At 62.4% G+C, this 45,510-nt stretch carries 37 protein-coding genes and 2 pseudogenes (1 of these 39 cut by a window edge); 19 read left to right on the top strand and 20 right to left on the bottom strand.

All coding sequences use genetic code 11. From position 1 onward, the window contains the following. The 11 genes and pseudogenes from AC1D08_RS28135 to AC1D08_RS28085 form a co-directional block, all read right to left on the bottom strand. Positions 1 to 1,566: pseudogene (locus AC1D08_RS28135) on the bottom strand (hypothetical protein); the annotation flags it as partial. Between the two features lie 326 nt (positions 1,567 to 1,892). Beyond that, positions 1,893 to 4,169: a beta strand repeat-containing protein gene (locus AC1D08_RS28130; protein WP_477400127.1), complete on the bottom strand. Its 2,277-nt coding sequence runs from the start codon at positions 4,167 to 4,169 to the stop codon at positions 1,893 to 1,895. Positions 4,170 to 4,369: 200 nt separating this feature from the next. Then, positions 4,370 to 4,471: pseudogene (locus AC1D08_RS28125) on the bottom strand (3-oxoacyl-[acyl-carrier-protein] reductase); the annotation flags it as partial. Positions 4,472 to 4,762: 291 nt separating this feature from the next. Beyond that, a complete protein-coding gene (locus AC1D08_RS28120; RefSeq protein WP_477424540.1) occupies positions 4,763 to 7,753 on the bottom strand; it encodes a beta strand repeat-containing protein in 2,991 nt (996 codons plus the stop codon). Positions 7,754 to 7,954: 201 nt separating this feature from the next. Continuing rightward, on the bottom strand, positions 7,955 to 8,725 hold the full coding sequence (locus AC1D08_RS28115) for an SDR family oxidoreductase (protein ID WP_477394787.1): 771 nt from the start codon (positions 8,723 to 8,725) through the stop codon (positions 7,955 to 7,957). A 13-nt stretch (positions 8,726 to 8,738) separates the two neighbouring features. Next, positions 8,739 to 9,734, bottom strand: coding sequence for an ABC transporter permease (locus tag AC1D08_RS28110; protein ID WP_457150898.1), 996 nt, complete (start codon positions 9,732 to 9,734; stop codon positions 8,739 to 8,741). A 123-nt stretch (positions 9,735 to 9,857) separates the two neighbouring features. Continuing rightward, the gene (locus AC1D08_RS28105) at positions 9,858 to 10,898 is read right to left on the bottom strand and encodes a sugar ABC transporter substrate-binding protein (protein WP_095085355.1); all 1,041 of its coding nucleotides are present in this window, start codon (positions 10,896 to 10,898) and stop codon (positions 9,858 to 9,860) included. 38 nt (positions 10,899 to 10,936) lie between these two features. After that, positions 10,937 to 11,701 carry an ATP-binding cassette domain-containing protein gene (locus AC1D08_RS28100; protein WP_027028608.1) on the bottom strand — a complete coding sequence of 255 codons (765 nt, stop codon included), beginning with the start codon at positions 11,699 to 11,701 and terminating at the stop codon, positions 10,937 to 10,939. Then, entirely contained in the window at positions 11,698 to 12,864 is a 1,167-nt protein-coding gene (locus AC1D08_RS28095) for an ROK family transcriptional regulator (RefSeq protein ID WP_095085357.1), read from the bottom strand. The genes AC1D08_RS28100 and AC1D08_RS28095 overlap by 4 nt, the downstream gene beginning before the upstream one ends. Positions 12,865 to 13,114: 250 nt before the next feature. Further along, entirely contained in the window at positions 13,115 to 14,419 is a 1,305-nt protein-coding gene (locus tag AC1D08_RS28090) for a M23 family metallopeptidase (protein WP_457150900.1), read from the bottom strand. A gap of 145 nt (positions 14,420 to 14,564) precedes the next feature. Further along, positions 14,565 to 15,032: a peroxiredoxin gene (locus AC1D08_RS28085; protein ID WP_095085361.1), complete on the bottom strand. Its 468-nt coding sequence runs from the start codon at positions 15,030 to 15,032 to the stop codon at positions 14,565 to 14,567. Positions 15,033 to 15,127: 95 nt separating this feature from the next. Here AC1D08_RS28085 and AC1D08_RS28080 point away from each other — a divergent pair, with 95 nt between their 5' ends. Beyond that, positions 15,128 to 18,526, top strand: a complete 3,399-nt coding sequence (locus tag AC1D08_RS28080) for a hypothetical protein (protein WP_477424537.1) — start codon at positions 15,128 to 15,130, stop codon at positions 18,524 to 18,526. Between the two features lie 6 nt (positions 18,527 to 18,532). Here AC1D08_RS28080 and tyrS read toward each other — a convergent pair whose 3' ends face one another. Then, positions 18,533 to 19,786 carry a tyrosine--tRNA ligase gene (tyrS, locus tag AC1D08_RS28075; RefSeq protein ID WP_095085365.1) on the bottom strand — a complete coding sequence of 418 codons (1,254 nt, stop codon included), beginning with the start codon at positions 19,784 to 19,786 and terminating at the stop codon, positions 18,533 to 18,535. Between the two features lie 326 nt (positions 19,787 to 20,112). Here tyrS and AC1D08_RS28070 point away from each other — a divergent pair, with 326 nt between their 5' ends. From AC1D08_RS28070 to AC1D08_RS28055, 4 genes are all read left to right on the top strand, one after another. After that, on the top strand, positions 20,113 to 20,847 hold the full coding sequence (locus AC1D08_RS28070; RefSeq protein ID WP_457150902.1) for a glycosyltransferase family 2 protein: 735 nt from the start codon (positions 20,113 to 20,115) through the stop codon (positions 20,845 to 20,847). Further along, a complete protein-coding gene (locus AC1D08_RS28065; RefSeq protein WP_095085369.1) occupies positions 20,840 to 21,172 on the top strand; it encodes a lipid-A-disaccharide synthase N-terminal domain-containing protein in 333 nt (110 codons plus the stop codon). The genes AC1D08_RS28070 and AC1D08_RS28065 overlap by 8 nt, the downstream gene beginning before the upstream one ends. A gap of 58 nt (positions 21,173 to 21,230) precedes the next feature. Continuing rightward, on the top strand, positions 21,231 to 22,880 hold the full coding sequence (locus AC1D08_RS28060; protein WP_457150903.1) for an ArnT family glycosyltransferase: 1,650 nt from the start codon (positions 21,231 to 21,233) through the stop codon (positions 22,878 to 22,880). A 111-nt stretch (positions 22,881 to 22,991) separates the two neighbouring features. Then, on the top strand, positions 22,992 to 23,735 hold the full coding sequence (locus AC1D08_RS28055; RefSeq protein ID WP_457150904.1) for a phosphatase PAP2 family protein: 744 nt from the start codon (positions 22,992 to 22,994) through the stop codon (positions 23,733 to 23,735). A gap of 19 nt (positions 23,736 to 23,754) precedes the next feature. On the opposite strand, the gene AC1D08_RS28050 is transcribed toward AC1D08_RS28055, so the two are convergent. Further along, positions 23,755 to 24,405: an FMN-binding negative transcriptional regulator gene (locus AC1D08_RS28050; RefSeq protein ID WP_457150905.1), complete on the bottom strand. Its 651-nt coding sequence runs from the start codon at positions 24,403 to 24,405 to the stop codon at positions 23,755 to 23,757. Positions 24,406 to 24,423: 18 nt separating this feature from the next. Then, a complete protein-coding gene (locus AC1D08_RS28045) occupies positions 24,424 to 25,098 on the bottom strand; it encodes an alpha/beta hydrolase (protein ID WP_013532163.1) in 675 nt (224 codons plus the stop codon). A gap of 241 nt (positions 25,099 to 25,339) precedes the next feature. Between AC1D08_RS28045 and AC1D08_RS28040 the strand changes: the two genes are divergently transcribed. From AC1D08_RS28040 to sufA, 7 genes are all read left to right on the top strand, one after another. Then, positions 25,340 to 26,503: a cysteine desulfurase family protein gene (locus AC1D08_RS28040; protein WP_457150906.1), complete on the top strand. Its 1,164-nt coding sequence runs from the start codon at positions 25,340 to 25,342 to the stop codon at positions 26,501 to 26,503. A gap of 188 nt (positions 26,504 to 26,691) precedes the next feature. Continuing rightward, entirely contained in the window at positions 26,692 to 28,209 is a 1,518-nt protein-coding gene (gene sufB, locus AC1D08_RS28035) for a Fe-S cluster assembly protein SufB (protein WP_379027226.1), read from the top strand. 26 nt (positions 28,210 to 28,235) lie between these two features. Continuing rightward, positions 28,236 to 28,991 carry a Fe-S cluster assembly ATPase SufC gene (gene sufC, locus AC1D08_RS28030; protein ID WP_095085379.1) on the top strand — a complete coding sequence of 252 codons (756 nt, stop codon included), beginning with the start codon at positions 28,236 to 28,238 and terminating at the stop codon, positions 28,989 to 28,991. A gap of 25 nt (positions 28,992 to 29,016) precedes the next feature. After that, positions 29,017 to 30,285: a Fe-S cluster assembly protein SufD gene (gene sufD / locus AC1D08_RS28025; protein WP_457152950.1), complete on the top strand. Its 1,269-nt coding sequence runs from the start codon at positions 29,017 to 29,019 to the stop codon at positions 30,283 to 30,285. Positions 30,286 to 30,390: 105 nt separating this feature from the next. Next, entirely contained in the window at positions 30,391 to 31,632 is a 1,242-nt protein-coding gene (locus AC1D08_RS28020; protein ID WP_457152951.1) for a cysteine desulfurase, read from the top strand. 5 nt (positions 31,633 to 31,637) lie between these two features. Next, complete coding sequence (locus tag AC1D08_RS28015; RefSeq protein ID WP_095085383.1) at positions 31,638 to 32,030, top strand: SUF system Fe-S cluster assembly protein; 393 nt, start codon at positions 31,638 to 31,640, stop codon at positions 32,028 to 32,030. 110 nt (positions 32,031 to 32,140) lie between these two features. After that, the gene (gene sufA, locus AC1D08_RS28010; RefSeq protein WP_013532156.1) at positions 32,141 to 32,521 is read left to right on the top strand and encodes a Fe-S cluster assembly scaffold SufA; all 381 of its coding nucleotides are present in this window, start codon (positions 32,141 to 32,143) and stop codon (positions 32,519 to 32,521) included. Between the two features lie 35 nt (positions 32,522 to 32,556). Here the strand turns inward: sufA and AC1D08_RS28005 are convergent, their stop codons facing one another. Beyond that, positions 32,557 to 33,054, bottom strand: a complete 498-nt coding sequence (locus tag AC1D08_RS28005; RefSeq protein ID WP_457152952.1) for a GFA family protein — start codon at positions 33,052 to 33,054, stop codon at positions 32,557 to 32,559. A gap of 90 nt (positions 33,055 to 33,144) precedes the next feature. Between AC1D08_RS28005 and AC1D08_RS28000 the strand changes: the two genes are divergently transcribed. Further along, positions 33,145 to 33,468, top strand: a complete 324-nt coding sequence (locus tag AC1D08_RS28000; RefSeq protein WP_457152953.1) for a TfoX/Sxy family protein — start codon at positions 33,145 to 33,147, stop codon at positions 33,466 to 33,468. A 232-nt stretch (positions 33,469 to 33,700) separates the two neighbouring features. On the opposite strand, the gene AC1D08_RS27995 is transcribed toward AC1D08_RS28000, so the two are convergent. After that, a complete protein-coding gene (locus AC1D08_RS27995; protein WP_457152954.1) occupies positions 33,701 to 34,618 on the bottom strand; it encodes a pseudouridine-5'-phosphate glycosidase in 918 nt (305 codons plus the stop codon). A gap of 75 nt (positions 34,619 to 34,693) precedes the next feature. Beyond that, positions 34,694 to 35,638 (bottom strand): carbohydrate kinase family protein, encoded by a 945-nt coding sequence (locus AC1D08_RS27990; protein WP_457152955.1) that lies wholly within the window; start codon positions 35,636 to 35,638, stop codon positions 34,694 to 34,696. A 281-nt stretch (positions 35,639 to 35,919) separates the two neighbouring features. On the opposite strand from AC1D08_RS27990, the gene recA reads away from it, so the two are divergent. From recA to AC1D08_RS27960, 6 genes are all read left to right on the top strand, one after another. Beyond that, complete coding sequence (gene recA / locus AC1D08_RS27985) at positions 35,920 to 37,017, top strand: recombinase RecA (RefSeq protein WP_095085392.1); 1,098 nt, start codon at positions 35,920 to 35,922, stop codon at positions 37,015 to 37,017. Positions 37,018 to 37,408: 391 nt separating this feature from the next. Beyond that, entirely contained in the window at positions 37,409 to 40,075 is a 2,667-nt protein-coding gene (gene alaS / locus AC1D08_RS27980) for an alanine--tRNA ligase (protein ID WP_477424532.1), read from the top strand. A gap of 10 nt (positions 40,076 to 40,085) precedes the next feature. After that, positions 40,086 to 41,381 carry an SDR family oxidoreductase gene (locus AC1D08_RS27975; RefSeq protein ID WP_457153592.1) on the top strand — a complete coding sequence of 432 codons (1,296 nt, stop codon included), beginning with the start codon at positions 40,086 to 40,088 and terminating at the stop codon, positions 41,379 to 41,381. After that, positions 41,378 to 41,866: a DUF2269 family protein gene (locus tag AC1D08_RS27970; RefSeq protein ID WP_457153591.1), complete on the top strand. Its 489-nt coding sequence runs from the start codon at positions 41,378 to 41,380 to the stop codon at positions 41,864 to 41,866. Before AC1D08_RS27975 ends, AC1D08_RS27970 begins: the two co-directional genes overlap by 4 nt. Before the next feature lies 1 nt (position 41,867). After that, entirely contained in the window at positions 41,868 to 42,428 is a 561-nt protein-coding gene (locus tag AC1D08_RS27965) for a PhzF family phenazine biosynthesis protein (RefSeq protein WP_457153590.1), read from the top strand. Next, complete coding sequence (locus AC1D08_RS27960) at positions 42,313 to 42,663, top strand: PhzF family phenazine biosynthesis protein (RefSeq protein ID WP_457153589.1); 351 nt, start codon at positions 42,313 to 42,315, stop codon at positions 42,661 to 42,663. The genes AC1D08_RS27965 and AC1D08_RS27960 overlap by 116 nt, the downstream gene beginning before the upstream one ends. Positions 42,664 to 42,698: 35 nt before the next feature. Here AC1D08_RS27960 and AC1D08_RS27955 read toward each other — a convergent pair whose 3' ends face one another. From AC1D08_RS27955 to AC1D08_RS27945, 3 genes are all read right to left on the bottom strand, one after another. Beyond that, positions 42,699 to 43,325, bottom strand: a complete 627-nt coding sequence (locus tag AC1D08_RS27955) for a glutathione S-transferase family protein (protein ID WP_457153588.1) — start codon at positions 43,323 to 43,325, stop codon at positions 42,699 to 42,701. A gap of 24 nt (positions 43,326 to 43,349) precedes the next feature. After that, on the bottom strand, positions 43,350 to 44,561 hold the full coding sequence (locus AC1D08_RS27950; RefSeq protein WP_095085403.1) for an NADP-dependent isocitrate dehydrogenase: 1,212 nt from the start codon (positions 44,559 to 44,561) through the stop codon (positions 43,350 to 43,352). A gap of 345 nt (positions 44,562 to 44,906) precedes the next feature. Continuing rightward, positions 44,907 to 45,510, bottom strand: partial view of a right-handed parallel beta-helix repeat-containing protein gene (locus AC1D08_RS27945; RefSeq protein ID WP_477228574.1) — the 3' portion only. Its footprint extends 374 nt past the window's final position; only the last 604 of its 978 coding nucleotides appear in the window; its start codon lies beyond the right edge, outside the window — the gene reads right to left on this strand; its stop codon occupies positions 44,907 to 44,909.

Below are 45,510 nucleotides of genomic sequence, written 5' to 3'. Positions count from 1 at the left end.
GAGCAGGCCGTTGATGACGTTGTTGCCGGAATTGCCGGTGATGATGTTGGCGGTGGAGTTGCCGGTGCCGTTGATCGAGGCCGCGCTGCGCAGTGCCAGGTTCTCGAGCTCCTGTCCCGACAGGTTGAACGAGACGAAGGCCTGGACATTGTCGGTACCCTCGCCGTTGAGCTCGACGACATGGTCTCCGGCATTGTCGACATAGTAGGAGTCGCCGCCGATACCGCCTTGCATGGTGTCGGCGCCCGCCTTGCCATCCAGTGTGTCGTTGCCGCCCAGGCCGGTGAGCATGTTGACGCCCGAATTGCCGTTCATCGCGTTGGCCAGACTGTTGCCGGTGGCGTTGATCGAGGCTGCACCGAGCAGCGCGACGTTCTCGATATTGCCCGTGAAATGGTTGCCGTCGCCAAAGTTGATCGACATAAAGCCATTGACGGTATCGTTGCCATCGGCGCCAGCCGTGCTTTCACTGACGTGATCGCCGGCATTGTCGACATAGTAGGTATCGTTGCCCTGTGCGCCGCTCATGGTGTCGGCGCCGCCTTTGCCGTCCAGTACGTTGTTGCCGGAATTGCCGGTCAGCGTGTTGGCCAGGCTGTTGCCGGTGGCGTTGATCGAGGCTGCGCTGCGCAGTGCGACGTTCTCGATATTGCCCGTGAAGTGGTTGCCATCGCCAAGGTTGATCGAGATATAGCCATTGACGATATCGGTGCCGTTGGCGCCGGCGGTGTTTTCACTGACGATATCGCCGGCATTGTCGAAATAATAGATGTCGCTGCCTGCACCACCTGCCATGAAATCGGACCCGATGCCCCCGTCAAGCAGATCATTTTGGCCCGAACCAATCAGGTGGTCGCTGCCCGCGGTGCCATTTACGTTGATAGTCTGGTGAGCGCCGCCCCAATTGTCGAACGTCACGCCTGAAAGATCGATATTTGTTCCGTTGACACTCAGCACCTGGGTGTTCGCTGAGTTGCCGACAACCCGATTGATATGGCCCGCGCCGATTTGCTGCGAACCAAAAATGGCCGTAAAATCGAAGCTTATCGAACGCAATATTTCCATCTCAGTGATAGTCGAGGTGGAGAAATCGTAGGCGCTCCCGGCTCCCCCATTGACATCAATGGTGTCGTTACCTGCTCCACCGTCAAAGGTCGAACCAGCGCGGGCTGCATCTGTTGGCTGAAACAAGAAGAAGTCGTCGCCGAAGCCGCCATGGATGATGTCGACGCCACCACGGGTATAGAAGGTATCCATCATGCTCGAACCGGTGACGGTGTCCGCGCCGCTGGTGCCCAGGAAATTAATCATATCGCTTGGAGGACTCCAGCCACTGAAGGTCCATGCCTGCGCCGAAAAACTGCCTCCAGCGATCAGGCGTACATCGAACTCGTCACCATTGCTGCTGCCGTTAATGGCGACCGAATTTGAGATTTTTCCCGGACCAAATTGGCTGGCACTGAAAATTGCCGCAGCAAATCCCGGCCCCGTGAAATTGATAGCAGTAATATTGACAAGATTGTCTGGGGCGTAATCATGTGTTGTGGCGACGTTGAGGACAGACATGTGTTCTCCAAAGCACTGGCGTGGCATCCATGATGGGCGTCACTTTAAAAGTTATTTTGGTATCTAGTGCGATGCGGTCTAAGTGCGCTCTGTATCTGGCCGATGTCGCCGAAAGTTTTCTGACAATATTTCGTGCCGGCAAGGGGCCCCTGCCGTCCGTCCGTATCGAACGTTTTCGCTCTGTTGATCGGCTGGCCTGAAAGCCGGGAATAGCTCGCCATTCCCGCCACGATCAAACGCAATGACGATGATTACGCTTCAGGTTTTTCTGCCGGGAAACCCGTCGCCGCCCCGGCTCACGCCGGGGCGGCCTATTTTTGTTTTACTCACACCACGACGAAATCGGCGTTGGTCAGCGCCAAATTGGCGGCCAGCGTTGCGAAATGGGTGGAGCCGCCAGCGGCACTGCCATTGCTGTCATAATAGAGCCAGCCGGTGTCGGTCTCGTAGATGATGTGATCGGTGCCGTCGCCGGCAAGGCCGGTGGTGTTCTTTATGAGCTGGTCCGCTGTCAGCGTGCCGTTGCCGCCAAGCGCCGCAAAGATGGCGTTGTCGACCTGGATGGTGTCATCGGCGACCGAGAAGTCGGTGATGCGGTCGACATTGGTCGAAGCATTGAGCGCCGTGGTGAAGACAAAGGTATCGTTGCCGGTGCTGCCGGACAGCGTGTCGTTACCGAGCAGGCCGTTGATGACATTCGCGCCCGAATTGCCGGTGATGACATTGGCGATCGAATTGCCGGTGCCGTTGATGTTGCCGGTGCTTCGCAGCGCGAGGTTCTCCAGTTCCTGTCCCGACAGGTTGAAGGAGACATAGGCCTGCACATTGTCGGTGCCCTGGCCGTTGAGCTCGATCACCTTATCACCGGCATTGTCGACGTAGTAGGTGTCGTTGCCGGTGCTGCCGCTCATCGTATCGGCGCCGCCGAGGCCGTCGATGATGTTGTTGCCCGAATTGCCGGTGATGGTGTTGGCAATCGAATTGCCGGTGCCGTTGATCGAAGCCGAGCTGCGCAGCGCAAGGTTCTCCAGCTCCTGACCAGAGAGGTTGAAGCTGACATAGGCCTGGACATTGTCGGTGCCCTGGCCGTTGAGCTCGATGACCTGATCGCCGGCATTGTCGACATAGTAGGTGTCGTTTTCGCCGCCTCCACGCATGATGTCGGCGCCTGTGCCACCATCCAGAAGATCGGCTCCCCGGCCGCCATTCAATGTGTCGTTTCCGCCTTCGCCGTAAATTGAGTCATTGCCGTAACTCAGGTCGCTTGAACCATCACGCTCATCGCCCCAGAGCGTGTCGTTGCCGTCGTGGCCCATCAGAACATCGTTGCCGCCACGGCCACGCAATTGATTGTCAGCCGCGTTGCCATAAAGCCCGTCGTTGAACGCGGTTCCACGCGCGTTGTTCACGCCGACCAACGTGTCGTAGCCGATGAAGAGGTTGCTCTCGTCCATGTCGTGGGCAAAGCCGCCTTGCAGGTCGATCAGAACCGCGCCGCCGGCTCCGTTGTAGTTGACCCGGCCTCCCTCCGTGCCGGCCAGGAACCTTACGACATCGTTTCCGGCGCCGAGATAGAAATCCATGTAGCCGCCGAATGTGTTGGTATAGGAGGCATCGACGATGAACGTGTCGCCAAAGGCGGTGTCGTCGATGGCGTGAATGCCCGATACGCGATCGACACCACCTTGCCCATCTGCGATGGCAAAACCGATGGCATTCGATCCGGCCGCAAGGCCAGCCCGAGCCTGTGCCGTGAGGTTGGCCACGATGGCAGTCGTCGCGCCCGCATAGAGGAGTTCGACATAGTCGATGTCCGTGTTTCCGGAGGCCTGTGCAATGATCCTGTCATTTCCCTGGTCCCCCGACACCGTAGCGGCAACCGCCGTCAAGGTGTCGTTGCCGTTGCCGCCGCTCAAGAAATCGAAATCGTCCACGGTCGCCGACACGCCGCCATTGATAATATCGGCGCCGTTGTCACCCGCGAGATAGTTGCTGCCGGTTGTGCCGGTGATGGTGTCGGCGAACTGGGTGCCTTCGGCATCCTCGATGCTGGTCAGCGTATCCGTGAAGCCCCAGCCGTCAGTTACAACGCCGGTCGCCAAATTGATCGTGGCACCATGTGTGATGATGCCGCCGCCGTCGACGTCGATTCCATAGTCAAGGCTGTCGTCCCTGTAGGAAACCATATCCTCGCCGGCGCCGCCAATGATGGTGTCGGTGCCGCTTCCCGCGAACACCGTGCCGCCGTTTGATCCCAGATGGATGATGTCGTTGCCCGCCCGGGCAAACACCCAAAAGCCGTCATTTCGCATCGTTATGTTGTCTGCGAAGTGGCTGGCGTTCACCGACTCGACACTGTTGAGCGTGTCGGTGTTGCCGAGGCCGTCGGTGACGACACCAGTCTGCATGTTGATGGTCAGGCCGTTTGAGTAAGTCTCGTAAAAAACGACGTCGATGCCGTCCCCTCCATTCACCTGGTCATTGCCGCCAATCGCCATGCGAATGTAGTCGTCACCGGCCAATGCGTTGATTGTGTCGTTGCCGATCAGGTCTTGAATGTCGGGATTGATATCGTTGCCGACGGTTCCATTGATGACTGCCATTTGATCCTCCCGCTGTATGGTATTCCCCAAGGGCAACTGTATCCGAAGGTTGCATTAGAGTCATCTCATGCAAAGAACGTAGGGTCACCTTGTTCAACGCCAGCGAAGTGCCTCGCAATTCGAGTTCAACAGTATTGTTGGACAACCGCGAAGTTTTTCGAGGAAGCTTTACGGCTTCGGAGCGCCGCAGGGCGCAGCGATCACAGCGGCAGGAGCCGGAAGTCGTTGCCCTCGGGCAGCAGTTGGCCGCCATCGACGACAATGCCGGTGATGTAGCTGGCAGCGTCGGAGGCGAGGAACAGGAGCGGGTCGACCGTCATCGCACACCAGATTTCTTCAATGAAAGCGTGAGGCGCCGACGCTTTCTCCTAAAGCAATTCCAGGAAAAGTGTGAAACGGTTTTCCTGGGAAAAGCGCGTAGCGCTTTCCCTTAGGGAATTGCGTCAAAACAAAGAGTTAGAGCGGTTCGCCGTTTCCGTGAAACGGTGAACTGCTCTGGAGCCAGCAACCGCACCACCCCTGCTGGGAACGGGAGCCCGTCACAAAGTCCTGGTGTGACGGGCCTCATGTGGCGGGCTGTTTTCGTTGCCTCCTCACACTACGACGAAATCGGCGTTGGTGAGCGCGAGGTTGGCGGCCACCGTGGCGAAATGGATTGAGCCGCCAGCCGCACTGCCGTTGCTGTCATAGGTGAGCCAGCCGGTGTCGGTCTCGTAGATGATGTGATCGTTGCCGTCTGCGGCAAGGCCGGTGGTGTTCTTGACGAACTGGTCCGCCGTCAGCGTGCCATTGCCGCCAAGCGCTGCAAAGATCGCATTGTCGACCTGGATGGTGTCGTCGGCGACCGAGAAGTCGGTGATGGTATCGACATTGGTCAAGGCGTCGAGCGCTGTATGGAAATGGAAAATGTCGCTGCCAGTTCCGCCGATCAGTGTATCGTTGCCCAGGTGGCCGTCGAGGATGTCGTTGCCCGCGCCGGCAGTCAGGGTGTTGTCATGCTCGCCGCCATATATCTGATCCGCAAACTGCGTACCGGTGACATTGCGGATAGTGGCTACGGTATCCGTATTCCCAAAAGAATCCGTTGCGGTATCGGCTGCCAACCCCAGTTGCGAGCCGACTCCCCAGAGATTGACGAGGATACCATGTATGGCGCCGCTGCTGACGTCGGTACTGTAGTCGACCGTGTCAAGGCCGGAATTGCCATTGATAGTGTCATTTCCACGTCCACCAATCAGCCTGTCGTCGCCTGAATTGCCGTTGATGATATCATTTCCGTCTCCGCCAATGAGCGTGTCGTTCCCGTCCCTGCCGCTTATTGTATCGTTGCCGCCTCCACCGATGAGAACGTTCACGAAACCATCGCCGGTCAATGTGTCGCCACCACTGCCGCCGGTCACATTCTCGATGTTGCGAATAGTATCTTCCGCGATCCCGCCGATCGTGACTTGAGCGTCAACGAACTTGGTTAGACTTACAGCAACAGCTGAGGTTTGATTGCTGTAGTCGGCCGTGTCGACACCATCTCCACCATCCATAACATCGTTGCCGAGGCCTCCTCTGAAGATGTCGTTGCCGCCGAGGCCCAAAAGTGTATTTACACCACTGTTGCCAGTGATGATGTTGGCAAGGGAATTGCCGGTGCCGTCGATGTTCGCGGATCCAGTCAGCGTCAGGTTTTCCAGGTCCTGGCCTGAGAGATCGAAGGAAATCGCGCTGTTGACCGTGTCAGTGCCCTGACCACTGGCCTCGATCACGTGATCGCCGGCATTGTCGACATAGTAGGTGTCGTTGCCGGTGCTGCCACTCATCGTATCGGCGCCGCCCATTCCGTTGATGATGTTGTTGCCACTGTTGCCGGTGATGCTGTTTGCCAGGCTATTGCCTGTGGCGTTGATCGAGGCACCACCGCGCAGCGCGACGTTCTCGATATTGCCCTTGAAGTGGTTGCCATCGCCAAGGTTGATCGAGACATAGCCATTGACGACATCGGTGCCGTTGGCGCCGGCCGTGCTCTCGTCGACGAGATCGCCGGCATTGTCGACATAGTAGGTGTCGTTGCCGATGCCGCCCTGCATCGTGTCGGCACCACCCTTGCCATCCAGTGTGTCGTTGCCTTCAAGGCCGATCAGCGTGTTGACGCCAGCGTTGCCATTGAGAACGTTGGCGAGGGCATTGCCAGTTCCGTTGATGTTTGCCGCGGTGATCAGCGTCAGGTTTTCCAGGTCCTGGCCTGAGAGATCGAAGGAAATCGCGCTGTTGACCGTGTCAGTGCCCTGACCACTGGCCTCGATCACGTGATCGCCGGCATTGTCGACATAGTAGGTGTCGTTGCCGGTGCTGCCACTCATCGTATCAGCGCCGCCCATTCCGTTGATGATGTTGTTGCCACTGTTGCCGGTGATGATGTTTGCCAGGCTATTGCCTGTGGCGTTGATCGAGGCCCCACTGCGCAGCGCGACGTTCTCGATATTGCCCTTGAAGTGGTTGCCATCGCCAAGGTTGATCGAGACATAGCCATTGACGACATCGGTGCCGTCGGCGCCGGCGGTGCTCTCGTCGACGAGATCGCCGGCATTGTCGACATAGTAGGTGTCGTTGCCGATGCCACCCTGCATCGTGTCGGCACCTTCCTTGCCGTCCAGCGTGTCGTTGCCGCCAAGGCCAATCAGGATGTTGACACCCGAATTGCCGGTCAGCGCATTGGCCAGGCTGTTGCCTGTGGCGTTGATCGAAGCCGCACTGCGTAGTGCGACGTTCTCGATATTGCCCTTGAAGTGGTTGCCATCGCTGAGGTTGATCGAGATATAGCCATTGACGATATCGGTGCCGTTGGCGCCGGCCGTGCTCTCATCGACGATATCGCCGGCATTGTCGACGAAGTAGGTGTCGTCGCCGGCCCCGCCTTGCATGGTGTCGGCACCAGCCTTGCCGTCCAGCGTGTCATTGCCCTCGTCGCCGGCAAGATAGTTGCTACCGCTTGTGCCGGTGATGATGTCGGCGAACTGGGTGCCTTCAGCATACTCGATGCTAGTCAGGGTATCCGTGAAGCCCCAGCCGTCAATTACAACGCCGGTCGTCAAATTGATCGTGGCACCATGGGTGATGATGCCGCCGCCATCGACGTCATTTCCATAGTCAAAACCGTCGTCCCTGTAGGAGACCAGATCGTTGCCGGCGCCGCCAATGATGGTGTCGGTGCCGCTTCCCGGCAGTATCATACCGCCGTTTGATCCCAGATGGATGATGTCGTTGCCCGCCCGGGCATACGCCCAAAAACCGTCATTTCGCATCGTGATGTTGTCTGCGAAGTAGCTGGCGTTCACCGCCTCGACACTGTTGAGCGTGTCGGTGTTGCCCAAGCCGTCGGTGACGACACCAGTCTGCATGTTGATGGTTAGGCCATTTGTGTAAGCCTCGTAGACAATGTCATCCTCCCCGTCCCCTCCATTCACCTGGTCATTGCCGCCAATCGCCATGAAAATTAAGTCGTCACCGGCCAATGCGTTGATGGTGTCGTTGCCGACCAGGTCCTGAACGCCGGGATTGATATCGTTGCCGACGGTTCCGTTGATGACAGCCATTTGGTCCTCCCGTTGTTTGGCATTTCCCCAACGGAAACTGTATCCTACGGTTGCATTAGAGTCATCTGATATAAAGACGTAGGGTCATCCTGTTCGGCACCAGCGAAGTGCCTCGGAATTCGAGTTCAACAGTATTGTTGGACAGCGGCCAAGTTTTCCCAGGAAAGCATTACGGCTTCGGAGCGCCGCGGGGCGCAGCGATCAGGGCGGCAGGAGCCGGAAGTCGTTGCCCTCGGGCAGCAATTGTCCGCCATCGACAACAATGGTCGTCCCGGTGATGTAGCTGGCATCGTCGGAGGCGAGGAACAGGAAGGCATTGGCGACGTCGCGCGGGCTGCCAAGCCGGCCGAGCGGGATCGAGTCTTCCATGTTCTTGATATAGGCCGCGCCGCGATGCAGCTCGATCGCCTCGGTGAGGATGTTGCCGGGCTCGACGCCGTTGACGGTGATGCCGTAGCCGGAGAATTCGAGTGCCGCGGCACGGATGAAGCCGTTGATGCCGGCCTTGCTGGCTGAATAGTGGCCGTGGCCGGGGCTGGTCACATGCGGGCCGGTAATGGAGGAGGTGTAGAGCATGCGCCCGTAGTGCTGCGCCTTCATCGGCACCAGGGAGGCGCGGGTGGCATTGAAGGTGCCGCGCAGATTGACCGCCATGACGCGGTCCCAGTCGTCCGCGCTGGTGTTCTCGATCAGCTGCCAGGGATAGATGCCGGCATTCTGCACGACGATGTCGAGGCGGCCATGGTGTTCGAGCGCCAACGCCACCGCGGCCTCGGCCTCGGTCATCAACGAAATGTCGGTGCGGACGAAGGGGACGCCCAGTTCGGCCGCCGTCGCTTGCCCGGCTTCGAGCTCGGTATCGGCGAGCACCAGCTTTGCGCCTTCTTCGGCAAAACGCAGCGCGATGCCCTTGCCGATGCCACGGGCGCTGCCGACGATCAGCGCCACCTTGCCTTCTAGTCGTGCGGTCATGCGAGCCGTCCTGTCATGCCAGTTTTTGACGAATGGTTTGCTTGAAAGCGTCGAGCAGCACGGCGGCCAGCACCAGCAGGCCATGGATCACCTGGGTGAAGTTGGCTGGCAGGCCCATCAGGTTGATCGCCGTGTTGATGGCTGAGAGCAGCAGCACGCCGGCATAGACGCCGGGCAGGGTGCCGACACCGCCTTTCAGGCTGACGCCGCCGATGACGACGGCGGCGAAGGCGTTGAACAAAAGGCCGACACCGAGATTGGCGGTGGCGCCCGAGGTGCGGATCGCCAGCAGCCAGCCGGCAAGGCCGGCAATGGCGCCGGCCAGCACGAAGGCGATGATCAGGTTGCGGTTCACCCGGATGCCGGCGCGGAAGGTCGCCGTCTCGTTACCGCCGATCATCACCAGATGCCGGCCGAACGGTGTCTTCGCCATGATCAGCGAGAAAATGACGAAACAGGCAATCGCGATCCAGGCGGTGAGCGGCAGGCCGACGAGGCGCTGGATGCCGAACCAGCGGATGGCTGGCGCAAGATCCTGCGCCGAACGGCCGCCCGAAATCACCAGCACCAGGCCGCGCACCCAGATGTAGGACGCCAGCGTGATGATGAAGGCGCTCATCTTCACCCGCACCACCAGATAGCCGTTGCAGGCGCCGATGAGGCCGCCGACGGCAACCGCCAGCAGCAGCGAGACCGGAACCATCAGCCATTCCGGATGCAGTTGCACGCCAAGGCCTATGCCCGACGAGCAGAACAGGATTCCGACCGCCATGGCGCTGAGCGCTGCGACGGATTCGACCGACAGGTCCATGTGGCCGGCGATGATGACCAGCGCCAGGCCGATCGACATGACGCCGAGAACGCTCGACGCCTCGATGATGTTGGCGAAGATGCCGAGCTGGAAATAGTTCGGGATGAAGATGGAGAACACCACCAGCACGAACAGCAGCATGAACCAGACGAGGTTGTCGAGGACGAACTCCAGGGCGTGGCGCGTGCGGGGGTTCATGGGCTGATCCGGCTGGCGCATCCCCCTGAAATCAATTCGATTTCCGCAAGGGATCATGCGCGATTGGAATTGCAGAGGATTGGCCCCGGGCCGAGATGGCCCGGGGCGTTTCATGCGACGGGCCTATTCGACGGACTTGATGGCCTCCGTCGACGGCTTCTGATTGCCCCAGAAGGCAGGGTTGTCGACATTTTCCTTGGTGATGGCGGCGCCGGGGATCTTGATGTTCGGGCCCCAGGCTTCCTTGGTCACGGTCGATTTCAAGCCGAGCACGTCGTATTCGCCGGGCTTGATCTCTTCCTTCTTGACGATCTTGTCCATGAACATGGCAACAGCCGCCGCCTGTGCGTAGAGCGGCTGCTCGACTTCGACATTGAGCCAGCCCTTGCGGATCAGGTCGAGGCCGACCGGAGCGCCGTTCGAGCTCATCAGCATGACGTCGCCCGGCTTCTTGCCGGCGGCCTCGAGCGAGGCGACGGCAGCGACCGACAGGTGAGCGGCATGGCTGAAGATCAGGTCGATGTCGGGGTTGGCAAGCATCTGGTCGGCGACGATGGTGCCGGCATTGCTGGCTTCCCATTGCATGGCTGGAAGCGAGATGATCTTGACGTCGGGAAACGCCTTCAGCTTCTCCTCAAAGCCCTTCTGGATGTCGAGCGTATAGGGATCGCCAGGGTCGCCAAGCACCTGCAGGACCTTGCCCTTCACCGCGCCGTTCTTGGCTTTGAGCAGCTTCTCGGCCTGGTCCGCGGCGACGTAGCCGATCTCGACCGTTCCTGCGACCGAGGTGAAGTCGGAGGGCGTCGACGTGATCTGGCGGTCGAACTCGACCACCGGAATGCCGGCGGCGCGTGCGGCTTCGATCGACGGTTTCAGCGCATTGAAATCGACGGCGGCGAGGATGATCGCCGCCGGCTTCAGCGCAATGACGTCGTTCATCTGCGACTGCTGGGCGTCGGTCTTGTTGTCGGCGTTCAGCGCCTTCATCTCATAGCCGACCTGCTTCAGGAACAGCTCCAGGGCGCTCACCGAGCCGGTCTGGAACTCGTCGAGCAGTGTCGGCACCATGTAGTAGACAGTACCTTTGGACTGGGCGAATGCCGGCATAAGCGTGGCAAAGGCCAGTGCCAGGATACCGAAGACAGCAAGAAGTATTCGCTTCATGTCGTTCGCTCCTGTTGAGCCGGACCCCTCTTTGTCCCTCAGCCCGCCGGTCCGGCACCGGCAAGCGTCTCCCCGGTGATCATGTTGATCACCGCATCGGGACTTGTTTTGTTGCGTGCGACATCGCCCGCCACGACGCCCTGGCGGATCACCACGATCCGGTCGGCGACCTGGAAGGCCTGCTGCATGATATGGGTGATGATGACGACGCCGATGCCCTGGCTCGCCACCTGGCGGATCATGTCGAGACCGCGCCGCGTCTGCTCGACGCCGAGGGCGGCGAACGGTTCATCGAGCAGCACCAGCTTGCCGCCCCAATGGACGAACCGGTTGAGCTCGATGGCCTGCCGCTGGCCGCCGGAGAGATGCTCGACATTGGTGCGCAGCGAAGGAATGCGCGTGCCCGCGCTAGCCAGTGCCTTTTCGACGACGGCCTCCATCGCGCGCTCATCGAGCACGGGGATGCCAAGAACCTTCCTGGTGATCTCGCGGCCCATGAAAAAATTGGCGACCACGTCGACATTGGTGCACAGCGACAGGTCCTGATAGACGGTTTCGATGCCCGCCGCCTTGGCCTCTGCCGGCGACCTGGCAAGGAACTCCTTGCCCTCGAACAGCATGCGCCCCGAGGTCGGCTCCAGCCCGCCGGCGATGATCTTGACCAGTGTCGATTTGCCGGCGCCATTGTCGCCCAGCAGCGCCACGACCTCGCCCTTGCCGATCGAGAAGCTGATCCCCTTCAGCGCTTCGATCGCGCCATAGTTCTTGGTGACGTTGTCGAGCACCAGCAGAGGTTCGCTCATGCCGCAATTCCTCCGGTTTTCAGAAGATCGCGCCCGCGTTCGCGTTCAGCCGTGAAGATCTGGCCGAAGCGCGGCGACAGCACCCCGGAAACCGCAAGGGCGGCTGCGCCGCGCAACACCGAATGCTGCCCGCCCCGCGCGACCATGACGCGCGGCGTCGTGCGGTCCTTTCGCGCCGAGACGGAGTTGTGCAGGCCTTCGGTTGAACCGGCCAGCCGTTCGAGCAGGTCGGTGGATGCCAGTCCGCCGAGGATGATGGTCTCGGGGTCGAACAGGTTCTCGATGATGGCGACGGCATTGCGAAAGATCGCGGCGACTTCCGCCACCCAATCGGCCTCGCTGCCATTCCAGCGCCGGAGCGCCTCGAGCGACAGGTACCTTTCGAGACAACCGCTGTTGCCGCAGGGGCAAGCCTCGCCACCTGGAACGACGGGAATGTGCCCGACCTCGCCGGCATTTCCCCAGGCGCCGCGCAACACGCTGCCGTCATGAACCATGACGCCGCCCAAACCAACGCCGAAATAGAGATAATAGTATTCGGAAAATTGCGCGCCGAGGCCGTAGAGGCGCTCGCCCATGGCGGCCGCCGCCATGTCGGTTTCAAAAAAGGCCGGCAGTCCGGTCGAAGCCGCCAACCGCTCACGCAGCGCCACATCCTTCCAGCCGGTCATGGTGGTGGGGCCGACAAAGCTCATGGACTCGACGCCGAACGGGCCGGGCAGGGCGAGGCCGACCCCGAGGACCCGCCCGCCAGCCCGCAATCTGGTCAATTCAACCACCATTGCTCCGATCAGGTCGAAGGCGTGGTCGGGCGTCGCGCTCGGGGCTTCGCGGTACGTGCTCTCGATCACGTCGCCGCTCAGATTGATCAAGGCGGCACTGATGCCGAACGGAGTGATGTGGATACCGACGGCATAGCCGCCCTCGGGATTGAGGCGCAGGGTCGCCGGGGGCAGGCCGCGACCCTTCGGCTCTTCGCGCAGCGAAAGGATGTAGCCCTGCTCTTCGAGTTCGCGAACGATGGTCGACACGGTCTGGACGGTGAGCCCGACGCGCCTGGCGATCTCGCCGCGGGCGATTGGTCCCTGCAGGCGGATGGATTCAAGCACGATGCGCCGGTTGTACGGCCGCCCGAACTCCTGATTGGTCCCCCGCAGTGCCATGACGTGCGCCCCTTAGGAAGGCTCAGCTTCGCACCGCTTATTTATTCAGTCAAATGGAATTCAAAAACAAATTCGCGCATCCGGTCCAGCGGGGCGAGGGCTTGGCCAGCAGATGATTGAAGGGGCGCGAAACCATCATCCGGCAGTCAGGCGGCATGGATGGCGTTGCCTCGGCTCGCCGGGTTGCTCGCGAAGCGGGGCTGATAGTTGTTCGGAAGTATTGGGCCAATCAGCTCACGGCCTGCGCGGCTCAAAGATACTGGGCGACCTTCTTGCCGATCGTGAGGAAGCGCAGCGGATCGATGGCTTCGCCATTGTGGCGGACTTCGTAGTGCAGGTGCGGGCCGGTCGAGCGGCCGCTGCTGCCGGTCTTGCCGATGACGGCGCCGGCATCCAGTTTCTCGCCCACAGTCACGTCGATTTCGCTGAGATGCCCATAGCGCGTCGCAAAACCATTGCCGTGGTCGACCTCGACCATGCGGCCATAGCCGCCGTTCCAGCCTGCCTTGGTGACGACGCCGGGCGCGGTGACCTTTGCGGCCATGCCGATCGGCGCCCTGAAATCCATTCCGGAATGCAGCGCCGCGGTGCCGAGGATCGGGTCGGTGCGCACGCCGAACGGGCTAGTGACGGAATGGCCCGGAGCCGGGTTGGTCAGCGGCAGCTGGCGCGCTTCCTTCTTGAGATGGTCGAGCGTGTCCAGCGCCTCGTCCAGTTCCTTGACCTTGCTGTCGAACATCATCGAACTGTCGAGCGGGATCAGTGGTCCGCCGACGTCGCTCTCGTTCTTGCCGAAATCGCTGTCTACCGGCAGGCCCGCCGCTTCAAGTGCCTGCGTGATCGCGTCGGCGCTCTTGTAGGCGTTGTCGGCGAGCGTGCTGATGCGGGTCAGTTGATCGCTCTCGATGGATTTCAGCGACTGGTTGATCGACACGAACAGTCGGTCGGCACGATCGGCGGCTGAATCGTTGGGCAGCGGATCGGAGCGGGTCGACCACAACGAGAACGGCCGGGTGTCGCCGGCGCCGAGATCGGCGCCCAGGCTGGCGACCGCGTAGGTCTGCGCCGGCGGGGCGATGCTGCCGGTCACCTCGGCGCGTTTGTCCGGCTTGCCGGCCGCCACCGGATCCTCGGCAGGCGCCGCTCCGACTTCGGTCTCGGCGCGTTCGAGCAGCGGGCCGAGGCGGCCATGACGCTGGCTGAGCTGGCTCTGGCGTTCAAGCAGTTCGCTGACCTTGGTTTCCATCAGCTGCTGGTCGAGCAGTTGGCGGCTGGTGATGCGGTCGACCTGGGCGCGAAGCGCCGAAATGCGATCTTCATAGGCCTGCTGCATGCGTGCCTGCCGCGCCGTGGTGGCGCCGATCAGGTCGTCGCGCAGCACAAGATAGGAGGTTGCCAGCAGGTAGCCAATGGCGATGGCCGCCAGCGCCGAGCCGACAAAGGCCGCGAGCCAGGGGCGGATCGTGAAGTGCCTGATCTCATTGCCCCGGGCGATGATGATCGTGTGGGGCTCTTTGCGCCTGCCGAAGACTGCTGACTGACCGGTTGCCTTCACGGGACCAAGCTTTCGTTTACGACACCACGACAGCTTGACTACACATTATTAAGGTTAACAAAGCTTTGCGCTGCGGACTTTTCAGTAACGATTGCCCGTCAGGCGGGCATGGGGTTGCGGGCAGTTGGCTGTGCCGACGAAGATCTCAAAGCGCGCGGACAGCTGCGAGCACCTCTTCGGCATGGCCCTTGACCCGGACCTTGCGCCAGATCCTGGCAATCCGCCCGTCGCGGCCGATCAGGAACGTTGCCCGCTCGACACCCATGTATTTGCGGCCATACATCGATTTTTCGACCCACAGATGGTAGGCCTCGATCACCTTGCGCTCCTCGTCGGCGGCGAGGTCGATGGTGAGGCTGTATTTCGATTTGAACTTGTCGTGCTTTTTGACGTTGTCGGGCGACAGGCCGATCACCACCGCGCCGGCCTTCTCGAATTCCGGCTTCAGTTGCGAAAAGCTGATTGCCTCTTGCGTGCAGCTTGTTGTGTCGTCCTGCGGATAGAAATAGAGCACAATGGGCTTGCCGGAGGATGCGGCTAGGCTGAGCGATCCGCCGCCGTCCCTCGGCAGGTCGAATTGCGGCGCGATATCGCCTACGTCTAGGTCAGCCATACCGATGCCCTTGTTTGTGGTTACGCGCCAAGCCACAGCCATATAGTGTCGAGCGGGGATTCGTCCACGATCGAGTTCGTACAACGGAAAATTGCGTGGATCAGGAGCAACCGCAGCACGAGAAGATCCGGTTCAGGCGGGATGAGATCACCGACCTGGGGGCCTTTCCCTCCGCGTGCCGCGTGCCGCCGCTGGGTCAGGCGCGGATCGGACGCGGCTTTCGCATCCTGGCAAGGGTGTTCGCCGGTTTCGCCTGCCTTGTCCTGTTGGCGGCAGTCGCTGTCTATCTGGTCGGTGCGTCCGGCGTTGGCTCCGAGCGGCTTCGAGCAGAAGCGGAAACCGCCATCGAGAAACTGGCGGGCGTCGATGTCGATGTTTCGGTCGGGCCGGCGCGCATCACCCTTGATGGATCGAGCTTCATTGCGTTGCAGGTCAGCGACGTCAGCCTGAAGACCGCCGACGGCAAGCCGATGGCCGATGCGGGCCGCGTGCGCTTCGGCGTGCGCCTGATACCGCTGCTGCGCGGGGAAGTGCGGCTGACCAGCGCCAGGATATCCGATGCGCACATCGTCGTGGCGGCGATGCCGTCCGGCGGCGACTGGGCAGCAAGCCTGCGCAATCAGGATGGCCTCGTCGATCCGGAGAAACTGACGGCTGCGGTGTTCGCCAACGTGCACAGCGCGCTCGACGCCGTGCGCGAAGATTCGATGCGCCAGATCGATCTTCGCAACGTCGAATTCGTACTGCCCGAAACCGCAACGATCAAACGGGTCAAAGTCACCGACGCCGCCGTCGTGCAGTCGGGACCGGGCGGCATGCAGTTTTGGTCGCAGGCCAATGTCGACGGCAGGGCGGTTACCATCGCCGCTTCCGCCACCCGCGATATCGCCGCACACCGCGTGACGGCGCTGGACGCGAGCATCAATCTGGCGGACGCGAGTGTTGTCACGGGGGCTGCAGATACCACGGCCGCTACCGGAAAGCTGGGTGCGGTGGCGCTGAAGCTGACGGGATCGGAAGGGTCCGGCACGAATGCATCGCGGCTGACGGCCGCTTTGTCATCGACGGGTTCCATCCTCGATCTCGGCACACGCGGGCTGCTGCCGGCGGACGTCGACGTCAACGCCACGCTGGTTGCGGGCAGCAACAAGGTCCAGGTGGACAGATTGCTGCTGAAGACCGGCCGGTCGACATTCGATTTCGCCGGTTCGATCGGGCCGAAGCCGGCAACCGGAGCGGCCGGCGAGGAACCGGCCTATCGCTATGACCTGACCAGCGACGGTTCCTCGCTGGCGCCTTCGGACTCGCCCGAGCCAGCGCTCACCTTCCTCGCCCGTATTGCCGGTGTCTACAACACGGTGAGCCACAGGCTGGTCGCCGAGCAGATAGCGCTTCGCTCCGCCTCCTCCGGCGAGGTGCTCGGCACCGCCGCCGTGGAGTTCGTCGACGGCAAGGCGCCGGGGATCAACCTGGCGTTCAACGTCCACAACATGCAGGTCTCTCACGTCAAGCAGCTTTGGCCATGGTTTTCGGCACGCAACGCCCGGCTGTGGGTGCTGGCCAATCTGTTTGGCGGCCGCGTCGTCGACGCCAACCTCCAGTTCCACGTTGTTCCGAACCGTCTCGGCAATGGCGTGCCGCTGTCCGCCGACGAGGTGTTCGGCCGCTTCCAGATCGAGGGATCGCGTTTTGACACGGCCGGCCGCATTCCGCCGATACGCGACGCTGTCGGCGTTGTTGGTTTCCATGGCAATGATGTCGACGTCTCCCTGTCTTCGGGCACCGTCTACATGCCGAGCGGCCGCACCGTCGCGGCCAGCAATGGCACGCTGACGGTCAAGGCCGCCAACCACCCGCCAGTCATCGGCGCGCTCGACATCGATGTCGAGGGTGACGCCTCCGCCGTTGCCGAACTCGCCTCCTACGAGCCGATCAACGCCATGCGCCATGTCGGCCTTTTGCCGGAAGATCTGTCGGGCAGCGTCACCGGCCATGTCAGGGCGGACATTCCTTTGCAGTCCGGCGTCGACTCCTCGAAGCTCGATTGGCTGGTGTCGCTCGACTACAGCGGCATGTCATTGGCCAAGCCGTTCGAGGGGCAGACCGTGACGGATGCCGACGGTTCGATCACCGTCGACCCTGAAAAGGCGGTGATCTCGGCCAAGGCATCGCTGAACGGCATTCCGGCCGAACTCGACCTGATCGAGCCACTCCGGGATGACGGGCCGCCGCCCAGCCGCAAGGTGGCCCTGGTGCTCGACGACAAGATCCGTGCCGCCGCAATGCCCGGCTTGACGCCGCTGCTTGGCGGCACGGTGAAGGTGGCGATCGACAAGAGCGGCAGCGGCGACCAGAACGTCTCGGCCGACCTGACCAACGCCAGGCTGGACATTCCCTGGGCCGGCTGGAGCAAGGGGGCGGGGGTTCCCGCCAAAGCCACATTCGTCATGACCAAGTCCGGCGACACCACGACGCTGTCCGACTTCGATCTCGACGGGAAAACCTTCTCCATCGAAGGCGACATCGTGCTGGTCAATGGCGCCCTGTCGTCCGCGAAGTTCAGCAAGGTGACCTTGAACAGGGGCGACGATGTCGCGGTGTCGGTGAAGCGGTCCGGCAAGGGCTATGCGGTCGACATATCAGGCAACGCGCTGGATGCCCGCTCGCTGATCAAGCAGTTCACCTCGGACGTCGACACGGCAACCAAGACCACCGGCTCCGATGCCATTTCCGTCAGCGCCGACGTCGATCAGCTGACCGGGTTCCACGACGAGCAATTGTCCAACCTGAAGCTCGACTACAGCGCCGCCGGCTCGCGGGTGAACGGCCTGAAGGTCAGCGCCACGGCAAGTTCGGGCGCCGCGATAACCATCAGCAACACCACAGGCGCCGGCCAGCGCACACTCAACATGCAGTCCGCGGACGCTGGCGCCATCCTTCGGTTCCTCAACATCTATGAGCATATGGAAGGCGGAGCGATCACGCTGGCGCTGGCGGGGCCGAGCGACGGATCGCTGAGGGGCAAGGTCGATACCAGCAACTTCTTCGTGGTCAATGAGCCGAAACTGGCTTCCATCGTCTCGACCACGCCGGCCGGCGATAGCCGCAGCCTCAACCAGGCGGTCAAGGGCAACCTGGACACCTCGCGGGTCAAGTTCGAACGCGGCTACGCCGAGATCGACAAGGGCAGCGGCTATGTGAAACTGGCCAATGGCGTGCTGCGCGGCCCCCGCATCGGCACCACGTTCCAGGGCACCCTCTACGACCAGGACAACAACATGGACATGACCGGCACGTTCATGCCGGTCTATGGCCTCAATCGCATCTTCGGCGAATTGCCCATCGTTGGCGCGCTTCTCGGCAACGGCCGCGACCGCGGCCTGATTGGCGTCACCTATCGGCTCAAGGGCAATGCCAACAAGCCGGTGCTGGACATCAACCCGCTGTCGGTGATCGCACCCGGTATCTTCAGGTCGATCTTCGAATACCGGTGACCGATCCTAGACCGGCCGCACCAGAATGTGTTTTTTCCTGCCGAGTGAAAGCTTTACGATGTTTTCCGGACTCAAATCCTGAAGCGTCACCAGCCGGCGCTCGTCGCTGACTGGCTGGTCGTTCAACCGTACCGCACCGCCCTGCACATGCCGCCGCGCCTCGCCGTTCGATGCCGCCAGTCCGGCTGTCACCAGCAGCGACAGGACGCCGACGCCGGCTCCAAGCGCTGCCTTGTCCACCTCGACGCTCGGCAGCGATTCGGCGAGCGCGCCTTCCTCGAACGTCTTGCGCGCCGTCTCGCTGGCTTGTTCCGCGACCGCACGACCATGCAGCAAGGCCGTGATCTCGGTGGCGAGGACCTTCTTGGCCTCATTGATCTCGGATCCGCCGAGCTGCTCGAGCCGCGCGACCTCGTCCAGCGGCAACGTCGTGTAGAGTTTCAGGAAGCGGCCGACATCGGCATCCTCGGTGTTGCGCCAGTACTGCCAGAACTCGTAGGGGCTCAGCATCTCCGCATCGAGCCAGACCGCGCCCGATGCCGACTTGCCCATCTTGGCGCCCGATGAGGTGGTGAGCAGCGGCGTGGTCAGCGCATAGAGCTGCGCGTCCTCCATGCGGCGGCCGAGATCGATACCGTTGATGATGTTGCCCCACTGGTCGGAGCCGCCCATCTGCAGGCGGCAGCCGAGGCGCTTGTAGAGCTCGACGAAATCATAGGCCTGCAGGATCATGTAGTTGAATTCGAGGAACGACAGCGACTGCTCGCGATCGAGCCGCAGCTTGACGGAATCGAAGGCGAGCATGCGGTTGACCGAAAAGTGACGGCCGACGTCGCGCAGGAAATTGACGTAGTTGATCTCCATCAGCCAGTCGGCGTTGTTGATCATGACCGCGTCGTTCGGCCCGCTGCCGAATTTGAGGTACGGCATGAAGTTGCGGCGGATGCCGGCGAGGTTGTCGTCGATGTCCTGCGGGGTCAGCAGCTTGCGTGCCTCGTCCTTGAAGGACGGGTCGCCGATCATCGAGGTGCCGCCACCCATCAGGGCGATCGGCCGGTGACCGGTCTGCTGCAGCCAGTGCAGCATCATGATCTGGATCAGCGAACCGGCATGCAGGCTTTTGGCGGTCGCGTCGAAGCCGATATAGGCCGTCACCGTCTCCGTGGCGAAGAGATTGTCGAGGCCGGCATCATCCGAAGTCTGGTGGATGAAACCGCGCTCGCTCATCGTGCGCAGGAAATCGGATTTGAAGGCAGGCATTTTGTGTTTCCCGAAAGCGTCCGGCCAATCTGACCCGGGCGTGGCGTGCATGAACGGGCGCGTTTAGCACCCAAGCGCGATCAGCAAAAGTGGAATCCGGTTTTGCGTTCGATCGCGCGTCAGGCAGAGATCCGCGATCAGCAAAAGTCAAATCCGGTTTTGCGGTCCGCGCGGATGAAGTCTGAGACCATCGGCCCAATGCTTGCTTCATCGTTTCGGCTGGCGTAATGAGGCGCCGCGCCAAAGGTTCTAGCAGTCCACGACCTCGAGCGGCACCGCACGGCATCCACAAAATGCCATATCCGACGACAGAGCCCCGACGCGACATGCCGGACGCATTGATATCCATCGTCATTCCTTGCAGGAACGAGGCGGCAAATCTGCCGCTGTTGATCGACGAGATCGAGTCCACCATGGCCGGGCGCGACTTCGAGCTGATCATCGTCAACGACGGCTCCACCGACGACACCGCTTCGGTGCTCGCAGCGCAGGCTGCACTTCGCCCGTTTCCGGTTCGGGAATTGCGCCACCGGAAATCCGCTGGCCAGAGCCTTTCGGTGCGCTCAGGCGCCTGGGCGGCGCGTGGCAGCATCGTCGCCACGATCGACGGCGACGGCCAGAACGATCCTCAATACATTCCGGTGCTGATCGATGCGCTTGTAGAGGCCGGGCCCGATTTCGGCGCCGCACAGGGGCAGCGTCTCAAGCGCCGTGACAGCAAGGTCAAGCAACTGGCGTCACGTTTCGCCAACTGGCTGAGAAATGCCATCCTGCATGACGAGACGCGCGACACCGGCTGCGGCCTCAAGGCGGTCCATACCGATATCCTGCGCAAATTGCCGTTCTTCGACGGCACCCATCGCTTCGTTCCGGCCCTGGTCATCCAGGAGGGCTATCGCGTCGTGCACTGCGATGTCATCGATCGCTCGCGCCGGCACGGCAAGTCGAATTACGGCATTTTCGATCGCGGCCTGCAGGGGGTTCTCGATCTCGCCGGTGTCTGGTGGCTGCGCCGCCGGCGCCGCAGAATGCCTAAAGTAGAGGAAATCAGCCGTGGTTAACGTGCTTCAGGAATTGGTGACCTGGCTTCACCAGGTTTTCATCAAGCAGTTCGATGCGTGGATCCTGCTCGGCTTCGTTGCGCAGTTCTTCTTCACCATGCGCTTCGTCGTGCAGTGGCTGGCATCGGAAAAAGCCAAGCGCAGCGTGGTGCCGGTCGCCTTCTGGTTCTTTTCCCTGTTCGGCGGCGGCCTGCTTCTGATCTATGCCATCCAGCGTCAGGATCCGGTGTTCATCGCCGGCCAGTCCATGGGCCTGTTCATCTACATCCGCAATCTCTGGCTGATCGCCAACGAGCGCAAGACCGCGATGAGCAAGGTCGATTGAACAGCGATCGATTGAGCAGCGTGGCATATCAATCAAAATTCGTCACAGAGGCCGGGACATGGCGGTGAACAGGAATTACATCCTTCTCTTCCTGTTCAGCCTGGTGATGACGGTTTCGGGGCTGGCGTCGCTGCCGCCGATCGACCGCGACGAGTCACGCTTCGTCCAGGCCACCAAGCAGATGGCCGAGAGCGGCGACTATGTCGACATCCGCTTTCAGGACGCCTCGCGCTACCAGAAGCCGATCGGCATCTACTGGCTGCAATCGGCGGCCGTCGCGCTGAGCGGCGAGGGCGCTGCCGCTCCGATCTGGGTTTATCGCACGGTTTCGGCGCTTGGCATTGCCATTGCTGTCCTGGCGATCACCTGGACCGGCACCAATCTGTTCGGGGCCAATGCCGGCATCGCCGCGGGCCTGGTCATGGCGGCGATCTTCGCCACCGCTTTCGAAGGCCGCGACGCCAAGACCGACGCAATGCTGCTGGCCTGTTGCGTGGCGGCGCAAGGCGCGCTGGCGCAGATCTATCTGGCGTCGCGCCGGAACCAACCTGTCGGCGGCCATCTCTGGTGGATCTTCTGGGTCGCGCAGGGCGCGGCGATCCTCATCAAGGGCCCGATTGCGCCGCTGCTGTCGGCACTCACCATCGCCGTGCTGTTCGCCTTCGAGCGTGACGGGCGCTGGCTGTCGAAGCTCAAGGTGGGGCGCGGCCTGGCGCTCGTCGTGCTGATCGTGCTGCCCTGGCTTGCGCTCATCACCTGGAAGAGCGGCGGCGCCTTCCTGCAGCAGGCCGTCGGCAAGGACATGATCGGCAAGGTCGCGTCGGGCGAGGAATCGCATGGCCTGCCACCCGGCTTCTACATGCTGACCTATTCGCTGTTCATGTGGCCTTTCGGCCTGATCGCGGTCGGCGCCGGGCTCCAGGCACTCAATCGCCTGCGCGATGACCCCCGGCTGCGCTTCTGCCTCGCCTGGTACATTCCGTTCTGGCTGGTGTTCGAACTGATCCCGACCAAGCTGCCGCATTATGTCCTGCCGGCGTATCCTGGGATGGCATTGCTGATCGGCTGGCTGCTGACATTGTCGCCGCAGGATGCGAACGCGCCGCTCCGGCGCTGGCAGGACTGGTTGTGGTGGTCGACCGCGTTTGGTCTTGCCGTGGTCAGCCTCGGCCTGGCGGCGGTGTGCGTCGGCGCGCCGCTTTACCTCACAGGCACGTTTTCATGGTGGAGCATTCCGGCTGCCGCGGCCGCGCTCGGCGCCGGCTACCTGGCCTTTTCGCGGCAGTTGCAAGTGCCGCTCGGCCGCATCGGCGCCATCGCCGTTTGCGCGGGCATCACCTATGCGCTGCTGTTCGGCGTCATAGCGCCATCGCTGAAGCCGATCTGGCTGAGCCCGGCCATCGAGGCGGCGGTGCGCGCCAACAAGCCCTGCGACACCACCGTGCTGGCCTCGTCGCGGTTTCAGGAACCGAGCCTGGTGTTCCTGGTCGGCACGAAAACGGTGCTGACCGATGTCGAAGGCGTCGCCAGGCATCTATCTGCCGATCCGGCCTGCGCGCTGGCGCTGGCATCGGTCGAGGACGAGCAGAAACTGACTGGCCTGCTGGCGGCACAAGGCAAATCGGTGAACCGCGTTGCCCTGATCGACGGCCTCAACTATTCGTCGGGAGACAAACTGTCGCTCGGTCTCTATCGTGTGGCGCCATGACGGCTCGTCGATGACAGGCTCGAATTTCCTATGCTGGTGAAATCGCGCCCTTCCGTTTCCGGTATGCTCCTTGGGGTGGGGCGCCGATCCCTCGACAATTTTCGCGATACGGTGCAGATCGCAAGAAAGCGCTTTGCCGCTCGTCCCGCCAGATACCCGAACATAGTGTGGCCGGTCTGGGGCCTGGTCTGGGTCTTGCTGACGGCGGCGGCGTTTGTTCGTCTCGACACCCCGGCAGGGATGCTTCATGGCCAGTGGTCGCCAGGGTTCGTCCACCTGGCCGATTTTTTCACGCAGTTCGGCCTGGGAGGCTGGTATCTCATTCCATCGGCGCTTTTGCTGGTCGCCGCGAACCTGACGGACTGGCGAAGCCTTTCAAGGCGCTCGCTGATGCTGGTCTACAACTGGACCTGCCTGGCTTTTCTGGTGCTGAGCGCCGCCGGCCTGTCCGGCCTGGCCGTCAATGTGCTGAAATATGCAATCGGTCGGGCTCGCCCGCTCTATTTCGACGATTTTGGCGTGCTGGCCTTTCATCCCTTTGCCTTCGATGCGCGCTTCGCCGGTTTCCCGTCCGGCCATGCCACGACGATGGGCGCTGTGTTCGGGGTCGCTCTGCTGTTGTTTCCCCGGCGCTGGTACATCGCCTTGGCGATCACCGCCTGCATTGCCTCGACGCGCGTCTTCGTCGGCGCGCACTATCCCAGCGACACTGTCGCCGGCTTCGGCCTCGGCTGCGCCTTCGCGCTGGCGTGCGGGCTTGTCTTTGCCCGGCTCGGCTTCATCTTTCGCCAGATGCCGTCGGGGTTGCCTGTCCGCAAGAACACGTTCCGGCTGGTTGCAGCGAAGGCCGGCTGAAGCTCGGGTTTGCTGAGGCCTAGTTGCTGTCCAGCCCGCCATAGGACCTGACCAGGCGGGCCATGTCGGGTGACTGGTGCCCTTCGCTTTCGAGCCCTTGCGCAACGCCGACACGATCGGCGACCGGCCGGTTCTGGCTGACCTTCCACTTGCCGTGGATTTCGCTGATCTCGATTTCCAGGCCGATGATGCCCTTGATCTGCGACTGGATGAAGGGCGCTGGCGCGTCGGTCACCGCCCAGGGTGCGGCGCGGGTGCCTTCCTGGGACGCGGTCAGGTCGGCGATCTGCCGCGCCAGCCAGGCCTGGTCATCCATCACCTTGACGGTGCCGCGCACCTGCACGATGGCATAGTTCCAGGTCGGCACCACCTTGCCGGTCTCGCGCTTGGTCTCGTACCAGGACGGCGTCACATAGGCATCGGTGCCCTGGAAGACGATCAGCACCGGCGACGCCGGATTGTCGGCCAACAGCTGCCATTGCGGATTGGCCTTCGCCAGATGGGCGCGCAGCCTGCCGTTCGGCGGCACGTCTGCGTCGAGCAGGAACGGGATGGCGTTGGCGACCGGCCCCTCGGCTCCGTTGCAAATCAACAGGCCGAGCGGATGCGCCCGGATCAGCCCGTGCAGGATTTCCGGCCGTGTTTCCCTGAAATGAGGAGGCTCGTACATCGCTGCCCGCTTCCCTGCCTATCTCAGCCGCTTCGGCCGCGGATCCGACAGCTCGCCGGCCAGCCGGCGATCGAGATAGTCGGCACATTCCTCGAGCAGCAGGTCGGCATCGTTGGAGAAGAAATGGTTGGCGCCGGGCAAGGTCTTCTGCGTGATGGTGATGCCCTTCTGCGTGTGCAGCTTGTCGACCAGGCCTTGCACATCCTTCGGCGGTGCCACCTTGTCGGCATCGCCATGGATGATCAGGCCCGATGACGGGCAGGGCGCCAGGAACGAGAAATCATAGGTGTTGGGCTGCGGAGCGATCGAGATGAAGCCTTCGATCTCCGGCCGGCGCATCAAGAGCTGCATGCCGATCCAGGAGCCGAAGGAGTAACCGGCGACCCAGCAGCTCTTGGAATCCGGATGCAGCGACTGCACCCAGTCGAGTGCCGCCGCCGCATCCGACAACTCGCCGGTGCCGTGGTCGAACTCGCCCTGGCTGCGGCCGATGCCGCGGAAATTGAAGCGAAGCGTGGTGAAATCCCGCTTCTGGAACATGTAGAAGAGGTCGTAGACGATCTTGTTGTTCATCGTGCCGCCGAATTGCGGGTGCGGGTGCAGGACGATGGCAATCGGCGCGCTCTTTTCCTTGGAAGGCTGGTAGCGTCCCTCCAGGCGGCCGGCAGGACCGGTAAAAATGACCTCAGGCATGAAATACTCCACTTGGGTAATACGAATGCGCGGCGCCCGGAACGTGTCTTCCTCTGGCCTTGACGCAGGGCGAGCGTCTTCTTAGAAGCTAGTTTAGAATTGTTCAAAACTGAGTGGCCAGACGTCGAGCCGGGCCACCCGCGCCGCAAGCCGCGTAAATAGGACGGCTCGCCTTGGAATTTCAAGGAAATAACGCGATACGACAGCGGAATGGCTTCTGACGGGAACCAAACGGACGAAAATGGCCGGAATGCGCGCCTATCTCGACTACAATGCCAGTGCTCCGCTGCTTGCCGCGGCGCGCGAAGCTATGGTCGCCGCACTTGATGTCGCCGCCAACCCCTCATCGGTCCACACCGAAGGGCGCGCCGCACGGCGCCTGATCGAGACCGCAAGGCGAGATGTAGCGGCACTGGTCAACGCCAAGGCAGAGCATGTCGTGTTCACCTCCGGCGCGACGGAAGCGGCCTCGACGCTGCTGACATCAGACTGGCAGATGGGGCGCGGCAGTGTGCGCATGAGCCGTCTCTATGTGTCCGAGGCCGATCATCCCTGCCTGTTGAATGGCGGGCGCTTCCCGGCAGCGCAGGTGACGCGGATCGGCGTCGATGCCAACGGCATCGCCGATCTCGACCCGTTGGCGGCCGCACTCGCCCGTCATGACAAGGCCGAGGGCCTGCCGCTGGTCGCCATCCATGCCGCCAACAACGAGACCGGCGTCATCCAGCCGATCGACCGCATCGCCGGGATCGTCAAGGCCGCGGGCGGCGTCCTCGTCGTCGACGCCGTCCAGGCGGCGGGGCGCGTTTCGATCGATCTATCAGGTGGTTACGCCGATTATCTGATCCTGTCTTCGCACAAGCTCGGCGGCCCCAAGGGCGTTGGCGCCATCGTCGCCGCCTCCGATCTGATGATGCCGAAGCCGCTGATCAATGGCGGTGGCCAGGAAAAAAGCCATCGCGCCGGCACCGAAAACCTTGCCGCCATCGCCGGCTTTGGCGCCGCGGCACGCGGGGCGCTCGAGGGGCTGCGGGCGATGGACACGGTGCGGCAGCGCCGCGACGAGATCGAGGCCATCGTGAAAATGCTGGTGCCGGATGCGGAAATCTTTGGAACCGGCGCACCAAGGCTTGCCAACACGACATTCTTCGCTATTGCGGGCATCAAAGCCGAAACCGCGCAGATCGCTTTCGATCTGGCCGGCGTGGCGCTGTCGGCCGGCTCCGCCTGTTCGTCGGGCAAGGTCGGACCGAGCCATGTGCTGAAAGCCATGGGATACGGCGACAGCCTTGGCGCCTTGCGCGTGTCGATCGGTGCCGCAACCGGCGCTGAGGACATCGAACTGTTTCGCACCGCACTGGCGGCAATCGCCGCGCGTCGGGCGAGTAGGGAAAGGGCCGCATGAGCAGCGGCCGGACATAGACAGGCCTTCGGCCTGGTAGAGCCGTGCGTTTTATGCTGGCCGGGTGAATTTCCGGTCGGAACGCACTATATGGAACTTACGCCGCCGCGAATGCCTCTTCGGCGTTCATTTGGCGGTGCCATAGTTTGAAAACTGTCGGGCCTTGACCCCGGCGTGGATGGAGAACGCATATGCCTGCTGTGCAGGACACGATCGATCGGGTCCGAAAGATCGACGTCGACCAATACAAATACGGATTCCAGACTGAAATCGCGATGGACAAGGCCCCCAAGGGCCTCAGCGAAGACATCATCCGTTTCATTTCGGCCAAGAAGGACGAACCGTCCTGGATGCTGGAATGGCGTCTGGAAGCGTATCGCCGCTGGTTGACGCTCGACGAGCCGACCTGGGCGCGCGTTCACTATCCGAAGATCGATTTCCAGGACATCTACTACTACGCGGCGCCCAAGAGCACGCCCGGCCCGACGTCGCTCAGCGATGTCGATCCAGAACTGCTGAAGGTTTACGAGAAGCTGGGTATCCCGCTGAGGGAACAGGAAATCCTCGCCGGCGTGCAGAAGACCGACGCCTCGGAGCTCGAGGAAGTCAGCGACAATGTCTACAAATCGGGCCGCGTCGCTGTCGATGCGGTGTTCGATTCCGTCTCCGTCGTCACCACCTTCAAAAAGGAACTTGCGCAGGCGGGCGTCATCTTCTGCTCGATCTCGGAGGCTATCCGCGAGCATCCGGAACTGGTGAAGAAGTATCTCGGCTCGGTCGTGCCGACCTCCGACAATTACTACGCCACGCTGAATTCGGCGGTGTTCACCGACGGCTCCTTCGTCTTCGTGCCCAAGGGCGTGCGTTGCCCGATGGAGCTGTCGACCTATTTCCGCATGAACGAGAAGAACACCGGCCAGTTCGAGCGCACGCTGATCATCGCCGAGGAGGGGGCTTACGTTTCCTATCTCGAAGGCTGCACGGCGCCGCAGCGCGACGAGAACCAGCTTCACGCCGCGGTCGTCGAACTGGTGGCGCTCGACGATGCCGAGATCAAATATTCGACGGTGCAGAACTGGTACCCCGGCGACGCCGAAGGCAAGGGCGGCATCTACAATTTCGTCACCAAGCGCGGCGACTGCCGTGGTGACCGCTCGAAGATTTCGTGGACGCAGGTCGAGACCGGCTCGGCCATCACCTGGAAGTACCCGAGCTGCATCCTGCGCGGCGACGATTCCAGCGGCGAGTTCTATTCGATCGCCGTCTCGAACGGCTACCAGCAGGTCGATAGCGGCACCAAGATGATCCATCTCGGCAAGAACACGTCGAGCCGCATCATCTCCAAGGGCATCGCCGCCGGCTTCTCGCAGAACACCTATCGCGGCCAGGTCTCGGCGCACCGCAAGGCGACCAATGCCCGCAACTTCACCAACTGTGATTCCCTGCTGATCGGCGACCAGTGCGGCGCGCACACCGTGCCCTACATGGAAGCCAAGAATTCGACTGCGCAGTTCGAGCACGAAGCGACGACCTCGAAGATTTCCGAGGACCAGAAATTCTACGTCATGCAGCGCGGCATTCCCGAAGAGGAAGCAATCGCGCTGATCGTCAACGGCTTCGTCAAGGACGTCATCCAGCAACTGCCGATGGAATTCGCTGTCGAGGCGCAGAAGCTGATCGGGATCTCGCTTGAAGGCTCGGTCGGCTGACCGGACAAATATTCAGGAAACAAAGAATGCTTGAAATCAGAAATCTGCACGCCCGCATCGTCGATGACGGCACCGAAATCATCCGTGGCCTGAACCTGACGGTGAAAGCCGGCGAGGTCGCCGCGATCATGGGGCCGAATGGCTCGGGCAAGTCGACGCTGTCCTATATCCTCGCCGGCCGCGAGGACTATGAGGTGACCGAGGGCGACATCCTCTACAATGGCCAGTCGATCCTCGAAATGGATCCGGCCGAGCGCGCCACGTCAGGCATCTTCCTTGCCTTCCAGTATCCGATGGAGATACCGGGGGTCGCGACCATGGAATTCCTGAAGGTTGCGATGAACGAGCAGCGCAAGGCGCGTGGCGAAGAGCCGCTGAAGATCCCGGAATTCCTGAAGCGCGTGAAGGAAGCCGCCGCCTCGCTCAGCATGGACATGGCGATGCTGAAGCGGCCGCTCAATGTCGGCTTCTCCGGCGGCGAGAAGAAGCGCGCCGAGATCCTGCAGATGAAGCTGCTGGAGCCGAAACTCTGCGTGCTCGACGAGACCGATTCCGGCCTCGATATCGATGCGCTGAAGATCGTTTCCGACGGCGTCAACGCGTTGCGCGCGCCCGACCGTGCGTTCCTGGTCATCACCCACTACCAGCGCCTGCTCGAACACATCGTGCCTGACTCGGTGCACGTGCTCTACAGGGGCCAGGTTATCAAGTCCGGCGACAAGTCGCTGGCGCTCGATCTGGAAGCCAATGGCTATGCCGGTGTGATCGGCGAAGCCGCGTGAGATGCCAGAAGGCAAGGTCAAACTGATGAATATGCACACTCAGCCCCAGCGGACACCGGCCGAAACAGCGTTGATCGACGCGTTCGGCGACCGGCTGTCGCTGCTGCCGGGCGACGGCGCGGTGATGCTCAAGCGCGACGACGCCATCGAAGCGATCAAGCACGGCCTGCCGACACGGCGTATCGAATCCTGGCACTACACCGATCTGCGCCGCCTGTTGAACGCGGTGCCGGACTTCGATCCGGCCGCCATGGCCAAGGCTGTTGCACCGATCGTGGAAGGCTCCGCCGTGCTGGCGATCCTGAACGGCAAGTCCGACGCGAAGACGCCGGCCGTCGAAGGCGTCACCGTGCAGCGCCTGTCGGAAAAACTGACCGACGGCAGTATCGCGCCCGGGCTCGATCCCTATGGCAGCGATGACGCCATCGGCGCGCTGAACACCGCCTTCGTCGCCGACGGTTACTTTGTCGACATCGCCGACGGCGCCGAACTGGAAAAGCCGATCGAACTGCAGAACCTGCAGGCCGGCGGCCAGACCCATGTGCGCCTCATGGCGCGCGTCGGCGCTGGCGCCAAGGCCGTTATCGTCGAGCGTCAGGCCGGCGAGGGCGCGGCACTGACGAGCTCGGTCAGCCAGCTCGTGCTCGGCGAAGGCGCCGAGGTGACGTGGCTGATCGTCCAGGAGCAGCCGGAGACGGCAACGCATCTGGCGCAGTTCAAGGCCCATATCGGCAAGAACGCGAAACTGACGCTGTTCGTCATGAATGCCGGCGGCAAGCTTGTGCGCCAGGAGATCATGGTCAGGACGACCGGCGAAGGCGGCGACTTCACCCTGCGCGGCATCAACCTTCTGGCCGGCGACACCCACACCGACGTGACCATGGTGCTCGACCACACCGTGCCGCACACGGCCTCGACGGAAGTGATCCGCAACGTGGTGACGGGCAAGGCGCGCGGCGTTTTCCAGGGCCGTATCAACGTCCACCAATATGCGCAGAAGACCAACGCCAAGATGGCCTGCAACACGCTGCTGCTGTCGGACGATGGCGAGTTCTCGACCAAGCCGGAGCTTGAAATCTTCGCCGACGACGTCGTCTGCGGTCATGGCGCGACGGTCACCGAAATCGACCACGATCACCTGTTCTACCTGATGGCGCGCGGCGTCGACGAGAAGACCGCTCGCGGCCTTCTGGTCAAAGCCTTCGTCGCCGAGGTGATCGAGGAACTGGACGACGAGACGATCGTCGACGCGCTCGAAGCGAAGCTCGACGACTGGTTTGTGACACACGGGTAAGCTCCCTCCCTTCTCCCCTTGTGGGAGAAGGTGGATTGGCGCGAAGCGCCAAGACGGATCAGGGGTGCTGGAAGGAACGCGGCCTAGAGCGGCAAGGACTTCGAAATGGACCAGAAAGTCGAAAACATCCCCTACGACGTCGAGGCGATCCGCCGCGACTTCCCGATCCTGTCGCGCGAGGTCTACGGCAAACCGCTGGTCTACCTCGACAATGGTGCCTCGGCGCAGAAGCCGCAGGTGGTGCTCGACACCATCCAGCATGCCTATTCCCAGGAATACGCCAACGTCCATCGCGGCCTGCATTTCCTATCCAATGCCGCGACCGACGCCTATGAAAAGGCGCGCGAGACGGTGCGCCGTTTCCTCAATGCACCAAGCACCGACAACATCGTCTTCACCTCGAACACGACCTCGGCCATCAACACCGTCGCCTATGGCTATGGCATGCCCAACATCGGCGAGGGCGACGAGATCGTGCTGTCGATCATGGAGCATCACTCCAACATCGTGCCTTGGCATTTCATCCGCGAGCGGCAGGGCGCCAAACTGGTCTGGGTGCCGGTCGACGATGTCGGCGTCTTCCACATCGAGGAGTTCGAGAAGCGGCTGACAGATCGCACCAAGCTGGTCGCCATCACCCAGATGTCGAATGCGCTGGGCACGGTGACGCCGATCAAGGAGATCGTGCGCATTGCGCATGCGCGTGGAATTCCCGTCCTCGTCGACGGCAGCCAGAGCGCCGTGCACATGGCCGTAGACGTGCAGGATCTCGACTGCGATTTCTTCGTCTTCACTGGCCACAAGGTCTACGGTCCGTCGGGTATCGGCGTGCTCTACGGCAAGAAGGACATTCTCTCTGGCATGCGGCCGTTCATGGGCGGCGGCGAGATGATCGAGGAGGTGACGGAGGACATCGTCACCTACAACGAGCCGCCGCACCGCTTCGAGGCTGGCACGCCACCGATCGTGCAGGCGATCGGGCTGGGCGCGGCACTCGACTATATGGAAAAAATCGGCCGCGAGCGCATCGCAGCGCACGAGGAAGACCTCAAGGCCTATGCGCATGAGCGCCTGCGCGCCATCAACTCGCTGCGCATCTTCGGCGACGCGCCCGGCAAGGGCGCCATCATCTCCTTCGAACTGCAGGGCATTCACGCCCATGACGTGTCGATGGTGATAGACAGGCAAGGCGTTGCCGTGCGCGCCGGCACGCATTGCGCCCAGCCGCTGTTGAAACGCTTTGGCGTAACCTCCACATGCAGGGCATCGTTCGGCATGTATAATACCAGGGCCGAAGTCGACGCTTTGGCCGAGGCGCTTGAAAAAGCGCGCAAGTTTTTTGGGTGACGACCATGGATGATGTGAGCATCGCTGCCGAAACCACGCCGGAAGCCGCCGCCAACAGCGTGGTGTCTGCTTCGACCATTCCCGCCGACGAATTGGCGCGGCTGACCGACGACATCGTCTCGGCGCTGAAGACGGTCTACGACCCGGAAATCCCGGCCGACATCTACGAGCTTGGCCTCGTCTACAAGATCGACATCGAGGACGACCGCTCCGTCAAGATCGACATGACGCTGACTGCGCCGGGTTGCCCGGTCGCCGGCGAAATGCCCGGCTGGGTGGAAAATGCAGTCGGCGCCGTCGAAGGCGTGTCCGGCGTCGAGGTCAACATGACCTTCGACCCGCCCTGGTCGCCCGACCGCATGTCGGAAGAGGCGCAGGTCGCGGTGGGCTGGTACTAGCGTCGAGCCTCACAAGGTTGGCGCCCTTGCGCCAATGGTAAAACTTCACCATTTTAGGTGAGGAATCGTTCGGCAGGCCTTGAACCTGCACGGAATGGAGAAAGAAAAGTATGGGACGCTTTGCCGTCATCACGATGACCGAAAAGGCCGCTGACCGGGTGCGCGAGATCGTCGCCACCCGCGACAATGCGCATGGCATTCGCCTCGGCATCAAGAAGGGCGGCTGCGCCGGCATGGAGTACACGGTCGATCTGGTGACCGAACCCAACACCAAGGACGACCATATCGAGCGTGATGGCGCCCATGTCTATGTGGCGCCCGAGGCTGCCCTTTTCCTGTTCGGCACCGAGATGGATTTCGAGCAGACGACGCTTCGTACCGGTTTCACCTTCCACAACCCGAACCAGAGTTCGGCCTGCGGCTGCGGCGAATCCGTCGAGCTGAAGCCGGCTGATCTGAAGGCTCTCGCGGAAGCACGCGCCTCGGCCTGAGATTTCCTCACCTCCCCGTACGCGGGCGAAGAGCCTCACTCCACCCACATGCCCGTTCGCTTGTGCCAGTCGGCGATGGATTCCTCCGGATAGACGTCGAACGTCTTGTCGCCCTTGCCGATCACGGGTTCGACCCAGTTGGCCTTGTATTTCAGCATCAGATGCACCCGGGTCGGCGGCTCCGGCAGGTCGGTGTCGATCGCCGAGGCAAAGGGATGCACCAACTCCGGCCAAGTGGGGTCGTAGAGCCACAGTGCCGACCCGCATTTGCGACAGAAATTGCGCTCGCCGGTCGATATCTCGCACCGCGGACGCTCGTCGTCTTCGATCTCGGCCCGGTAGACGCCGAGGTTTCGTTTACCTTTGATATTCAGGGTCTCGTTGTCGGCCCCGAGATTGATGGCGAAGCCGCCGCCGCCTTGCTGCTTGCGGCATATCGAGCAGTAGCACAGCATGAACGGCGCCGGCGTGTGGCTCTCCACCTCGAAACGAACGGCATTGCAGCGGCAGGACCCCTTGAGCAGAAGCGGCATGACAAAACGACTCCGACGGATGTTCTCAATCTGTCAGCATGATCTTGGTTGCGCGATGACAATGTCAAATGCCGGTGACATGATCGCGGCATGGACAATGAACGCATCGCCGAACTGTTCGAGGGCCTCGGTCCGGTCAGCATCCGCAAACTGTTCGGCGGCAAGGGCATCTATTTCGACGGTGTCATCATCGCCGTCGTGCTGCGCGGCGAACTGATGCTGAAGGCCGACGAGCAAAGCGCGCCGGACTTCGAGGCAGCAGGCTGCCGGCAGTGGACCTATACCGGCTCCCGCCACGGCAAGCTCGTCTCGATGCCCTACTGGAACATTCCCGACAGCGCTTTTGATGATCCCGACGAGATGACGCTCTGGGCACGCCGCGCCTATGAGGCAGGACGGCGGGTGGGGAAATGACTGGTGACTTTGGTGCGTTGCGGCTGTGCAGGGTTGGAAACGCCGGCGGGACAGCACCCCCCTCTGTCCTGCCGGACATCTCCCGCGCAAGGAGGGAGATTGGCAGCTCAACCGCTGGCTCTCGCTTTCAACATTGATGATTGGCGAAAGCCGATGTGACATCCGATCTCCCCCCTTGCGGGGGGGATGTCCGGCAGGACAGAGGGGGGTGTGAAGGAACTCGGCAGTCGCTTTAAAGCGCCTTCGCGATCCTCGCCGCCAGCCTTGCGTTGTTTTCGACCAGCGCGATGTTGGTCTTCAGGCTCCGGCCGCCCGTGAGTTCCAGGATTTTCGACAGCAGGAACGGCGTCACCGCCTTGCCGGTCACGTTGAGCGCTTCGGCGGCCTTCTGCGCGGCCTCGATATAGCCGGCCATCTCTGCGGCGGGGATTTCGTCGTTTTCGGGCACCGGATTGGCGATCAGCATGCCGCCGGCGAGCCCCAGTGCCTGCCGGGTCTGGTAGAAATGCGCGATCTCTTCCGGTCGGTGCAAGGTCAGCGGCGCGCGGAAGGGCGAATGCCGCGACCAGAAGGCCGGCATCGTCTCGCAGCCATGGCCGACCACAGGCACCCCGCGCGTCTCCAGCACTTCCAGCGTCTTTTCGATGTCGAGGATGGCCTTGGCGCCGGCCGACACGACGATGACCGGCGTGCGCGCCAGCTCGTCGAGATCGGCGGAAATGTCGAAACTCTTTTCCGCCCCCTTGTGCACGCCGCCGATGCCGCCGGTGGCGAACACCTTGATGCCGACCATATGCGCCGCGATCATCGTTGCGGCGACGGTGGTGCCGCCCGTGCGCCCTTGCGCCACCGCGAAGCCGAGGTCGGCGCGCGACAGCTTCATGGCGTCGCCGGTCATGGCGAGGGATTCGCGCTCGCCGTCCGAAAGCCCGATCTTGATGCGCCCGCCAACCACGGCGATCGTGGCCGGCACGGCGCCGCCGTCGCTGATGATCTTTTCGACATCCGCCGCCATGGCGCCATTGTCGGGGTAGGGCATGCCATGGGTGATGATGGTGCTTTCCAGCGCCACCACCGGCCGCCCGGCGGCCAAGGCCTGTGCAACCGGCGCATGGATATCGATGAAGGGACGGGCGGTTTCTGGTGTCATCCTGATCTCCAATCCGGAGCGATGCGCCTCCACTTGGACGCGCGGAAACACTCCGGCACTATGAACTGGCCGGTCTCATGCCACTTCCTGCGCATCCGGCACAAGAGCCAGTGCCTCGGTGAAATCAGCAGCGGTGAAATCGGGAACGGCGTCGGCGCTTTCGATGGCCAGCGTCGCCGCGGCAATGCCTTCGCGCAGGGCCGCGCGCAACGGCATGCCGCGAAGCGAGGCAGCGACCGTCGCTCCCGCCAGCGCATCGCCGGCGCCGGTGACGTCGGTGACCTTTCTTGGCGTCGGCGGCAGGATCGAGAAGGCGCCGGCTTCATCGAAGCCCAGCATCGGAGCGCCGCCCGCTGTCACCACGCCGCTTTTGAGCCCGGCACGTTTCAGCCCGTCGACGATGTCCTGCCCGGAGGCCGCACTGTCCAGGCCGGCAAGTGCGACCGCCTCGCGCTGGTTCATGAAGACGACGGCCAGATTGCCGAGCACCGGCCTCAGGCGCACGATCTTGGCCGGCGAAATGGCAATGGCGAAGACGGGTTTGCCGGCGGCGAGTGCCACGAGCCTCTCTAGCGCCGCCGTCGGCAGGTTGGCGTCGCAGAAGACGGCATCGGCGGCAGCGATGACCTCGCGCACCTTGGAGCGCCTGACCTGCTTGGGAAACGCCAGCTCATAGAGCGCCATGTCGGCAAAGCCGACGATCAGCTCGCCGTCGCTGTCGATCAGCGCCGTATAGCTTGGCGTCGTGCGATCGAGGAACACCGCCGACAGGTCGGCAATCCCGGCTTTGGCGATGGCCCGTGAAACCGTATCGGCGGCGGCATCGCCGCCGCGCACCGACAGCAGCGAGGCCGAGACGCCGCGCCGGACCGCGCTGCGCAACGCATTGAAGACACCACCGCCAACATCCTCGCGCATCGTGCCCGGATTGGACGCAGCCGGCACGTAAGCGCCGGACACCTGCCCACGGCGGTCGATATGGGCGCCGCCCACGGCCAGGATTCTTGGAGATTTCACCATGCCGGCGATATGACCTTTGTTATTCCAGCCGCACAAGCGCTACGCTAAGTGACGAAGCTTCGCATGCGGGGCGGCGATTCGGCAGATCGAAACAATCGAGCCGACTGGCCCAATGCGAGGTGCGCTCCTGATGTGATTCTTGGGACAAAAAAAGAACAAATCCGGATATTGATTGCCTTTCAGATACTTGAACCCTCTTGCCAAACGAGAACAAAAAAGGTACAAATAGGCAGGGATTACGGATTGTCCGGCCTTCATTGACGACCAAGGGGTGATGTATCATGGCTCAGAATTCTTTGCGGCTGGTAGAGGACAAAGCGGTGGACAAATCAAAGGCTCTGGATGCGGCGCTGTCGCAAATCGAGCGGGCTTTCGGCAAGGGCTCGATCATGCGGCTCGGCGCGAACGAGCAGGTCGTCGAGATTGAAACCGTGCCGACCGGCTCGCTTGGCCTCGACATCGCGCTTGGCGTCGGTGGCCTGCCGCGCGGCCGCATCATCGAAATCTACGGGCCGGAAAGCTCGGGCAAGACGACGCTGGCGCTGCACACTGTTGCGGAAGCCCAGAAGAAGGGCGGCATCTGCGCCTTCGTCGATGCCGAGCATGCGCTCGATCCGGTCTATGCCCGCAAGCTTGGCGTCGATCTGGAAAACCTTCTGATCTCGCAGCCCGACACGGGTGAGCAGGCGCTGGAAATCTGCGACACGCTGGTGCGCTCCGGTGCCATCGACGTGCTGGTGGTCGATTCGGTCGCGGCGCTGACGCCACGCGCCGAAATCGAAGGCGAGATGGGCGATTCGCTGCCCGGCCTGCAGGCCCGCCTGATGAGCCAGGCGCTGCGCAAGCTGACCGCCTCGATCTCGCGCTCCAACACCATGGTCATCTTCATCAACCAGATCCGCATGAAGATCGGCGTCATGTTCGGTTCGCCCGAGACCACGACGGGCGGCAACGCGCTGAAATTCTACGCCTCGGTCCGCCTCGACATCCGCCGCATTGGCTCGGTCAAGGACCGCGACGAGGTCGTCGGCAACCAGACTCGTGTCAAGGTGGTCAAGAACAAGCTGGCGCCGCCCTTCAAGGTGGTCGAGTTCGACATCATGTATGGCGAGGGCGTATCCAAGACCGGCGAACTGGTCGACCTCGGGGTCAAGGCCGGCGTGGTCGAGAAGTCGGGCGCCTGGTTCTCCTACAATTCGCAGCGTCTCGGCCAGGGCCGCGAGAATGCCAAGCTGTTCCTGCGCGACAATCCCGACACGGCGCGCGAGATCGAACTGGCGCTCAGGCAGAATGCCGGGTTGATCGCCGAGAAATTCCTCGAGAATGGCGGCGCCGAGAGCGGCGACGACGGCTTCGAGGAGGAATCCGGCGCGATGTAACAACTTCGTGCACAGGATGCCGGCCGAAGATCGGCCATAATCCTGTTCTATTATCTCAAGCTTATGTAATTGAGTTCAGTGTTTTTTGCGTTCCAAACCGCCGGCTTTCGAGCCGGCGGTTTTTCGTTTTGCGGCCGGCGTCGATGGTCGGCAAGCGCGCGATTTGGACCAATTCCGTGTTTCTGGACAGGGTGCGGTGCGACCGCTAAAAGGCCAAGTCTATTTTTTGTGGATGTCGCCCAAAAGTGCGCAGCGGTTTTGGGACAACGACATGCATGGAAGCAAAAACTTGAAGCGCATCGACTGAATCCGTTTTCAGCGCGACGCGCTTTGAGACCCAGAGCCCATTTTCCGCCGGTTTGCCGGCGGTTTTCTCGAAAAGGCAGCATTCATGAGTGGCGTGAACGAGATCCGGTCGACTTTTCTCGACTACTTCCGCAAGGAGGGTCACGAGATCGTCGCGTCGAGCCCGCTGGTGCCGCGCAACGATCCGACGCTGATGTTCACCAACGCCGGCATGGTGCAGTTCAAGAACGTCTTCACCGGCTTGGAGAAGCGGGCCTATTCGCGCGCCTCGACCGCGCAGAAGAGCGTTCGCGCCGGCGGCAAGCACAACGACCTCGACAATGTCGGCTACACCGCGCGCCATCTGACCTTCTTCGAAATGCTCGGCAATTTCTCCTTTGGCGACTATTTCAAGGAGCGCGCCATCGAGCTTGCCTGGAACCTGATCACCAAGGAATTCGGGCTCAACAAGGACAAGCTTCTGGTCACGGTCTATCACACGGACGACGAGGCGGCGGGCTTCTGGAAGAAGATCGCCGGGTTTTCCGACGACCGCATCATTCGCATCGCGACCTCGGACAATTTCTGGGCGATGGGCGACACCGGACCGTGCGGGCCGTGCTCGGAGATCTTCATCGACCGCGGCGAACACATCTGGGGCGGCCCTCCCGGCAGCCCGGAGGAAGATGGCGACCGATTCCTCGAATTCTGGAACCTGGTGTTCATGCAGTATGAACAGGTGACGAAGGAGGAGCGCATCGACCTGCCGCGCCCGTCGATCGACACCGGCATGGGCCTGGAGCGCATGGCGTCCATCCTGCAAGGGGTGGAGAGCGTCTTTGAGACCGATCTGTTCCGTCACCTGATCGACGCGGCGTCATCCGCCATCGGGCACGGTCCCGACAAGGAGACGGTGGCGTCCTTCCGCGTCATCGCCGATCATCTGCGCTCGTCGTCTTTCCTGGTCGCCGACGGTGTGCTGCCGTCGAACGAAGGCCGTGGCTATGTCCTGCGCCGCATCATGCGCCGCGCCATGCGCCATGCGCAGTTGCTCGGTGCCCGCGATCCCTTGATGTGGCGCCTGGTGCCGGCCCTGGTCCGCGAGATGGGCCAGGCCTATCCGGAACTGGTGCGCGGCGAGCAGTTGATCACCGAGACCCTGAAGCTCGAGGAAACGCGTTTCCGCAAGACGCTGGTGCGTGGCCTCGGCCTGCTTTCGGAGGCGACGGAAAAACTGGGCGCCGGCGACATGCTGGATGGCGAGACGGCCTTCAAGCTCTACGACACCTACGGCTTCCCGCTCGATCTGACGCAGGACGCGCTGCGCCAGCGCAGCATCTCGGTCGATCTGGCCGGCTTCACCAATGCCATGGAACGGCAGAGGGCCGAGGCGCGGGCTCACTGGGCAGGCTCCGGCGACGCGGCCACAGAGACGATCTGGTTCCCGGTGCGCGAGAAGGCGGGCGCCACCGAATTCCTCGGTTACGAGACCGAGCAGGCGGAAGGCCTCATCCAGGCGCTGGTCAGGGACGGCAAGACCGTCGACAGCGCAAGCAAGGGCGAGGCAGTTGCCGTGGTCGTCAACCAGACGCCGTTCTATGCCGAGTCCGGCGGCCAGATGGGCGACACCGGGGTGATGTCAGGCGAAGGCTTCTCGATCGAGATTTCCGATACGCAGAAGAAGGCCGATGGCCTGTTCGTCCATATCGGCAAGGTGGCCGGCGGCACGGTCAAGACCGGCGCGGTCGTCGAGCTGAAGGTTGATCATGCGCGCCGCTCCAGGCTGCGTGCCAACCATTCCGCGACGCATCTGATCCATGAGGCGCTGCGCGAGGTGCTGGGTAGCCATGTCGCCCAGAAGGGTTCGCTGGTTGCGCCCGAACGACTGCGCTTCGACATCTCGCACAACAAGCCGATTTCGCCCGAGGATCTCGAAGAGGTCGAGCGCATGGCGAACGAGATCGTCGTCCAGAACGGCCCGGTGAGCACGCGCCTGATGTCGGTCGACGATGCCATTGCCGAGGGCGCCATGGCGCTGTTCGGCGAGAAGTACGGCGATGAAGTGCGCGTCGTGTCGATGGGCACCGGCCTGCATGGCGCCAAGGCCAACCGGCCCTATTCGGTCGAGCTCTGCGGTGGCACGCATGTCAGGGCGACCGGCGATATCGGCCTGGTGCGTGTCGTGTCGGATAGTGCGGTCGCCGCCGGTGTGCGCCGCATCGAGGCTTTGACCGGCGAAGCCGCGCGCAAGCATCTCGACGAGCAGGACCGGCGTTTGAAATCGGTGGCCGCGACGCTGAAGATCTCGCCGGCCGACGTGCCGGCGCGCGTCGAGGTGCTGCTCGACGAGCGCAAGAAGCTCGAGAAGGAACTGAGCGAAGCGCGCAAGAAACTGGCGCTGGGCGGCGGTGCCGCGGCGGGTGCACCGTCGGAGAACGAGACTGTCGCCGGCGTCGGCTTCCTCGGCAAGGCAGTTTCGGGTGTTTCGCCGAAGGATCTGAAGCCGCTGGCCGATGCCGGCAAGAGTTCGCTCGGTTCCGGCGTCGTCGTCTTCGTCGGCGCCGGCGACGACAACAAGGCGAGCGTCGTGGTCGCTGTCACTGATGATCTGCTAAGCCGTTTCAGCGCGGTCGATCTGGTGCGCGTGGCCTCCGCAGCATTGGGCGGTCAGGGCGGCGGCGGGCGGCCCGACATGGCGCAAGCCGGTGGCCCGGACGCCTCGAAAGCCAGTGATGCGATCGCCGCGGTCAAGGCGGCGCTGGAGGCAGCCTGAAAGTCCCTGCATGAAGGTGCTCGTCCTTGGCGGCTACGGTCTGATCGGCGAAGCCGTCGTCGGCCGCTTGCTTCGCGACGGTCATCATGTGGCCGGCCTTGGTCGCAATGTCGTGGATGCCGAGCGGCGCTGGCCGGCGGTGCGCTGGATCGCCGCCGACATGTCGCGGCTGCTTGCCGCTGAGCACTGGCTGCCGGTGGTCACCGGCATGGATGCAATCGTCAATGCGGCGGGCGCCTTGCAGGACGGCCCGCGCGATCGCCTCGACGCCATCCACCGGCATTCGGTGGTGGCGCTGGTCGCGGCATGCGAACAGGCCGGCGTGCACCGTATTGTCCAGATTTCCGCGATCGGCGCCGACCTCTCCTCCAGCGACGCTTTCTTCAACAGCAAGGCGCAAGGCGACAGGGCTGTCGCAAGCTCTGCGCTGGAATGGACGATCCTGCGCCCGGGTTTGGTGATCGCGCCCGCCGCCTATGGCGGGACAGCCCTTTTGCGCGCCCTTGCGGCCTTCCCCGCTTTTATCCCTGCCGTCATGTCGCGCCAGCCGATCCAGACCGTGGCGGTTACCGACGTTGCTGAAGCGGTCTCGCGCGCGGTCGCCGGATCGCTGCCGCCCCGTACTGCCGTCGATCTCGTCGAGGCGCAAGCCAGACCGCTCGCCGATGTTCTCCTAGCCTTTCGGGCATGGCTTGGCCTGCCGCAGGCGAAGGTCGTACCGGTGCCGGCCATTGTCGGCCGTCTTGCTGCCGTGACCGCCGATGGCCTCGGCCTCCTTGGCTGGCGATCGCCTTTGCGCAGCGCAGCCCTTGCCGCGCTGGCGCGTGGCGTGACCGGCAATGCCGGGCCATGGAACCAGATTTGCGGCCATCCGCTGCAGCCGCTGGAAGCAACGCTGGCCGCCATGCCGGCCCATGTCCAGGAGCGATGGTTCGCGCGCCTCTGGCTGGCAAAACCTGTCATCTTCGGCTGCCTGGCCCTGTTCTGGCTTGCTTCGGGCATCATCGGCCTGATCCGGCAAGACGAGGCCGCTTCCATTCTTGTCTCACGCGGCGTGTCGGCGAAATTGGCGGACATGTCGGTTCTTGCCGGCAGTGCTGCGGATATCCTGGCCGGCGCGGCGGTTCTGGTCCGGCCCTTTGCTCGGCCAGCGCTGCTGGCGATGATAGCCATCACGCTGTTTTATCTGGCGGCGTCGACGCTTCTCGTTCCCGGTCTATGGCTCGCGCCGCTGGGGCCGCTGGTCAAGACGATCCCGATGCTGTGCCTGGTGCTTGTGGCGCTGGCGGTCCTCGACGAGAGATGAACCTCTGGGCCGACATACTGCGCTGGACGCATGTCATTGGCGCCACGGTTCTCTTTGGCACCGGCGCCGGGATCGCCTTCTTCATGCTGATGGCGCAGCGCACCGGTCGCGCCGAGCTGGTCGCCCATGTCGCGGGCACGGTTGTCATCGCCGACACCATATTCACGGCAACCGCGGTCGTCGTGCAGCCGATCACCGGCGTGTTGCTTGCTCGGGCATTGGGGTGGCCGCTGTCCGAGGGCTGGATTGTACTGTCGCTGCTGCTTTATGTCGTGACGGGTCTGTTCTGGCTGCCGGTGGTCTGGATCCAGATTCGGATACGAAATCTGGCGCGACAGGCGGCCGTCGAAAATCGACCGCTGCCCGTCGAGGAAAAGCGCCTTTTTCGCATCTGGTTTGCTTGCGGCTTTCCGGCTTTCGCTGCCGTGCTTGCCATCGTTTGGCTGATGGTCGCCCGGCCGGCGATCAGTCTTTTTGGAGGATGATGTGCCGACGCTGACCATGTACCAGGTCGATGCCTTTGCCGAGCGCGCCTTTCAGGGCAACCCCGCTGCCGTCCTCATCTTGCAGGACTGGCTGGCGGACGAGGTGATGCAGGCCATCGCAAACGAGAACAATCTTGCCGAAACCGCCTTGGCTCGGCCGAACGGCAAGGGCTGGGACTTGCGCTGGTTCACACCGGTTCATGAAGTCGACTTCTGCGGACACGCCACCCTGGCGACCGCCCATGTGCTGGCCTCGCAACACGATGTGGCCGATGACATGGCCTTTGCCACGCGAGTGGGCGAGTTGCGGGTCTCTCAGCGGCAAGGCGCCTACCAGCTCGATCTGCCATGCTTCCCGCCGCAGCCTGTCGATTGCGAAACCATGCTGGCGCTGCGGGAGATATTGTCGCCGCATCCGGTTGCGGGCTTTCGCAATTTTGAGAACCTTGTTCGTCGAGCTTGCCGACGAGCAATCCGTCCGGTCCTTCGTTCCCGACCTGCTCAGGATCGAAGCTTTTCACCCGCTCGGCCTTGTCATTACCGCGCACGGCCAAACGCATGATTTCGTCTCCCGCTATTTCGTTCCCGGAGCCGGCATCCCCGAGGATCCGGTGACCGGCTCAATTCATGCGACGCTGGTGCCGTACTGGGCTGAAAAACTCGGCAAGACCCACCTGTCGGCCTTCCAGTGCTCACAGCGTGGCGGGCATCTCTTGTGTGACCTGGCCGACGATCGCGTGCTGATCCTGGGTCGCGCCAAGACCTTCATGAAGGCGGAAATCTATCTTCCGGAATGAACGGCGGGCCGGATTGAACAACGGGCGCAGGCTGATCAGGCCGCAGGACCGCTCGCGGCAAAGCTTGGACGGGCAGCGATCCGGTCCCACCACGCCTGGATCTCGGGGAACTCCGCGAGCAGCTTTTGCCCCTCGGCGACCTTGACGAAATAGCCGATGATCGGCGCCGCATGCAGATCGGCCAGCGTCAGCTGGTCGCCAAGCAACCATGGACCCGGCGCTTTCAGTGAGGAGAGCGTCTGAAGCGCCTTGCTCGCCTGCGAAAGCCCTTTGGCGATCAGTGCCTCGTCGGGCGCCTCCTTCTCCAACCGTTCGACGGCGACATCCCAGACCATCGACCGATAGGCATAGGCGTCGAGCATGCCGATGAACTGGTTCATCCGCGCATGGCCGCGCGGATCCTTCGGCTGCAGCGCCGGCCCGTCAAAGGCTTCGTCGACATAGCCTGGAATCGCGCTCGTCTCGAAAAGGCGAAACCCGTCATGCTCGAAGGCCGGAATGCGGCCGAACGGGTGATGTTCGAAATACCAGGCGGGAATACCCTCGGCGGCAAAGACATCGACCGGCACAAGCCCGTAGTCGATGCCTTTCTCCTCGAGCACGAGCCTCACGATGCGCACATAGACGCTGTAGTCCGCGCCGTAGACGACGGGCTTGCCCATATACCCCTCCCGGGTCTTGCCTGGTCAGGCCATCGCCTTCTGCAGGTTCTCGTCGATCTTGTCGAGGAAGCCGGTGGTCGAGAGCCAGGGCTGGTCGGGGCCGATCAGCAGCGACAGGTCCTTGGTCATGAAACCGCTCTCGACCGTCTGGATGCAGACCTTTTCCAGTGTCTCGGCAAAGCGCTTCAGTTCGGCATTGTCGTCGAGCTTGGCGCGGTGCGCGAGGCCGCGCGTCCAGGCAAAGATCGAGGCGATTGAATTGGTCGAGGTCTCCTCGCCCTTCTGGTGTTGCCGGTAGTGGCGGGTGACGGTGCCGTGCGCGGCTTCGGCTTCCACCGTCTTGCCATCCGGTGTCATCAGCACCGAGGTCATCAGGCCGAGCGAACCGAACCCTTGCGCAACGGTATCGGACTGGACGTCGCCGTCATAGTTCTTGCAGGCCCAGACATAGCCGCCGGACCATTTCAGGCTGGACGCCACCATGTCGTCGATCAGCCGGTGCTCGTACCACAGCTTCTTCGACTTGAACTCGGCCTCGAACTCGGCCTCGTAGACTTCCTGGAAGATGTCCTTGAAGCGCCCGTCATAGGCCTTGAGGATGGTGTTCTTGGTCGAGAGATAGACCGGATAGTTGCGCAGCAGGCCGTAGTTCAGCGAAGCACGGGCGAATTCGCGGATGGAATCGTCGAGATTGTACATGGCCATGGCGACGCCGGCGCCCGGCGCATCGTAGACATCGTGCTCGATGACCTTGCCGTCCTCGCCGACGAACTTGATCGTCAGCTTGCCCTTGCCGGGAAAGCGGAAATCGGTGGCGCGGTACTGGTCGCCGAAGGCGTGACGGCCGACGATGATAGGCTTGGTCCAGCCCGGCACCAGGCGCGGCACGTTCTTCATGATGATCGGCTCGCGGAAGATGGTGCCGCCGAGGATGTTGCGGATGGTGCCGTTCGGCGACTTCCACATCTTCTTCAGCTTGAATTCCTCGACGCGCTGCTCGTCGGGCGTGATCGTCGCGCATTTCACGCCGACGCCGTATTTCTTGATGGCGTTGGCCGAATCGATGGTCACCTGGTCGTTGGTGGCGTCACGGTGCTCGATGCCGAGGTCGTAATATTCAAGCTTGAGGTCGAGATAAGGGTGGATCAGCTTGTCCTTGATGAACTGCCAGATGATGCGGGTCATCTCGTCGCCGTCGAGTTCGACGACCGGGTTCGCCACCTTGATCTTCGCCATGGAAAGAATGCCTCGTTCAACAGTTGGGTGATGGCGGGGCAGACCTCGCCAGAGCAGGGACTTCGCCTATAGCAAAGCGATCAGAGCGGTGCAAACCGGGACGACGCAGACGCAGGCTGCTGCCGGAGCAATTCCAGGAAAAGTGCGAAGCGGTTTTCTCGGGAAAAGCGCATGGCGCTTTTCCTCAGGGAATTGCGACAAAAACAAGAAAGATAGAGCGGTACGGCGTTTCCGTGAAACGGTGAACCGATCTGGCAATCGAGAACAAAAAAAGGCGATGCCGCGCTGCTCCTGATGGGCAACCGGCATCGCCTTGTTTCATGCTGCCGCGGAAGCGGCGGTCGCTTATTGCAAAGGCGCACCGCCGGGGCCCGGGAAGGCGGTGAGCGGTGTGCCGTCGGCTACGTTGCCGGAGATCATGTTGTTCTTGAACGACTGCACGGCGCCGCTCCCGGTATTGCTGACCCCGGTGACATTGCCGAATATCGTCGATGCGCCGAGAAAAGCGATGGCGCTTCCGTTGCCGCTGGCAGCGGCACCGTTCGCGTTGACACCGCTGCCGGCATTGCCGCTGATCGTGTTACCCGTAATCGTCGCACGCACCGGCGATGCCGCGGCGACGGATTTGATCGCCACGCCGTTGCCGGTGTTGCCGCTGATCAGGCTGTTGGTCAGCGTCAGGTTCATGGCAACGGTATTGCCGGTGCCGTCGACAAGAATGCCGCTGGCGCTGTTGGTGATTTCCACCCTCGAAAGGATGGCGTTGATACCAGCAGCCACGGACGATTTGATGAGAACGCCTTCAGCGCCTGACTCGGCTATGCGCGTGTTGCTTATGTAGAGTTCGCTGTTGGCGTTGGCGGCGAATTCGACGCCGTTGCCGCCCATCCGCTCTATGTTGCAGTCCTCGATATGCAGTTGACCCTGGCCAACCATCCGCACGCCGTCG

This window comes from Mesorhizobium sp. P2_E6 (assembly GCF_056403835.1).
The sequence above is the reverse complement of the archived record's forward strand: the minus strand, read 5'-3'. Positions and strand labels throughout refer to the sequence as shown.

Bases quoted from the DNA above. Each gene is read 5' to 3' on its own strand.
- AC1D08_RS28130 (WP_477400127.1), bottom strand. From the start codon at position 4,169: ATGGCAGTCATCAATGGAACCGTCGGCAACGATATCAATCCCGACATT.
- AC1D08_RS28120 (WP_477424540.1), bottom strand. From the start codon at position 7,753: ATGGCTGTCATCAACGGAACCGTCGGCAACGATATCAATCCCGGCGTT.
- AC1D08_RS28115 (WP_477394787.1), bottom strand. From the start codon at position 8,725: ATGACCGCACGACTAGAAGGCAAGGTGGCGCTGATCGTCGGCAGCGCC.
- AC1D08_RS28110 (WP_457150898.1), bottom strand. From the start codon at position 9,734: ATGAACCCCCGCACGCGCCACGCCCTGGAGTTCGTCCTCGACAACCTC.
- AC1D08_RS28105 (WP_095085355.1), bottom strand. From the start codon at position 10,898: ATGAAGCGAATACTTCTTGCTGTCTTCGGTATCCTGGCACTGGCCTTT.
- AC1D08_RS28100 (WP_027028608.1), bottom strand. From the start codon at position 11,701: ATGAGCGAACCTCTGCTGGTGCTCGACAACGTCACCAAGAACTATGGC.
- AC1D08_RS28095 (WP_095085357.1), bottom strand. From the start codon at position 12,864: ATGGCACTGCGGGGGACCAATCAGGAGTTCGGGCGGCCGTACAACCGG.
- AC1D08_RS28085 (WP_095085361.1), bottom strand. From the start codon at position 15,032: ATGGCTGACCTAGACGTAGGCGATATCGCGCCGCAATTCGACCTGCCG.
- tyrS (WP_095085365.1), bottom strand. From the start codon at position 19,786: ATGCCTGCCTTCAAATCCGATTTCCTGCGCACGATGAGCGAGCGCGGT.
- AC1D08_RS28070 (WP_457150902.1), top strand. From the start codon at position 20,113: ATGCCGGACGCATTGATATCCATCGTCATTCCTTGCAGGAACGAGGCG.
- AC1D08_RS28060 (WP_457150903.1), top strand. From the start codon at position 21,231: ATGGCGGTGAACAGGAATTACATCCTTCTCTTCCTGTTCAGCCTGGTG.
- AC1D08_RS28050 (WP_457150905.1), bottom strand. From the start codon at position 24,405: ATGTACGAGCCTCCTCATTTCAGGGAAACACGGCCGGAAATCCTGCAC.
- AC1D08_RS28045 (WP_013532163.1), bottom strand. From the start codon at position 25,098: ATGCCTGAGGTCATTTTTACCGGTCCTGCCGGCCGCCTGGAGGGACGC.
- AC1D08_RS28040 (WP_457150906.1), top strand. From the start codon at position 25,340: ATGGCCGGAATGCGCGCCTATCTCGACTACAATGCCAGTGCTCCGCTG.
- sufB (WP_379027226.1), top strand. From the start codon at position 26,692: ATGCCTGCTGTGCAGGACACGATCGATCGGGTCCGAAAGATCGACGTC.
- sufC (WP_095085379.1), top strand. From the start codon at position 28,236: ATGCTTGAAATCAGAAATCTGCACGCCCGCATCGTCGATGACGGCACC.
- sufD (WP_457152950.1), top strand. From the start codon at position 29,017: ATGAATATGCACACTCAGCCCCAGCGGACACCGGCCGAAACAGCGTTG.
- AC1D08_RS28020 (WP_457152951.1), top strand. From the start codon at position 30,391: ATGGACCAGAAAGTCGAAAACATCCCCTACGACGTCGAGGCGATCCGC.
- AC1D08_RS28015 (WP_095085383.1), top strand. From the start codon at position 31,638: ATGGATGATGTGAGCATCGCTGCCGAAACCACGCCGGAAGCCGCCGCC.
- sufA (WP_013532156.1), top strand. From the start codon at position 32,141: ATGGGACGCTTTGCCGTCATCACGATGACCGAAAAGGCCGCTGACCGG.
- AC1D08_RS28005 (WP_457152952.1), bottom strand. From the start codon at position 33,054: ATGCCGCTTCTGCTCAAGGGGTCCTGCCGCTGCAATGCCGTTCGTTTC.
- AC1D08_RS28000 (WP_457152953.1), top strand. From the start codon at position 33,145: ATGGACAATGAACGCATCGCCGAACTGTTCGAGGGCCTCGGTCCGGTC.
- AC1D08_RS27995 (WP_457152954.1), bottom strand. From the start codon at position 34,618: ATGACACCAGAAACCGCCCGTCCCTTCATCGATATCCATGCGCCGGTT.
- AC1D08_RS27990 (WP_457152955.1), bottom strand. From the start codon at position 35,638: ATGGTGAAATCTCCAAGAATCCTGGCCGTGGGCGGCGCCCATATCGAC.
- recA (WP_095085392.1), top strand. From the start codon at position 35,920: ATGGCTCAGAATTCTTTGCGGCTGGTAGAGGACAAAGCGGTGGACAAA.
- alaS (WP_477424532.1), top strand. From the start codon at position 37,409: ATGAGTGGCGTGAACGAGATCCGGTCGACTTTTCTCGACTACTTCCGC.
- AC1D08_RS27975 (WP_457153592.1), top strand. From the start codon at position 40,086: ATGAAGGTGCTCGTCCTTGGCGGCTACGGTCTGATCGGCGAAGCCGTC.
- AC1D08_RS27970 (WP_457153591.1), top strand. From the start codon at position 41,378: ATGAACCTCTGGGCCGACATACTGCGCTGGACGCATGTCATTGGCGCC.
- AC1D08_RS27955 (WP_457153588.1), bottom strand. From the start codon at position 43,325: ATGGGCAAGCCCGTCGTCTACGGCGCGGACTACAGCGTCTATGTGCGC.
- AC1D08_RS27950 (WP_095085403.1), bottom strand. From the start codon at position 44,561: ATGGCGAAGATCAAGGTGGCGAACCCGGTCGTCGAACTCGACGGCGAC.